The organism is Streptomyces sp. NPDC031365, from assembly GCF_055569765.1.
This window is the reverse complement of the sequence record NZ_JBVIIM010000012.1, coordinates 30,334-84,163: the sequence shown is the minus strand read 5'-3', so window position 1 is coordinate 84,163 and position 53,830 is coordinate 30,334. Positions and strand designations below refer to the sequence as shown.

Here is a 53,830-nt window from a genome sequence, read left to right as displayed (position 1 = left end):
CGTGTCAGTGCTACCGGTCGGCTGACAATCCGTCAATCATGCCGGGGAGGTGTGCGGTTCCCTGTCCGTCGGGCCTGCGATGCGTCAGTGGCGTACACCAATGGTCCCGTGAGGGACGACGACTGCCCGCGGTTGCGGGCAGTCGGTCGGTTTCAGCGGGTGCCGACCGCCGCGCGCACCGCGCGGCGGGCCAGCTGGCAGTCGTCGTGGAGGCGGCGGAGGAGCAGGCGCTGTTCCTCGCCGGAGGGTGCGGTGCCCGGGTGGGCCGCCGGGGCCGTCTCGTGCATCGAGCGCTGCACGGCCGTCTCGTAGGTACGGATCTCCCTGGTCAGCACCAGCATCAGGTTGACCAGGAAGGCGTCCCGCGAGGCGGGGCCCGCCGACTGGGCGATCTGGCTGATCTGGCGCCGGGCCGCCGGTGCGTCCCCGAGGACCGCCCACAGCGTCGCCAGGTCGTAGCCCGGCAGGTACCAGCCCGCGTGCTCCCAGTCCACCAGCACCGGACCGGCCGGTGAGATCAGCATGTTCGACAGCAGCGCGTCGCCGTGGCAGAACTGGCCCATGCTCTGCCGCCCGGTCGTCAGCGCGATGCCGTGCAGCAGCTTCTGCAGGTCGCCGAGGTCCCGGTCGGTGAGCAGTCCCAGCTCGTGGTACCGGGAGATGCGGGCCGCGTAGTCCAGCGGCGCGTCGAACGTCCCGGCCGGCGGCCGCCAGGAGTTCAGCCGGCAGATCGCGCCGAGTGCCGCCCTGATGTCCGCCCGCGGTGGTGCCTGGGCCGGGTGCCGCTGGAGCGCCGCCACGCGGCCGGGCAGCCGCTCGATCACCAGCGTGCAGTTGTCCGGATCCGCCGCGATCAGCCGGGGCGCCCGCACGGGTGGGCGGTGCCGGACGAACGAGCGGTATGCCGCTATTTCGTGGCGGATCCGCTCGCTCCACGCGGGAGAGTGGTCGAGTAAGCACTTGGCGACCGCGGTGTTCCGGCCGGTGGTGCCGACCAGGAGGACGGACCTGCCGGTGCGGCGCAGCACCTGGACCGGTGCGAACTCCGGACAGATGCGGTGCACCGAGGCGATCGCGGTGCGCAGTTGGGCGCCCTGCGGACCGGACAGGTCGAGCCGCCCGCTGAGCGGCTGGGTGCCCGGTCCCGCGGTCCGGCGTGCGCTGCCCGCGCCGGGCACGGGGGCCGCCGGCCGTGCGGGGGAGAGGTAGGGGCCGCTGTCCGAAGGGCGCGGACGCAGCGGCCGGGGCGGGGCGGACACGGAGGACGATGCTGCGTACATGGGTGATACAGATCCCTTCGTGTGCCTGCGACGTCAGTGCACCACCCGCCCCGGCCGCCCGGCGCACCCTGGGGAATGTCCCTGCGGCGACGGGGTCGTGGTGGCGCGTTCCTACTCGACACCCGAGGGCCCCTGGCACACCATCTGGCGCACCCTGGCGAACCCTGGCGAATAGTCGCCCGGCAACCCGCACCGGGCTACTGTCAACTCAGCCGAGAACCTGGGGGCTTGATGTGAGCGGACAACCCAACACCCGGCTCTCGGACCTGTTCGGCCTGGCCGGCTGGTCCAAGGGCGAACTCGCGAGGCTGGTCAACCGGCAGGCGGCGGCCATGGGCCACCCCCAGCTGGCGACCGACACCTCCCGGGTGCGGCGGTGGATCGACATGGGAGAGATCCCGCGCGATCCCGTACCGCGGGTGCTGGCGGCTCTGTTCACCGAGCGTCTCGGCCGTGTCGTGACCATCGAGGATCTCGGTCTGGTCCGGCACGGGCGTACGGGGAAACGGCCACGCCCCGGGAGTGCGGAACATCCCGACGGAGTGCCGTGGGCGCCCGAGCGGACAGCCGAGGTCCTCACCGAATTCACGGGAATGGACCTCATGCTCAACCGACGCGGCCTGGTGGGCGCGGGCGCCGCGCTCACCGCGGGCTCCGCACTCAGCAGCGCCATGCACGAGTGGCTGCACACCGATCCGGCACTGACCGCCGACGCTCCCCGACTCGACCACCCCCTGCGCGCCGACCCCGCCGGGTTCGACCGCTACGAGGCCGCTCCCATCGGCTCGCAGGAGATCGAGGAACTGGAGCGCTCCGTGGAGGTGTTCCGCGCCTGGGACGCCGCCCGGGGCGGCGGCCTGCAGCGCAAGGCGGTGGTCGGCCAGCTCAACGAGGTGGGCGGCATGCTCGCCTACCACCATCCACCCCATCTCCAGCGGCGTCTGTGGGGCGTCGCCGCCAACCTCGCCGTGCTCGCCGGCTGGATGTCCCACGACGTCGGCATGGAACCCACGGCTCAGAAGTACTTCGTCATCGCGGCCCACGCGGCCCGGGAGGGAGGCGACCGCCCGCGCGCCGGTGAGGCGCTGTCCCGGGCGGCCCGTCAGATGGTGCATCTGGGCCGGCCCGACGAGGCGCTGGACCTGATGAAGCTCGCCCAGTCCGGCTCGGGCGAGGAAGTGCTGCCGCGCACCCGCGCGATGTTCCACACCGTCGAGGCCTGGGCGCAGGCGTCCATGGGCAAGGGTCAGGCGATGCGCCGCACCCTGGGCCGCGCCGAGGACCTGTTCGTCTCCGACAAGGGGGACGTGCCGCCGCCGAACTGGATGCAGTTGTTCAACGAGGCGGACCTGTACGGCATGCAGGCGCTGGCGTACCGGACGCTCGCGGAGTTCGAGCCGGACGCGGCCGCGCACGCCCAGCACTACGCGGACAAGGCGCTGGCCCTCAGGGTCGAGGCACAGCAGCGGTCGAAGATCTTCGACTTCCTGTCCATGGCCTCCGCCTGCTTCATCGCCGACGATCCGGAACAGGCGGACCGGTTCGCGCGCCTCGCCCTGGTGTCGATGGGGCAGAACTCCTCGCGCCGCACCTGGGACCGGCTGCGCCAGATGTACCGGCTCACCGCCGAGTACTCCTCGTACCCGAGGATCCAGGAACTCCGGGAGGAGATCGAACTGGCGCTGCCCAAGCCCAGGAGCAAGGGCGGCAGCGTCCAGGCGTGAGGGTCCGGCTCCGCGGTGCCGCTACGAGGCGACCCGGGCCACCAGCACGCAGGCGTGGTCCTCGCGCGCTCCCTCGCCGAACTCCCGTACCACGGCCCGGACGCAGTCCTGCGCGGTGCGGGCCCCGGCGAAGCCGGGAGCGAGGCCGAGGAGCCGGTGGGCGGCGGTGGCTCCGGCATGTCCGGGCACCAGCCCGTCGGTGTGCAGCAGCAGAAGATCACCGACCTCGAGGGTCTCCTCGGCCTGTCCGTAGGAGGAGCCCGACGCGGCACCGAGCAGCACGCCCCGCGGCGCGTCCAGTGCCCGCCCCGTCCCGCCGCGGAACAGCAGCGGGACGGGGTGCCCGGCCTGCGCCCACACCAGTGAGCGGGTCAGGGGCCGGTAGTGCAGGCAGGCGGCACTGCCCAGGGCCGGCTGCGCGGTGACGTCCAGTAACCGGTTCAGACAGGCGAGCAACGGGCCCGGTTCGGTGCCGGTCATCGCCATGCCGCGCACGGCGCCGAGCAGCATCGCCATGCCGGAGGCCGCGCCGGCCCCGCTCCCCGTCAGGTCGCCGACGCTGAGCAGCGTGCTGCCGTCGGACAGTTCCAGGGCGTCGTACCAGTCACCGGCGACCGGCGCGTGCGCCGACGGCGGCAGATGGGCGGCGGCGACGTCCAGGGTCCGCGGCCCGTCGTGCGGGAGCCGCAGGGAGCCGCGCCATCGTGGCAGCACGGCCTCCTGCAGCTCGACCGCGATCCGGTGCTCGGTCCGCGCCGCGGCGTGCCCGTGGTGGTGCAGCGAGTCACGGGTCTCGCTCACCGCCCGCCGGCAGCGGCGCAGTTCGCTGACGTCGCGCAGCACCGCCCACATCGATGCGGTGCTGCCGTCGGAACCGAGTACCGGTTCGCCCATCATGTGCACGGTCCGTACGCCCTCGTCCGCGCCCAGGACGCGGAACTCCCCGTCGATCGGCCGGCCGTCGACCAGGCAGCCGGTGACCATCGCCGTCAGTCCGGACCGGTCCTCGTCGAGTACCAGCGACGGCAGTTCGTCGAGGGAGAGCGGGGGAGCTGCCGGGTCGCGGCCCAGGACGCGGTACAACTCCTCGGACCAGCTCACCTCGTCCGTGAGCAGGTTCCACTCCGCGCTGCCGACCCGGCTGAGCAGGGAGTCGGGCCGCGGCACGGACGGCTCGGCGCGGTCCGCGGCGGACGGACCGGGCACGCACAGCGGGTCCTCCCGCAGCTGGGCCAGGTGCCGGTCCAGGTCGTCGAGTTGGTGCAGCGCCAGGTCGTACAGCGCGCGCCGCCAGCGTTCCCGCGGGTCCGCCGCGTCGTCCGGCGTGTCACGGCGTACGGCGTCCACGTCGCCCTTGAGCCGCCGGGCCTGCGAGATGAGCGCGTCGACCGGGCCGCGTGAGGGCGGCTGGGCGGCTTGGCGGTCCGCGGAGAGGTGGGACGGCATGACGCACTCCGATGCGGGACGGTACGGCCTTCAGGCCGGCGGAGAGACCGTTACGACTGTCGCACAGCCCGCGACGGCCTGTAAGGGATTCGGCAACACACGATAAGGCGGTGCCGACGGCATATGCCACCGTCTTCACGGGTTACCCGGAGGTATGTCCCGGTGGTGCGATGGGCGCTCCAAGTCCCATGGTACGCAAGTGATTTGGTTCGTCGGCGCCACGGGGGAGTCGTTCACTCGCACGTTCGACGCTCAGGCGTTCGGTCGCGGAGTGACCGGCGGGTAGCCCCGCATTCAGTAGCGCAGGACCGCGGCCATCCCGTCCGCGTCCCCGAGGGTGCCGTCCGGGACGAAGCGGACGTCGGCGCCCGTCTCCAGGCACTGCTCGACGATCTCGTCCACGATGTCCTCGCGGGCGTCCAGGTCCCCGTCCTCGGCGATGACGAGATGGTCGCCCGCGTCGCGCACCGCGATCCGGTAGTTCTCCTCGACGGCCAGGAGCCGGATCCGGCCCTCCCGGGCGCTCTGCCACAACTCGTCGACCCCGGCCGCGAACTCCTTGCGCCCCCGCGCCGATTCCAGGGACCGGGCCACGTCCTCGGTGCTCTTGCGCGTCTCGTCCTCGAGCACCGGCCGCAGGGCCTGCCAGACCGCCTCGGGCGTCCCGTGCGCGAGCCCGCCGTGCTGGACGTGTACGGCGTCCTTGGCCACGCTGCCGGCCTCGCAGAGCAGGGACAGGGCGGCAGGCTCACCGGTGATGTACAGCGGTCGGGGATGATGGCGCAGCAGTGCGCCCATCGCCGTGTCGGCCTCGCGCAGGAACCGGCGGGTGCCCTCGTCCCGGAAGTTGCTCGGCTGGTCGCCGACCCGCTCCTGCCGCTCGGCGTCGAAGTTGGGTTCCTCGCGGACGAGCGGGAAACCGCCGGCGCGTTCCTCGGCGACCCGGTCCACGCCGCCGTTCCACAGGGTGGCGCGGTCGGCGGACACGGACAGCACCCAGAACGGCCGTTCCGAGGTGTGCGCGGAGACGAGGTTGCGGGTCAGGAAGGTGTCCGAGAGGACGACCCGCTCGGGCACGCTGCGGGCGAGGGACCACACCTGGTGCTCACCCGGGGCGGCGAAGATGGCCAGGCCGTCCTCCGTGTGGGACAGGTCGATCTCCGCCAGGGCCCGGTCGAGCTCCCGGGCCACATCGGTGCGCCGCTCCCGGGTGACCGCGGGATCGTCCTCCAGCTTCTTCTTGGCCTCGGCCACCATGTTGCGCAGCCGGACCGCGTCCTGGGCGTTGAGGGGCTCGCGCCGGTGCGTCGGCGTCAGCACGGACACCGCGGGGTAGGGGCGCGGGCGGCGAAGCTCGGCAAGGGTCGCGGGACTCAGATCGTGCTCCATGACAGCACCATAGGGCGGATTCCGCGGCAGGGCATTTGGGGCAAAGTCCCCGGCGTGCGCGTACGGGCTGGGGAGACAGGCCGGTGCCCCCCCGCCGGCCGGCGGGGGGAGGCGAGTGCCGGTGATGCGTCCGGTCGTGGGGCGGTGTGGGCGGCGGGGACGGACCGGGTCCGGCGGCTTGGGGCGGGCGCGGCGGTGTGGTCGGCCGGGTCCGGGGTGGGCGGGTGTGCGGGGACCGCTCGGCAGGGGTGGCGGGACGGCGGGGCTGTACGGGCCGGGGGCGTCCGTGGTGGGCGGGGACCTCCGGCGTCCGCTGCCGTGCGCCTGTCCGGCGCTCCTCCGTGCCTGACGCTCCTCCGTGCCCGGTGCTCCTCCGTGCCCGGGTGGCCGCGAGCCCGTTCAGGGGCGGCCGGTCAGACCCGGTCGTCGTCCTCCGAGCCGCAGGAACTGCCGCTCGGGGGCAGGGATCCGTGCAGCAGGAAGTCGTCGATCTTGCGGTGGACGCACTCGGAGGAACCGTAGCCGGTGTGGCCCTCGTTGCGGTTGTCCAGCACCACGGCGGCGGAACCGAGCCGCTCGGCCGTCTGCACGGTCCAGCGGTACGGCGTGGCCGGGTCGCCCCGCGTGCCGACCAGCAGCATCTTCGGTGTGTCGAGGTCCTTGACCTTCTCCCGGATGTAGTCGGTGCCCATGGGCCGGCCGTAGCACAGCACCACCTGGGCGAGCCGGTACCGCCCGAAGACCGCAGAGGCCTCCTCGTAGACGGTCCGCAGCCGGGCCAGGTCCCGGGTCAGACGCTCGGCTTCGGGACGGTCGGGGTCGTCCGCGCAGTTCACCGCCATCAGCGCCGCCGGCAGATTGTCCAGCGGCACCTCCTCGGGGTCGGCCAGGGGGTCGTCGGCCCGCTGCGGAGCGGGCAGCGCCGCCCCGCCGGTCGCGAGGGCCTCCACCCCGCTGGTGTCCCCGTCCTCGACGAGCTGGGCGAGCGCCCGCTGCAGCAGCGGCCACATCTCCTTGGTGTACAGACCCTGTCCGAGGGCGCCGGCCAGATCCTGGCCGGTGAACTCGTAACCGAAGTCGGTCGGGACCGGGTTGTCGTCGAGCGAGGCGACCAGTTCCACGACCTGCTCGCGGGCGTCGCGCACGTCCTGCCCGAACGGACAGGCGAGTTCCTCGGTGCACCACGTGAGGAAGTTCTCCAGAGCGGTCTGCTGCCCCCGCGCACTCGCCAGCCCCTGTTCGGCCAGCGGCTCCGTCAGGGTGTCGACGCCGTCCAGCGCCATGCGCCCCACCTTCTGGGGGAACCGGGCCGCGTACACCGCGCCGAGCCGGGTCCCGTAGGAGAATCCCAGGTAGTTGAGCTTCTTGTCGCCGAGTGCCTGGCGCATCACATCGAGGTCGCGTGCGACGTCCACGGTGCCGATGTGCTCGAGGACGGGGCCCGAGTGCTCGGCGCACTCGGCGGCCACCTCGCGCAACTGCCGCAGCGTCGCACGCGGATCGGCCAGCTCCTCCCCGTCGGTCGCCTCAAGCGCCCGGCCGGTCGCGTCGGCGCCGCAGCTGACCGGAGAGGAGCGGCCGACGCCGCGGGGATCGAAGGAGACGACGTCGTAGCCGTCGGTCAGGTCCAGGAAGTCCTTACGGCCGTGGGCGAGCCCCAGCACCCCCGAACCGCCCGGACCGCCGAAGTTCAGCACCACCGAGCCCCGGGGCTCGTCGGAGGCCCGGTAACGGGCGAGGGCCAGTTCGAGGGTGCCCTCGCCGGGCTCGGCGTAGTCGAGGGGCACGGTGATCTTCCCGCACTGCAGGTCCTTTGGCAGGTCCATGCCCTCGCATGCCGACCATGTGATCTTCTGGTCGTAGAACCGGTCGAGGTCGGCGCCGGTGCGGCCGTTCGCCGTCAGGCCTGTGCCCAGCAGGGCCAGCCCGACCACCCCGGCTGCCGCGCAGCGCCTGACCGAGGGGCGCACCGCGTACCGCCGGAGACGGGCCCGCTTGGACAGCTTGACCGGCATCGATGCCTCCAGGGGCGCCCCGTCCGGCGCCCTCGCCCACCATAAGCGGGCCCCGGGGACGTCGCCTGTCGGCACGGCGGCGGCACTCCCGGTGCCCGGACCGCACGTTCGTCCGCCGTGGGTTCGACGTGACTTTGCCCGGAGTTCGAGCGACGGGACCCCCGATGGGGTGAACCGGTTGCGGCACACGGATGAGCCGTGACCCGGATGCCGTAGCCGCGTTCTGTCCGGTGCGGGCGGGGCGCTCGCGACCCAGTCCGGAAGGTGGGGAACCCATGAGACAGGCGACCGGGACTCCTGCGGAAGGCCTCGACATTCACGCCGGGGGTGCCCCGTGCACTCCCCGACCGGCGCCGCACGCGGCCCCGCGGGACGCCGTCGCCCTCGCCGGCACGGGCGCCGACCGGCCGCTGCCGGTCCGCGGGACCGGCGCCGCGCTCTTCCTGGGCGGAGTCGCCCTGTACCGCCGCGCCCGCCCCCGGACCGACGGCTGACCGCTCGAGGCAAGGATCAGCCCCGCGGGGTCCCGCCCGCACCACCCGCCGGGCCTCGCGGGTCAGCCGCGTCCGCGGTGGAAACGCCGGTGCAACTCCCTGACCTCATCGGCCAGTCCGGGGACGGGTCCGGCCACGGCGACGCCCGGGGCGATCTCCCGGACGGGCAGCGTCCGCACCGGCGGGGCGGGCACCCCCAGCTCCGCCAGCCAGGTCGCCAGCTGCTCGGAGCTGGCGACGTACACGATGCGTCCGAGGCCCACCCAGGCGTGTGCGGCGGCGCACATCGGGCAGTGCTCCCCGGAGGTGTACACCGTGGCCGTGGCCCGTTCGCCGGGGGACATGTGCGCTGCCGACCAGCGCGCCAGCTCGAACTCGGGGTGCCGGGTGCGGTCCCCGGAGGCCACGCGGTTGTGGTCCTCGGCGAGCACCGTGCCGTCGCCGCCGACCAGGACCGAACCGAACGGCTCGTCACCGGACTCCAGCGCCTCGGCCGCCAGCTCCACGCAGCGTCGCAGGTGGGGCAGTTCCTCATCCTTCACGACCACGGTCCGGCCTCCTCGGGACAGCTTGATCGACAGCAACCCTAATCCCGTTGCCCCCGGCAGCGGCCCGTGGTGGACTCGCCCGCATGGACCGTGCCGCCGTACTCACCCTGTTCGACCGCGACATGCGCGAGGGAGCACGGCCCGACGGACCCGGCGCGCACGTCGAACGGGTCGGCGGTGTCGTGCGCCAGACCGCGCCCGCTTACGGCTGGAACGGTGTTGTCTGGTCCGCCGTGGAGCCGGTGGACGCCGACGCGGTGATCGCGGAGCAGATCGCGTACTTCACCGGGCTGGGACGCGAGTTCGAATGGAAGCTGTACGGCCATGATCTCCCGGCGGACCTCGGGCGGCGGCTGGTGGCGGCCGGGTTCACGCCCGAACCGGACGAAACTCTCATGATCGGCGAGATCGCCGGGCTCTCGCTCGGCACCGAGCCACCCGAGGGCGTCCGTATCGTGCCCGTCACCGACGAAGCGGGCGTCGGCCTGGTGGCCGAGGTGCACGAGAAGGCATTCGGGGCCGACGCCTCCCGGTTCCGCCGGCAGTTGCTCGACCAGCTGACCGCAGCCCCGGACGCCGTCGTCGCCGTCCTGGCCCTGGCCGGCGACGAGCCGGTGAGCGCGGCTCGCATGGAGCTGGTACCGGATGCCAGGTTCGCCGGGCTGTGGGGCGGCGGCACCGTCCGGGACTGGCGGGGACGCGGTATCTACCGTGCCCTGGTGACCCACCGGGCCCGGGTCGCCGCGGACCGCGGCTACCGCTACCTCCAGGTCGACGCCTCGGACCAGAGTCGCCCGATCCTCGAACGCCTCGGCTTCGCCGCCCTCACCACGACCACTCCGTACGTGTACGGGTCCGAGCAGTAGGGCACGGCATCCCCTTCCAGCCCTCGCGCCTCCGGGCCGTTCGACGACGTGTTCATGGCCGGTACGCCGAGATGTTCTACCAGAACACCGAGCCGCAGATCCTGGACTCCACGGCCTTCGAGCGGGCCTTCGGCAGGGCGCCGACGCCGCTCGAAGAGACCGTGGACGCGACGGTGACCTGGTACGAGCGGTGGCTGTCCCGCCGGTGACGAGGGTCGTCGCGGTCGTCAGCGGCGGGCCTTCGCCCGGTCCAGTGCTGCCACCCCCGCCGCGGCGAGGCCGATCTGGATCAGCCATTCCACCCAGTCGACGCCCTTGGTGTCGGCCACCCCGAAGGCCGCGGCGATCGCCGAGCCGATCAGCGCGGCCACGATGCCGACGAGGATCGTCCACAGAACCCCGATGCGCTGGCGGCCCGGGATCACGAGTCGGCCCAGGATGCCGATGACAATGCCGATGACGATGGCACTGATGATGCCGTCGATCTCCATCTCGCCCCATTTCCTCGAGTTCTCCGCTGCGGTGCGTCTGCCCCGGCGCCGCGCGGACAGTCCCGGCCCGGGCAGAAAAGGGCCGGCCCGCCGCTGAGGCGGCCCGGCCCTCGCCTTCTCCCTTCGCCGGGGGGCTACGACTCGGGCGCGCTCCTGGCCGCCGTGGCGGCGCAGACCGCGCCCAGCACCACGGCAAGGGCGCCGATGACGACGTTGTTCCAGATCACGCCGGCGTCAGGGCTGTTGCCGACGATCCACGGCGAGATGATCATCCACGCGCCCAGGGCGCACATGGCCCAGCTGAGGCCGTACATGCGCGCCGGGGCCGCGGTGAACCCCAGGGCGAGCAGTCCGATCGCGATGCCCACGATGAGGTTGTGGGTCACGAGCGCCGGCTGGCTCGTCGTGTAGTGGAGGATCCACGGGGACACCGCACAGTAGAGGCCGAGCAGGAACACCGGACCGTCCACAAGGGCCACATCGCGACCGCCGAGCATACGGTCGTAGCGTGCCCGCATTTCCGGCGCATCGGGGTGGCTCCTGATGTCACCGCGCGGGTGCGAGACGTTGGCCATGAGTCGTCTCCTTCGACTAGCGGGTCTGACCGCTTCCAGCGGTACGGGTGGAATACCGCGCTTTCCTATTCTGTACTTATTTCTCCCTTATGTGTAGAGCTCGGCGAGGACTGGGGCGTGGACCGGGGCCGGTCGCCGGGGCTTCTATAGGGTGACCACGTGGCCACAGCAGACGACGCGGAGCGGGAGGCGGCGGGACGGGGCGGAATCCCGGCGCCGGAGGAGGCCGACCTCCAGGCCTTCGCCGTCCAGCTGCGCAGGATGAACGGCGAAATCAACCGCATGGCCCACGGTTTCGCGCACCGCAACGGCCTGCATGTCACCGATGTCCAGGCGCTCGCGGCGATCCTGGACGCGGACGAGCCGATGACCCCGGGCCGGCTCAGGGAACACCTCGGGCTCACCTCGGGGGCGGTGACCGCGTGCGTGGACCGGCTGGAGCGTGCTGGGCATGTCACCCGGGTGCGGGAGAGCAGCGACCGCAGGGTGGTCCACCTCTACTACGCGGCCGACGCCAGGACGGCTGCCCGGACGTACTTCCGCCCGCTCGCGCAGGCCGCGGGTTCGGCCCTCGCTCGCTTCGAAGGCGCCGAACTCGCCGCAGCTCTCAGGTTTCTGACCGCGCTGAACGAGGAACTAGCGCTCCGCGGAGCCTCCGGGCGGCCCTGACCGCGCGGCCCGGCCGTATCGCTGAACGGTGTGGTCTACGATCACAAGCGCAATCTACTTCAATAATTGAGATTGTTATTCATTCAGATGATTCTCGCCGCACCTGGAGAGCGATGAACGCGTCATCACGATGGGCCCGCCGGCTCGTTCCCGTCCTGCTGGTCATCGTGTGGCTGGGCATCGGCGGGGCGTTCGGCTCCTACGCCGGCAGGCTCGGCGAGGTGGCCACCAACGACCAGGCCGGCTTCCTGCCGCGCAGCGCCGAATCCACCGAGGTCATCGAGGAGCAGAAGGCCTTCCGGCAGGACGAGACGCTGCCGGCGATCGTCCTGTGGACCGCCGACGAGGGCGGCCCGGTGAAGGACCGGCAGGGCGAGGCCACCCGCTCGCTCGCCTCCCTCGCCGGCACTCCCGGCATCGTCGGCAGGGCCTCCCCGGCCATCCTCTCCGAGGACGGTGAGGCGCTCGAAGGGGTCGTCCAGCTGGAACCCGCCGGAGGGGACCGCCTCGCCGAGACCCTCGAACGCATCCGTACGGCGGCCGGACAGGTCCGGGGCGCCACGGTCCAGGTGGCCGGACCCGCCGCGACCCAGGCCGACCTGTCCGACGCCTTCGCCGGGGTCGACGGCCTGCTGCTCGGTGTCGCGCTGGCAGCCGTCCTGGTGATCCTCGTCCTGGTGTACCGGAGCGTCCTGCTGCCCCTGGTGATCATCATCTCCGCGGTCATGGCACTCGCCCTGGCCAGCGCGGTGGTGTACGCCCTCGCGGAGGCCGACATCGTGCGCGTCGACGGCCAGGTCCAGGGCATCCTGTCCATCCTCGTCATCGGCGCCGCCACCGACTACGCGCTGCTGCTCACCGCCCGCTTCCGGGAGGAGCTGACGGGACAGGACCGCTTCACCGCGATGCGGTCCGCGCTGAAGCGGACCTGGGGCACCGTCGTGGCCAGTGCCGCCACCGTCGTACTGGGTCTGCTCGCCCTGCTGCTCAGCGACCTCACCAACACCCGCGCGCTCGGACCGGTCGGCGCGATCGGCATCGCCTGCTCCGTGCTCAGCACCCTGACCTTCCTGCCCGCGGTGCTGGTCCTGCTCGGCCGCGCCGCCTACTGGCCCGCGAAGCCGCGCACCACCGAGGACCGGCGCACCGGTGACGGCGTGTGGCAGCGGGTCGCCTCCCTCGTCGACCGCGCCCCGCGCAAGGTCTGGGCGTTCACACTGGCGGGACTCGTCGTGTGCGCCGCCTTCTCGCCGGCCCTCACCTCCAAGGGCGTTCCGCTCGACGAGACCTTCGTCAACGACGCGCCCTCGGTGGCCGCCCAGCGCACCCTCTCCGAGCACTTCCCCGGCGGCTCCGGCAACCCCACCGTCGTCATCGCCGACGCCGGCCGGCTGGACCGGGTGGTGTCCGCGGCCGAGGACACCGAGGGCGTCGCCTCGGCTGCCGGAGTCACGGCCTCCGGGCGTCCCGGCGGTGAACCGCTGGTGATCGACGGGCGGGTCCGTGTCGACGTCACCCTCGAGGCCGCCTCCGACAGCGATGCCGCGAAGGACACCGTGGCCAGGCTGCGCACCTCCCTGCACGCCGTCCCCGGCGCGGACGCCCTCGTCGGGGGCTACACGGCCCAGCAGTACGACACCCTGCGGACGGCGGAACGGGACCGAGGCCTCATCGTTCCGGTGGTCCTCGTCGTCATCTTCCTCGTGCTGACCGTGCTGCTGCGCTCGCTGCTGATGCCCGCGCTGCTCGTCGCCACCGTCGCGGTCAACTTCCTGGCCACGCTGGGCGTTTCCGCACTGGTCTTCCCGCACGTGTTCGGTTTCACCGGTACCGACCCCTCGGTGCCGCTGTACGGCTTCGTGTTCCTGGTGGCCCTCGGCGTCGACTACAACATCTTCCTCATGTCCCGGGTCAGGGAGGAGTCGCTGCGTCACGGCGCCCGCCAGGGCGTGCTGCGCGGGCTGGTCAGCACCGGCGGAGTGATCACCTCGGCCGGCGTGGTGCTGGCCGCGACCTTCGCGGCGCTCGGGGTGATCCCCCTGGCCTTCCTGGCGCAGGTCGCCTTCATCGTGGCCTTCGGTGTCCTCCTCGACACGCTGGTCGTCCGCTCCCTGCTGGTGCCCGCCCTCGCCCTGGATCTCGGCCCCGTCGCCTGGTGGCCGGGCCGGCTCGCGAAGGAGCGCGAGGAGGCGCGGAACTGACCTTCCAGCGGCCCGCGTCGCGTCCTCGCACCGAGCCGCCCGTACATGTCCGGCGCGATCCGGGGCAACCGGAACACACGGACGACGAACGGCAGAGGGCCGCGCTCGGAGCCGCGGGCCGACAGGAGGTGTCCACCGACATGACCACCGTGACGGGAACGAAGGTGCTGGAGCGTTTCCCCGCAGGGTCCCCGCGCGGATCCTGGCCCGCGGAGGAGTGCGCGGCCCGGCACCGCGCCGAGGGCGAGCCCGCGACGGTCGTCATGGATCTGGAGTCGGACGCGTTCCTCGTCGTGGTCCCGCCCGAGGCGGACGACTGACCGCACCGCAGCCGCCCGCCCGTGCCCGGTGACTCCCGGAGGAGTCACCGGGCACCGTCATGACGATTGGTCTAAACCCTTGACTGGTACAGACCAAAGCGGTTGAGTGGTGCTCCACACCCCCCACCACGGCCGCTCCCACGCCGTGACCGGCTCCGTCGGCGCGCGCGGGCGAGACCTCGCTCCGGCATCTCCTCGCCCGGGAACGGCCGTGTCCCGCGAAGGAGTTGATCCCTTGTCGAGACGCCGCATCGCCGCCGTGACGGCCGCCCTGGTCCTCGCCGGGAGCGCCCCCGTGCTCCTCCCCGCCGCCTCCGCCTCCGCCGCGTCCGCCGCCTCCTGCTCCAGCTATCCGAGCTGGGTGGCCGGTCAGTGGTACAACGCCGGTGACATCGTGCGCTACACCGACGGCCGGGCGTACCGCGCCGAGCACGGCAACCCGGGCTACGACCCGGTCATCAGCACCTGGTACTGGGAGCCGTACGCCTGTGACGACGGCCCCGGAACGCCCGTCGGGAACTTCGTCGTGACCGAAACGCAGTTCAATCAGATGTTCCCGAACCGCAACGGGTTCTATACCTACAGCGGGCTCATCGCCGCGCTGAGCGCCTACCCCGGGTTCACCAACACCGGCAGCGACACGGTGAAGAAGCAGGAAGCCGCCGCCTTCCTGGCCAACGTCCACCACGAGACCGGTGGTCTCGTGCACGTCGTGGAGCAGAGCACCGCCAACTACCCGCACTACTGCGACTGGGGCCGGCCGTTCGGCTGCCCGGCCGGCCAGGCCGCGTACTACGGACGCGGACCGGTGCAGCTGAGCTGGAACTACAACTACAAGGCCGCGGGCGACGCGCTCGGCATCGACCTGCTGAACAACCCCTGGCTGGTGCAGAACGACTCCGCCGTCGCCTGGAAGACGGCCCTTTGGTACTGGAACACCCAGACCGGCCCCGGCTCGATGACCGCGCACAACGCCATGGTGAACCAGGCGGGATTCGGCCACACGATCCGCGCCATCAACGGCTGGGTGGAATGCGACGGCAAGAACCCGGCGCAGGTCCAGAGCAGGGTGACCAAGTACCAGCAGTTCACCCAGCTCCTCGGAACAACTCCCGGCGGCAACCTGTACTGCTGACGCCGGACCGTGCGCCGTGGTGTCATGCCCCTGACTATCTTGTACGGCCCGTCGTGCCTCGCGCGCGTCCGGCCGTGCCCGGACGAAGGGCATCCACCATGCGCACCCCCCACGCCCTCCTCGCCACGACCGTCTCGGCCACCGCGCTGGTCGCGACGGTCGTGGCACCGGTACCCGTCTCGGCCGCCGAGGCGGTTGTGCCCGGCACGTACTACGTCCAGAGCGCAACGACCGGACTCAACGCCGCTGCCGGCGGTTCGGGGGCCGTCGAGCAGCACAGGCCGCGCGGCAACGAGGATCACCAGCAGTGGAACCTGCGCGCCGACGGCACCCTGGAGAACACCGACAGTCCCGGTACCTGCCTCGGCCGCGCCGGGGACCAGGCCCGCAGCGTCGGCTGCGCGAGCCCGGAGGCACGCTGGCAGATCACCCCCGCCGGCGCCGACCGGTTCACGCTCGCCGTCCCCGGCACCGAGCACCGTCTCACCGTCGCCCCCAAACCCTCCGGAGCCAACCACCCCGCCCCGCTCGCGGTCGGTACCGGCGCCGGTGACCTCGCCGCCTGGTACCTCACCCCGGCCGACCCGGCCACCCGTCCCATGCCGCCCCAGGACCAACGCACCCTGGACCAGGTCACCTTCCTCACCGCCCACAACGCCTACGCCAACGGCGTCGACGGCGGCTTCGCCCCACCCTTCGTCGATCTCTTCCCCAACCAGACCCGGGGCATCGACCGCCAACTCGCCGACGGTGTCCGGGGGTTCATGCTGGACATCCACCAGACCCCGGACGGTGCGATCCTCTGCCACAACAGCTGCACCCTCGTCCGGCGGCCCGTCGCCCTGTGGGTCGACCTCCAGCGGATCGTCGACTTCCTGCGTGCCCGCCCCGACCAGTTCGTCACCGTGTTCCTGGAGGACTACGTCGATCCGGGTGTGCTGCGCGCCGAACTCGCCCGCGTCCAGGGGCTGTCCGACGTGCTCTACCGGCCGGACCGCACCGGCGTCCGCGAGAACGGCTGGCCGGCGATGGGGGAGCTGACCGCCGCCGGACGGCGACTGCTGATCTTCAGCGACCACAACCGGGCCGCGGACCGGGCCGCGGGCCTGACCCGGGACACCTTCGGGGTGATGTACCAGCGTGAGTGGACCGTCGAGAATCACTGGTCCATGGGGCCGGGCGTCGGCGCCTCCGACTGGTCCTGCTACAGCCGCTGGTACGACGCGGGCACCAACATTCCGCTGACCCGCACCGAGCCGGGTTTCCGCCCCCTGTTCGTCATGAACCACTTCAGGGACGCGGCGATCGCCTCCACGGCCGGCACCGACAACTCCAAGCTCGCCGACCGCGCCCGCCGCTTCTGCCAGCCGGCCGCCCGCAAGAAGCCCACCTACCTCGCCGTCGACCGCTACGACCTCGGCGACCCCGCGTCCGCCGTCTCCGTCCTCAACACCTATACGTATCCGTAGCCCCCTCGTCGGTCCCGTTCCGGGGAGAACCGCCCCGGAAGGGGATTGGCATCCGCGGTAGTTTTACGTATAACCTCTCCGGTCAACCCCCTGTGAGAGGTCACGATGAGACGCATCCCGCTGGTCACCCTCGTCGTCGACGACTACGACGAGGCGCTCCGCTTCTACACCGGGGCCCTCGGCTTCCGGCTCGCCGAGGACACGCCCCGGCCGGACGGCGGTCGCTGGGTCGTGGTCGAACCGGACGCCGGGCACACCGGCACCGGGCTGCTGCTCGCCCGCGCCCGGGGGGAGGCCCAGAGGGGCAGGATCGGTGACCAGACCGGCGGGCGCGTGGGCTTCTTCCTGTACACCGACGACTTCGCCCGCGACCACGCGCGCATGACCGCCGCCGGCGTGACCTTCCTGGAGGAACCGCGCCATGAGCCGTACGGCTCGGTCGCCGTCTTCCAGGATCTCTACGGCAATCGCTGGGACCTGCTCCAGCCCGCCGTCTGACCCTCCTCCGTCGCATCCAACCGCCCGCTCAAGGAAGGCCCCGCCATGACCGCTACGCGCGTAGATGCCGCATTGATCCGCCGCCTCCCCAAGGCCGTCCTGCACGATCACCTCGACGGCGGGCTGCGCCCCGCCACGGTGGTGGAACTGGCGGAGGCGGTCGGCCACACCCTTCCCACCACCGACCCCGACGAGCTCGCCGCCTGGTACGTCGAGGCCGCGAACTCCGGGGACCTGGTCCGCTACATAGCCACCTTCGAGCACACCCTCGCCGTGATGCAGACCCGCGAGGGCCTGCTGCGCACCGCCGAGGAGTACGTCCTCGACCTCGCCGCCGACGGCGTCGTCTACGGCGAGGTGCGCTACGCCCCCGAGCTGAACACCAGGGGCGGGCTGACGATGAGCGAGGTCGTGGAGACGGTCCAGGAAGGGCTCGCCGCCGGTATGGCCAGGGCGGCCGCCGCCGGGACGCCCGTCCGGGTCGGCACCCTGCTCTGCGGCATGCGGATGTTCGACCGCGTCCGCGAGGCCGCGGACCTGGCCGTCGCCTTCCGGGACGCCGGTGTCGTCGGCTTCGACATCGCCGGCGCCGAGGACGGCTTTCCCCCCGCCGGCCATCTCGCCGCCTTCGAGCACCTGCGCCGCGAGAACGTCCCCTTCACCATCCACGCCGGCGAGGCCCACGGACTGCCCAGCATCCACCAGGCCCTTCAGGTGTGCGGGGCCCAGCGCATCGGGCACGGGGTGCGCATCACGGAGGACATCGTGGAGGGCAAGCTCGGCCGTCTCGCGGAGTGGGTGCGCGACCGCCGGATCGCCCTGGAGATGTGCCCCACCTCCAACCTCCAGACCGGCGCCGCCACCTCGATCGCCGGGCACCCGATCACCCAGCTGAAGGACCTCGGCTTCCGCGTCACCCTCAACACCGACAACCGGCTCGTCTCCGGCACCACCATGACCAGGGAGATGTCCCTGCTGGTCGAGCAGGCCGGCTGGACGGCCGGGGACCTGCGCACGGTCACGGTGAACGCCCTGAAGAGCGCCTTCCTCCCGTTCGACGAGCGGGGCGCCCTCATCCGGGACGTGGTCCTGCCCGGCTACGACGCGGCGCTCTGAACCAGCCCCCGCACATACGCGGCCTGTCCGGCGTGCTGAAGATCGTCGGACAGGACGCTGACCAGCCGTACGCCCAGTGTCACCGGAGGATCCCAGCGCTCGTCGACGACGCGCTCCAGGTCCTTGGCGGTCAGCGAGCGCAGCGCGCCCAGGGTCTGCTCGTGCACCGCGTCGTAGTAGCCGGTCAGCAGGTCACCGGAGTCGACCCGGACCCTGGCGACCTTCGCCGGCGTGTGACCGTAACCGGTGTCGTGGCGGGGCAGGCCGAGCGCCAGGCGCTTCTCCCAGCCCTCGGAGAGCCACACCTGGCCGAGGCCGAAGGCGTCGGCCAGGTGGTCGTCCTGGATCCGGGTGAGGTGCCAGACCAGCCAGGCGATGGAGTTGGCGCCGGGGTCGGGCCGGGCGTTCAGCTCGTCGGGCCCGAGCCGCTCGACGGCGGCGTGGACCTCTTCCCGGATGCGGCCGAAGCCCTCGATGAGGATGTCCTTGGCATGCATGCCTCCACCCTCGCGCATCCGGGCCCCTCACGCGCCCCCGTTGCCCAGGAGGGTCATCAGCGCCCGCGCCGCCGGGCTGGCCGCCCTCGGGGACGGCACCAGGGCGACCGTCTCGTACGCGGCCTCGTCGGTGTCCTTCAGCTCGAGCGCGGTGAGGGCCTCGCGCTTGTGCCGGAAGTGCCGCGGCACGACGGCGATGCCCAGGTCCTCGTCGACCAGGTCGAGCAGGCTGTGCACGTCGTTCACCTCCAGCGCCACCGTGCGGCGTACGCCCGCGACGGCGAAGGCGGTGTCGGTGGCGCGGCGCGGACCCCAGTCGGGATGGAAGTCGACGAACACCTCGTCGGCCAGGTCGTGCGGGGTCAGCGGTGCCCCCGTCCGGGCGAGCCGGTGGTCCGGATGGCACAGCACGGTCATCGGCTCACTGGTCAGGGACACGGACCGCAGCTGCTCGGGGTCCGCCTCCGTCCGGTAGGCGAAGGCCAGGTCCAGCCGCCCCGCCGCGACCTCCTCGGCCAGCGCGGCCGAGCCCCACTGCCGCAGCCGGATCTCCACATCCGGGTGCCGCCGCCGGAACGTGGCAAGCAGTTCCGCCACGTTCACCCCGGCGATGCACTGCTCGGTGCCCAGCGCGAGGGTGCCGCGCAGCACGCCCTGCACGGCCGCCACCGCCTCGTGCGCCGCCCGCACCTGCGCAAGGATCCGCTCCGCCTCCGTCAGCAACGCCCGCCCGGCCCCGGTGAGCGTCACCCGGCGGGTCGTCCGGACGAACAGCTGTGTCTGCAACTCGCGCTCCAGCGCGCGGATGGACGCGGACAGGCCCGACTGGGAGACCATCAGCCGTTCCGCCGCACGGGTGAAGTGCTGGTCCTCGGCGACGGCGACGAAGTGCTGGAGGTGACGCAGTTCCATGATTGAGAAGCGTATCCGCTGAATTCCATCGGATTCTTCTGTTGGACCACTGCCCGCAGGCCACGGCAGAGTGGAGCAGTGGTTCGACGGAACCGCCGAGACGTGTGCCAACCCCTCTGGAGTCGCGTTGTACACCGCACACCCCGACCGTTACGCGGACATGCCCTACCGGCGCACCGGACGCAGCGGCCTGAAGCTCCCCGCGCTCTCGCTCGGCCTGTGGCACAACTTCGGACCCGACCGTCCGGCCGGGACCCAGCGCGCCATCCTGCGCCGCGCCTTCGACCTCGGCGTCACCCACTTCGACCTCGCCAACAACTACGGACCGCCTCCCGGGGCGGCCGAGTCCGCCCTCGGTGAAGCGCTGAAGGCCGACTTCGCGCCGTACCGCGACGAGCTGGTGATCTCCACCAAGGCCGGCTACCTGATGTGGCCGGGCCCGTACGGCGAATGGGGCTCGCGCAAGTACCTGCTGTCCTCGCTGGACCGGAGCCTGAGCCGGATGGGCCTGGACCACGTCGACATCTTCTACTCGCACCGCTTCGACCCGGAGACTCCCCTGGAGGAGACGATGGGTGCCCTGCACTCGGCGGTCCAGCAGGGCAAGGCGCTGTACGTCGGCGTGTCCAACTACTCCGCGGAGCAGACCCGCGAGGCCGCCCGCATCCTCGGCGAGCTGGGCACGCCGCTTCTGATCAACCAGCCGCGCTACTCGATGCTCGACCGCCGGCCGGAGGACCAGGGCCTGATGGATGCCCTGGAGGAGCTCCAGGTCGGCTCCATCGCCTACTCCCCGCTGGAGCAGGGACTGCTCACCGGCCGTTACCTCGACGGCATTCCCGAGGACTCCCGGGCCGCGAGTGACAGCCCCTTCCTGAACACCGACGCCCTCACCGGGGAGCTGGTGGGCCGGCTGCGGGCGCTGGGCGAGATCGCCGCCTCCCGCGGCCAGACCCTCGCGCAGATGGCGCTGTCCTGGGTGCTGCGCGGTGGCCGCCTGACCTCCGCCCTGGTCGGCGCGAGCAGCCCGCAGCAGTTGGAGGACAGCGTGGCCGCCACCCGCAATCTCGACTTCACCACCGACGAGCTGAAGCGCATCGACGCGGTCGTGAAGCGCTAGTCACGCCGGCGGACCGGGTCACGCCCCCTCGGGCATCGGGCACCCGGTACAGGAAGCCGTACACGGCACGGATCGGGCTCCCGGCACCGAGCAGCGCCGTGGCCGTGCGTGGTCATGGCGGATCCCCCGGTGGAGGTCGTATCCGCCGGCCGGGCGCGGGGTCCCGGTCGCGGTGATCCGGTACGCACACCCTGCCCGCGCCCGGCGGCCGGCCCCGGTCGAGTGCCTCCGGGGTCATACGACCCGTCGGCCACCGACCGCACGGTTTCGGCCAGGCGTCGCCGTGAATATGCCAGGAGACTGGCCGGAAACACATGGTGACAGTGGTTCAGGGGTGAACATACTCGACAACGAGAGCGCTTCACACCGCGCGACTGCGCCCTCACGCACAGCACGCGAGCCGCGGGGGCGGGCAGCCGGCCCGTACCTGCAGGCACGCGACGCAGCGGGGGAGGGAACGTGCACGACGAATTCCTGTGCCACGTCACGGCATACGGCGTCTGCGACGGCCGGCGCATCGGCGTACCGCTGGGCACCTACCGGGCACCCACCCTCGCGCTCGCCCTGTGGTGGCTGCGCGACCGAGCCTCCTGGATCGCCGAGCGGCTCGACCCGCTGCCCGACGCCGAGCACTTACCGTCGGGCGCGCTCGTCCCCGTCCCCGACGGCGTGCCCGACGTACCCGCCGTGCTGCGCACCTGGTGCGCCGACGTGGCCCGGCAGGAAGAAGTGGCCGAGGCGCTCGCCGCCGGCCGCATGGTGCGGCTCGCCACCGGCGACGACACCACCGAGTACGAACTGCTGGCCGAATCCGTCGACGCCCTGCGCATGCAGCGCGCCGCCCGCGTGCTCGGCGTCCCGGTCGCCTGACCGGATCCGGCGCCCGGCGAGGAGCTCAACGGTCTGTTTCGCGCGTTCTGGCCGTGCGCCGCGTGTGCTGTCCGGGTGTTGAGTGGTCTGGTGTCCTGATGGGGGCCGGCGCCCGGCGAGGGGGATCACAGGTGCGTCCCGCCGTCCCGCCCGCGCACCGCGTGTGCCACCGACGCCCCCGCGAAGCCGGTGACCAGGCCCCACAACAGGGCCAGGCCCAGGGTGCTCCACAGCCGCGGCTTCAGCAGCACCTCCCCGGAGAACCCCTCGCCCAGATCACCGATGCCGAGCACGGACAGACCGATCCGCGCGGAGATCCGGGCCATGAGACAGACCATCAGCACCGTCAGCGCCAGCGCCACCGCCAGGTGCACGGCGTGCTGCCATGCCCGTATGCCCGGCGGGGACAGGGCCGCCGTCACGAACGCGACGGTCAGCAGCAGCACCGCGTCCACCACCAGCAGCCACCACCACCTGCCCCCGTCGTGCTCGACGAGCGTGCCCAGGTTCAGTTCGGAGACGTCCGGGGTGCGCAGCACCTCGTCGAGCACATGCGGCATGGGCAGTCCGAACGGCCCCTCCACCCTGCCGTCCCAGGTGGCGCCCAACCCGACCGTCAGCGCCAGCCAGGCCACATTGGGCAGACCGAGCAGGATCACGGCGAACGTCTCCACCGGGTGGCCCCGGGTGGCGGCCACGACCAGCGCGATGACGAGACAGATGACAACGGAGGCGAGCAGCAGCCACACCATCGCGCGCGCCGCGGGACGCGCCGATGCCTGGAAGCGCAGCAGCCCGGCCGGCAGCGGGGCGCCACGGAACATGAGCAGCGTCACCAGCAGCACCCCCGCCAGCCAGACCAGGCCGATCAGGACGGTCAGCGGCACGTCGGTGGAGAACCCGACCACCGGTCTCACCCCGAACAGGTCACCGAGGTCACCGAGCGGGCCGTCCCCGAGCGAGACCTCGAAGGTGTGCCGCGCGGCGAGCGCCAGACCGAGCAGCGAGAGCAGCCACAGCGCGGCGAACCTCGCGGCCCACCCGCCCAGTTCGGGCGCCCCGGCGACCGCCCGGTGACGCAGCGGACGCAGGAACCCCCGGCCGATGACCAGAGCCCCGGTGAGTGTGACGGTCAGCGGAATGACCGCCAGTCCGCCCTCGGTGCCGGCCAGTCGGCCGGCGTCCCCCGAGAGCTTCACCGTGCCGCCGACCGCCGTCACCAGGGTCGCCGCGACCACCTGCGCGAAGGCACCACCCGGCAGGTCCGTGGCACCGGCCGCCCACAGTCCGAGCGCGGCCACCGTCATCATGGCGACCAGCGCGCCCAGGACGGTGACAAGGGCCTGCGCCCAGCCGTGGCGGGAGGTCGCGGGGCCGGAAGAGGTGCGTGCGCTCACGTGTGCACGCTAAGCAGCCCCGGCCGGGGCCGCCTGCCGGGAGGTCCGTCCGCGTCGGGCTAGAACCCCCGGTGCGTGTGGTCCGCGCGGATCACCAGGGCGTGGTCGCCGAGACCCAGCAAGCGGTCGGGCGGCACCTCGGCGAGCGTCGTCAGGACCGCCTCGATGCGGGCGGTGACCGGATCGAACGCCGCGTCGAGTACCGTGCCGCGTTCCTCACCGCACTCCGTGAGCACTCGGCTCCCCACCAGTTCGTGGTGGGCCGGAACCTCTTCCCGGCCGCTGGGCAAGCGGACGACCAGCATGTCGGGGCCGGCCGCACGCAGCGCGTCCCAGGCCACGACCGCGCCTCTGCGCAGCCGCCCGCGCGCTATCCGCACGGACGTCACCCGCCAGGGCGCTCCGCCGACGGCCAGTGCCCGCACCACGCCGATACGGCCGGCGTCGCCGGGAGTCAGGACGGGCAGCCCGCGCACCCGGGAGAACAGCATCATCGGACCGAACCCCTCCCACGACCGTGGTGGACACCGACGCGGGCCGTGAACGCCGGCAGGTCGTCGGAGACGTACGTCGTCGCGTGCGCCGGGATCACCAGCGTCCGGCCGGTGACGCTCAGGGCCTCACCCCGGGGCACGTACACCTGGTGCCGACGGTGCCGGGAGCCGTGCACCAGCTCCCGTTGCGCCGCCAGCCGGAACGCGACGAGCCGTCCGCTGCGGCCGCCCTCGACCAGGACGTCGAGCACCGTCCCCACCGTCTCGCCCTCGTCGGTCACCACCTGCGCCCCGAGCACCCGCCCACGCACCGCGTCACGGCGCGCCACGGAAAGCGGCAGTTCGCACAGCGCCCCCGCGTCGCGCACCATGACCGCGTGATGGCCCAGACAGTGCACCGCGGGCCAGGGCAGAAACCGCGGCAAGGGGCCCGACAGCAGGGTCCGGCCGGTGAGGGTGAAGCTCGCGATGCGCCCGGCCGAGGTGTCGAAGACCGTGTCCTTGACGTGAGCCACGGCATCGCCGCCCAGCGTCACCACGGGCAGCGTCGCCAGGCTCCGCACCGTGGTCACCTCGTTCATGGCACATCCTTCCGCCGGACCTGGCGGAATCCGGGTTCCCCGGACCACGGCGACGAACACCGATCAGGTGGACTGTGCCGCCGGACTCGGGGTACCAGGACTGGTGCAGGTCGTCCGGCCGGCCCGGCTTCGCAGAGAGAAAACGCATGACCTATCACGTGGACGGGGCAGTGATACCCAGTGGTTTCGACGTGCCCGTGGAACCGCTGCGGCGGGCGGCACACTTCACCGGCGAGCCGGGATGCATCGCCGAGGCACGGGCCTTCGCCGCGGAGTTCCTGCAGCAGCTCAGGAATCAGAGGTACGCCACGATCGACGCACGGCTGGACGGCGCGGTGCTGCTGGTGGTGAGCGAACTGGTCACCAACGCCGACCGGCACAGCAAGGGTCCGTACATCCTGGAGCTCGAGGGCACGGACACCTCGCTCACCGTGGCGGTCTGGGACAGCAGTGCCACCCTGCCCCGCGTCTTCCCCCGTGACCCCGCGCGTGTCGGGCGGCACGGTCTGGAGATCGTCCGGGCACTGGCGCTGGACGTCGGGGTGGAAAGGGTGCCGGTCGGCAAGCGTGTACGTGCGGTACTGAGCCTCGACGCGGGGTGACCGGCACCCCCGCCGTCAGGCGCAGCCGAGTTCGCCCAGCATGCCCTCGCGCAGCCGGGTGATGAGCCGCTTGATCAGACGGGACACATGCATCTGCGAGCAACCGAGGCGCTCGCCGATCTCCGCCTGGGTGGCCTCCTCCACGAACCGCAGATGGATGATCTCCCGGTCGCGCTCGCTGAGCTCGGCCATCAGCGGGGCCAGTGCGTGGAAGTCCTCGACGAGTCGCAGCCCTTCCTCCTCGACCCCGATGAAGTCGGCGAGGACCGCTTCGCCGTTCTCCGGGCCGTCACCGGTGAGCGCGGCGTCCAGCGATGAGGAGTTGTACCCGTTCGCGGCGATCTGCCCCTCGACGACCTGCCGTTCGGTCAGGTTCATCAGTGTGGCGAGCTCGGCGACCGTGGGCTCCCGGTCCAGCCGGCTGGCGAGTTCCTCGCGGGCCTTGGCCAGCTCGACCCGTAGTTCCTGCAGTCGCCGCGGCACATGCACCGCCCACGTGGTGTCGCGGAAGAACCGTTTGATCTCACCCACGATGTACGGCAGCGCGAAGGAGGTGAACTCCACCTCGCGGGACAGCTCGAACCGGTCGATCGCCTTGATCAGGCCGATCATGCCGGTCTGGACGACGTCGTCCATGTCGTCGCCCCGGCCGCGGAACCGCCCGGCCGCGAAGCGCACGAGGGACATGTTCATCTCGATGAGGGTGTTGCGCGCGTACTGGTACTCGCGCGTGCCCTCCTCCAGCTCCGCCATACGACGGAAGAACTGGCGGGACAGCTCCCTCGCGTCGCGCGGGGCGACGGTCCGGGCATCGACTGCCGGCGGTTCTGCGCCACCCGTCCCGGCCTCGGTGTGCCCATCGACTACCTGCGCCTGCGACCGGATCACGGCGGTCCTCATTACCTCTCCCCACGAACATCACGGCTGCCATGTGCCTGAGCCTCGCGAGTACCCAGTGCGTACGGACCTATGCACACCAAGTTTCCGAGCGGCTCGACACCGCGGCGCGCACCGGTCCTCATGCCCACGTCCGAGAGTACGGCGTCCTGCCCCGCGCGACGGCCCGGCACGGGGCAGCCGGAGCGTCTTCACTCAGGGCGGAACGCCGCTCCCTTCCCCCGCGGTCCGGAATTCCTAGGCTGTGAACGTGACCGATCAAGCGCCGAACCACACCCGTGACGCCCGCGTCATCCCCCTGCGACCCGCGCCGGCCCGGCCCGCCCCGGCCCCCGCGCCCAGAGAGCCCCTGTGGCGGGACCTCGTCGGCGATGTGCTGCGCACGGAGCGCCTCGCCCAGGAACGGACGCTGAAGGACGTCGCCGACGAGGCCCGGATCTCCATGCCCTACCTCTCGGAGGTGGAGCGGGGCCGCAAGGAGGCATCCTCGGAGGTCCTCGCGGCCGCCGCCCACGCCCTCGGTCTCGGCCTCGGTGACCTGCTGTCCCGGGCCCACGGCGAGCTGGTCCGGGTCACCGGCCGGCGGACTGCCGCCCCCCGGGGTGCGTCCGGCTCCGCGCACAACGGACTGTGCCTGGTCGCCTGAGCCGCTCGACGCGCGGCCCGGCGCCTCAGACCCCCGCCAGGCGCCGGGTCAGCACCTCGTCGGCCAGACCGTACGCCACGGCCTCCCGGGCGGTGAACACCTTGTCCCGGTCCATGTCCGCCCGCAGGGTCTCGACGTCGTGGTGCGTGTGCCGGGACAGCACGTCCTCCACCTGGGAACGGATCCGCACCATCTCCTTGGCCCGGAGCGACAGATCGGATGCCGTGCCGCGCGCCCCGCCGGAGGCCGGCTGACCGAGCAGCACCCGCGCGTGTTCCAGCACGAACCGCCGCCCCGGGTCCCCGCCGGCCAGGAGCACGGCCGCCGTGGACGCCGCCTGTCCGACACAGAACGTCGAAACGGGCGCCTGTACGAACGTCATCGTGTCGTAGATCGCCATGAGCGAGGTGAACGAGCCGCCGGGGGAGTTGAGGTAGACCGCGATCTCGTTCTCCGGTGACGCCGACTCCAGATGGAGCAGCTGCGCGATGACGACATTGGCGACGCCGTCGTCGATCTCGGTCCCGAGGAAGATGATCCGTTCGGAGAGCAGCCTGCTGAACACGTCGTAGGACCGCTCGCCCTGCGGTGTGCGCTCGACGACGTTCGGAATCGTGTACGTCCCCATCACTGCAGCCCCATCCTGCGCCGTGTCGCGGCGGGCCGGACGTCGTCGAGCGACTCCACCACCCGGTCGACCATCCCGTACTCCCGGGCCTGCTCGGCGGTGAACCAACGGTCCCGGTCGCCGTCCCGGGAGATGGTCAAGGGGGTCTGTCCGGTGTGCTCGGCGGTGATCCGTTCGATGGTCCGCTTGGTGAACTCCAGGTTCTCCGCCTGGATCTCGATGTCGGCGGTGGTACCGCCGATGCCGCCCGAGGGCTGGTGCATCATGATGCGCGCGTTCGGCAGGGCGTAGCGCTTGCCGGGAGTGCCGACGCACAGCAGGAACTGGCCCATGCTGGCCGCGAAGCCCATCGCCAGCGTGGACACGTCGTTGGGGATCAGCCGCATCGTGTCGTAGACGGCCAGGCCCGCGTGCACCGAGCCGCCGGGGCTGTTGATGTACAGGCTGATGTCGGTGCGGGGGTCCTCGGCGGACAGGATCAGCAACTGCGCGCAGACCCGGTTCGCGGAGACCTCGTCGACCTGGGTGCCGAGCAGCACGATCCGTTGCGCGAGCAGCTGGGCGGCGAGATCGTCGTCGTACCGGGTCGGCGGGGTGTCGCCCTCCTCGGCCCGGGGCAGCGGGGCCGGCCGGGGGCCGGCGGTGAGTGGAGACATCGGGGCTCCTGGTGGTCGTTCGTCGAACACGGCCGGGGCGGCCGCGTGCCTCCACTCTTGACCGGCCGGCGGGGTGAGCGGGGCGGTCTCTGCTCGCGGCAGATTCGCCACGGGCAGAGAGCGGGCCCCGCCTGCCTCGGCTCGGTTCCCCGAGAAGTGCCGGGACATCACCCGTCGGCCGAGCCGGACCGGGGAACGGGGCCGGGACAGCCGGGACGGGCCGCACCGGGCACGGCGTGTGGCGCCGCCATCCGGACCAAGGCTCCACCGCACCGATGACTTCCGGAGCCCACGACGGTCGACACTGATGACCGCGTTCCACGCCCAGGAGGTACTCATGACCACCGACGGATTCACCACGTGTCTCTGGTACGACGGCCAGGCCGAGGAGGCCGCGAACTTCTACGTCTCGGTCTTCAAGAACTCCAGCCTCGGCGACGTCGTCCGCAACACCGGGGCCACGCCCGGCGCCGAGGGCTCCGTGCTCACCGTCGAGTTCACGGCCAACGGCCAGAAGTTCGTCGCCCTGAACGGCGGACCCGAGTTCACGTTCAACGAGGCGATCTCCTTCCAGCTCGACTGCGCCGACCAGGCGGAGATCGACCACTACTGGGAGAAGCTGGTCGAGGGCGGCGGCGAACACGGCCCGTGCGGCTGGCTCAAGGACCGGTTCGGCGTCTCGTGGCAGGTCAACGCGTTGCGGCTGACCGAGATGATCAGTGACCCGGACCGGCAGAAGGCGGACCGTGCCATGAAGGCCATGATGACGATGAGCAAGCTCGACATCGCCGCCCTGGAGAAGGCGTACGCGGGTGAGTGACGGCCGGAGGCGGGAGCGGTGGTGTACCGGTCCCGCCGCTACCCGCGTTCGGCCAGGATCTCCCTGATCACATGGCGTGAATTCGCCGCGAGGGCCGGGTTGGTGTCCCAGTAGTACGGCAGCTGGATCAGGGAGACCGACAGGGCCCAGCCCCGCCCGCGTGCCCACTCGGCCTCTCCGGCACCCACTGCCTCGCGGAAGACGCCCCGCACCTCGGCGGGCAGGAGGTTCCAGGCGGCGATCAGGTCCACCGCCGGATCGCCCACGCCGACGGAGCCGAAGTCGATCACCGCGGTGAGCCGGCCGCCGTGGGCCAGCACATTCCCCGGCGACAGATCACCGTGCGCCCAGACCGGCGCCCCGGTGTACTCCGGGACCGCCAGCGCCTCCTCCCACAGCCCGGTCACCGCGTCCGTGTCGACCCGTCCCGCCAGCTGCGCGATCGCCTCGCGCGTCGGCGCGTCCCGGGTGGAGAGGGGGACGCCGCGGGGGCACGCGGGTGCGTCCGTCGTGTCGAGTGCGCGCAGGGCGGTGATGTACGCCGCGAGGTCGGCCGCGAGCGACCCGGGGTCCTCCAGCGCTCCGGCGACCGGATTGGCGCCCTCCAGCCAGCGGTACACCGACCAGGGCCACGGGAACCCGTGCCCGGCCTCGCCGCGTCCCAGGGGCTCCGGCGACGCGAACGGCAGCCCCGGTGCCAGCCGGGGCAGCCAGTGCTGCTCGTGCGCCACGCCGTCGACGGCGCCGGGATGCCGGGGCAGCCGTACCACCAGATCCGTACCGAGCCGGAACATGGCGTTCTCGGTCCCGGAGGACCGCAGCCGTTCCACCGGCAGTCCGGCCCACTGCGGGAACCGGCCCGTGATCAGCCGGCGCACCAGCGGGGCGTCGATGTCCCTCTCGCCGGGACGCATTCTCAGCGCGCACATGCCGCCCATCCCAGCGGTGCCCGCATCCCCGTGTCGAACGGCTTTCGCACCGTCCGCTCAGCCGGCGCGGACGTGAGCGCCGATCACCCGGGTGATCTCCCGCGCGATGCGCAGGATGCCGGGGGAGGGGACCGGGCACGCCCTGGGCATGGACGTCGTGGGCGCCAGACAGAAGTGCAGCGGGTCGTCGTCCCGGTGCAGGGCCGTGCGGTTCCGCCCGGGTTCGGTGCAGTAGTCCGGGTGGGCCCGCTCGTAGACGTCGCACGGCAGATGCTGTGCCCAGGTGTACCGGGCCCCCGCCGGGCTCACCGCCTTCCCCGCGTCGGCGACGAGGTCGCCGGAGGCGTCGGCCCGCCGCTCGTAGAGGGCGTTCACCCGGCGCACCCGTTCCGGAGTGAGCGGGTCCGGGCCCTGCAGCACCCAGACGATCCGCGGTCCCCGGCTCCCGCCCGCCGACCGGATCTGTTCCGTCAGGCGCCGCGCATCGGCCGCGTACCGTTCGAGGTACCGCTCCCTCGAGCCGTCGTAGGTGATTCCGTCCATGCACGGCGTATAACCCCAGGCGTTGCCCCAGAACTGCAGCACCACATAGTCCGGCCGCAGCTTCCGCACCAGCGCGGCCGCCTTGTCCGGAGCCGGCACCAGGGACCGCACGGCGGAGCCCTCCAGGTAGTCGCAGAGAGTGGTACCCGAGTAGGGGGCGCTCGTATAGCGGGCGCGCAGCGTTCCGCGGAGCTCCCCTCCGAGCACGTTCTGGTTCTCCATCGCCAGGGAGTCCCCCAGATACAGCACCGTGGGCGGGTCCACGGCCGGGGCGGAAGCGGCGGGCGGCCGCTGGTGCGTCGTGGCCGACGGCTCGGGCGAGGCGGCCGGTGGCGGCCCGGCCACCGGTCCGGACGACGGGTCGGTGCACGCGCCGAGCAGCGTGGCGGCCAGCACCGCGGACACGATCCACGGCTTGCGCATACGACGGCTCCCACCTCGGCCCGGCGAAACGGCTCCCCAGGGAAGCACAGCCCGGACCAGGGCGGAAGACGCAGTTCGGCCGGGCCGGTGCTCGGTGTGCGCACCGGGACGGCGGTGGTTAGCGTGAGGAGACGGACCGACCACCCGTCCGGAAGAGGGCCGCAGTCATGGCCGAAACGCCCGAAGGGGCCCCCTGCTGGGCCGACGTGGTGTTCGACGACATCGAGGGAGCCAAGAGCTTCTACGGTGACGTGCTCGGCTGGACCTTCGGTGAGATGTCGTCGGAGTTCGGCGACTACACCCAGGCCTACGCCGGCGGCCACGCGGTGGCAGCCGTCGTACCGCCCGTGCCCGGCCAGGAGGGAAGCTCCCAGTGGTGTCTCTACTTCGCGGCCCGGGACGCGGCCGCGACCGCCGCCCGCATCCGCGACAACGGTGGTGAACTGCTGATGGAGCCGATGCGGGTGGGTGACTTCGCCACCTTGTGCCTGGCCCGTGATCCCGGCGGGGTCGTCTTCGGCCTCTGGCAGGCCGGCGCCCATGAGGGCTTCGAGGCGATGTCCGAACCGGGCGCGTACTGCTGGGCCGAGGTCTTCACCCGCGCGCCGGAGAAGTCCGACGTGTTCTTCCCCGCCGTCTTCTCCTACCGCTCGAAGCGGCTCGAGGACGGGACGGACTTCCGGATCTACGGTCTGGGCGAACGCAGCGTGCTCGGCCGGATGAGGATGGCGGACGACTTCCCGCCCGAGGTGCCGCCCCACATCAACGTCTACTTCACCGTCGCCGACTGCGACGAGGCGGTGGCCCGGGCGACCGGGCACGGCGGCGTGCTGCGGTTCGGGCCGATGGACACGCCGTTCGGACGGTTCGCGACGATCAGCGACCCGCAGGGCGCGAACCTCTCGGTGATCGACACCACGGCCGTCACGGGCGAGATGCCGACGATCACCGACGTGGACTGAACGAGGGCGGGCCGCCCGCCCGGTCATGGCATGATCGGGCGCATGGGTGAACGTGTTGTGGCCGCGTGCGACGGGGCTTCGAAGGGAAACCCCGGGCCGGCCGGCTGGGCCTGGGTGGTCGCCGACGAATCCGGGACGCCGGTCCGCTGGGCGGCGGGGGCACTGGGTACGGCCACCAACAACATCGCCGAACTCACCGCGCTGGAGAGGCTGCTGGCGGCGACCGACCCCGCCGTGCCGCTCGAGGCCCGGATGGACTCGCAGTACGCCATGAAGGCCGTCACCACCTGGCTGCCCGGGTGGAAGCGCAACGGCTGGCGCACGGCGGCCGGCAAACCGGTCGCCAACCAGGAACTCGTCGTCCGCATCGACGGCCTGCTGCAGAACCGCTCGGTGGAGTTCCGTTACGTCCCCGCCCACCAGGCCGACGGCGACCGGCTCAACGACTTCGCCGACCGCGCGGCCAGCCAGGCGGCCATCGCGCAGGAGAACGCCGGCAGCGAACTGGGCTCGCCCGAACCGCCGGCCGCCCCGGACCGTCCGGCGGGCGGTGCGGCGAAGCGCGGCTCCGGCGGGAAGAAGACGCCCCGGCAGCGCGCCGGCGGCTCGCCGGCCCGTACGATCAAGGCGAAGTTCCCGGGCCGCTGCCCGTGCGGACGGCCGTACGCGGCCGGTGAGCCGATCGCCAAGAACGACAAGGGATGGGGCCACCCCGAGTGCCGGACGGTCCAGAGCGCCTGAGCGGGCAGCCGACGGCGCCGGAGCCGCCCGCCGCCCCGGCGGCACGGATGACAGACTGACCCCCATGGACGAGCGCACATTCGACAGGTCGGGTCAGCACGCATCGGTGATCGGTCTCGGCACCTGGCAACTCGGGGCGGACTGGGGCGACGTCGACGACAAGGAAGCCCTCACGGTTCTGGAGACCGCCGCGGAATCGGGGGTCACCTTCTTCGACACCGCCGATGTCTACGGCGACGGACGCAGCGAGCAGACCATCGCGTCGTTCCTCAGCGGGCGGCCCGATCTGCACGTACTGGTCGCCACCAAGATGGGCCGCCGGGCCGACCAGATCCCCCAGAACTACGTTCTGGACAACTTCCGCGCCTGGAACGACCGTTCGCGGCGCAACCTCGGGGTCGACCGGGTCGACCTGGTGCAGCTGCACTGCCCGCCCACCCCCGTCTACTCCACCGACGAGGTCTTCGACGCCCTCGACACCCTGGTGGAGGAGGAGCGCATCGCCGCCTACGGCGTCAGCGTGGAGACCTGCGCGGAGGCGCTGACCGCGATCGCCCGGCCGAACGTGGCGAGCGTGCAGATCATTCTCAACCCGTTCCGCATGAAGCCGTTGCGCGAGGTGCTCCCGGCCGCCCGGCAGGCGGGCGTCGGCATCATCGCCCGGGTCCCGCTCGCCTCCGGGCTGCTGTCCGGCAAGTACACCCGGGACACCGTCTTCGCAGAGAACGACCACCGCTCCTTCAACCGGCACGGCGAGGCCTTCGACCAGGGCGAGACCTTCTCCGGCGTCGACTACGTCACCGGTGTCGAAGCTGCCGCCGAGTTCGCCGGACTCGCCCCCGAGGGATACACCCCGGCCCAGCTGGCCCTGCGCTGGATCGTCCAGCAGCCCGGCGTCACGACCGTCATCCCCGGTGCCCGCTCGCCCGAGCAGGCCCGTGCCAACGCGGACGCGGCCCGGCTGCCGGAGCTGTCCGACGCGACACTCACGGCCGTCCGGGACCTCTATGACCGGCGCATCAAGGACCAGGTCGAGGCCCGCTGGTAGCAGCGGGGTTCACGGCTCCAGGAGCAGTTGCCTCTCCTGCTCCTGGTCGCCGGAGGCGGCGCCCTCGTCGCGTGCCGTGAAGGACCGCGTGAGGGTGTCGCCCGCCCGCCGCACCGCCTCGGGAGTGCCCTGCACGGTGACGGTCACCGGCGCCGACAGCGGCTCCGCGTCCTCGTTCCCGGCCGCCCCCTGCCCCTCCCCGGTGAAGGTCGCCACGCGGACCGTCGCGCGCTCCTCGGAGGGCCGCTGGTCCGCCGCCCCGAACGTGCCCTCGAGGACCCGGACGACCGCTCGGGCGTCGTCGACGTCCCCGCCGCTGAGCGTCACGGTGAGCTGGGTGTCCGCCATACGTCCCACGACCTCCTGGCTCGGTGTCATCGCCGACCGTGTAACCGTGCCCCGCGCCGTCAAACCGGCAACCGGCCTGGGAGGACGGCGGCTTTCGGGGAATGCGGACAAGGAGACCCGACGAAGGGAGGCACCGTGCCGGACACGGACCGGGGCGAGACCAGGCGCCGAGGACGCAACGAGACCGAGGAGGAGAGAGCGGACCGGATGTGGACGGAGCTCATCCAGGAGGTCCGTGTCGCGCAGATGGGCGTGCAGATCCTGTTCGGCTTCCTGCTCACCGTCGTGTTCACCCCGAAGTACGCCGAACTGTCCGACACCGACCAGACGATCTACATCGTCACGGTGGTGCTGGGTGCCTGTGCCACCGGCGCGCTCATCGGGCCGGTGTCGCTGCACCGGCTCGTGTCCGGACGGCTCATCAAACCGCATGCGGTGCGGTGGGCGTCCCGGCTCACCCTGCTCGGCCTTCTTCTGCTGCTCGCCACCACCAGCGCCTCACTGCTGCTCATCCTGCGCGTGGCGACCAATGACGACTTCGTTCCGTATCTCGTGGCCGGGGTCGTGCTCTGGTACCTGCTGTGCTGGTTCGGTCTGCCGATGTGGACCCGGTACCGCCACACGACGCGGTGACGGCGGGGAGGGCGGGGGCCCGGATCCCCGCGTTCCCCGGTCCGCTCCCGCACGTCCGACGGTGCTCAGCTCCCCGCGAGGACATCCGCGAGGAAGTCGTCCACACGCACCTCCTCGCACCCCGGCGCCACCATCCGGCGGGTCTCGTGCAGAAACTCCCCGATGCCCTCGGCCCAGGCGAACACCACCGCGTGGTGCCGGCCGCCGTCGGCGTGCGCCTCGCCGAGGAACTCCATCCGCAGCTCCCGGCCCACGCCGCGGGACTGCGGACACAGCCGCACGTCGCCGATCCCGACCGGGCGGGTGAGGCCGTCGGTGACCATCTCGCGGTCGAGCTGCCAGCGGGCGAGGACCCGGCCGTCGTGACTGAAGACGAGGGTGACGGCGAACGGGTCGGACGGGTCGTAGCTCAGGTGGGCGAGCACGGGAAAGCGGTCCGTGACGCCCGCCTGGAGCTCCACCACCAGGGTCTTGTGCACGAACGAGTTCACGAGAGGGCCTTTCGGAACGTACCGGCGTAGAGCCCTCTAGTACCCCGCATCCCCGTGAGATGCTCAGCCGGGCGGGTGAATCACCGCGCACCGGGCCGCCGGCGTCAGCCGAAGGCCTCATGCAGCGCCGGCAGCAGTGTCTTCTGCGACCAGTCCAGGAACGCGGGCTGCGACTCGCCGCCGATCTGCACCAGGGCGATCTCGGTGAAACCGGCCTCGGCGTAGGGCCGGACGGCCTCGACGAAGTCCGCCGGGTCACTGCCGCACGGGATGGACCCGGCGACATCGTCCGGACGGACGAACTGGGTCGCCAGGGCGAAAGAATCCGGGTGCGGCAGCTCCGAGTTGACCTTCCAGCCATTGCCGAACCAGCGGAACTGGTCGTGGGCGCGTCCGACGGCCGCCTCCCGGTCGGGGTCGTAGCACACCGGTAGCTGCCCCACCCGTGGTTTGCCCTGTCCGCCGTGCCGGTCGAAGGCGTCGAGCAGCTCCGCCTCGGGCTCCGTGGCGATCACCAGGTCGGCGAGCCGGCCCGCGAGCGCGCAGGACTGCTTCCCGGACACCGCGACGCCGATCGGCGGCGGCCGGTCCGGCAGGTCCCACAACGTGGCCGACTCGACGTCGAAGTGGGTCCCCCGGTGGTTCACATGGCCGCCCTCGAACAGGGCACGGATGATGGTTACCGCCTCCTCGAGCATCTCGTGCCGTACGTCCACCGAGGGCCAGCCGCCACCCACCACATGCTCGTTGAGGTTCTCCCCGGAACCCAGCCCGAGCCGGAACCGACCCTCGGACAGCAACTGCACCGTCGCCGCCTTCTGCGCCACCACCGCCGGGTGATAGCGGAACGTCGGACACGTCACGTACGTCATGAGCGGAATGCGCGAAGTGGCCTGCGCGGCCGCGCCCAGCACGCTCCAGGCGTACGGCGAGTGCCCCTGCGAAGCCAGCCAGGGGAAGTAGTGGTCCGAGGTCACCGAGAAGTCGAAGCCCACCTCCTCGGCCCGCACCACATGGCCGACCAGCTCACGTGGTCCGGCCTGCTCGGTCATCATTGTGTATCCGATGTGCACCATGCTGTCCCGGGTCCCCGGGGCGACGGCCGGGAAAACGATGGATCACCCGCACGACGCCGGGCAGGATGGCCCCATGAGTGTCCGCCCCCTTCCCACATCCCTCCCTGCCGCCGAGGGCGTCGACGCGTCCGGCGTGCACGCCTTCCTCGACGCCCTGGAAGCCGCCCCGGACATCGAGCCGCACAGCCTGATGATCCTGCGCCACGGCCGGCTCGTGGCCGAAGGCTGGTGGGCGCCGTACACCGCGTGGCGCCCGCATCTGCTGTACTCGCTCAGCAAGAGCTTCACGGCGACCGCCGCCGCACTCGCCGAGGGCGAGGGGCTGATCGATTTCGACGCCCCCGTGCTGTCGTACTTCCCGGAGTTCGATGCCGACATCACCGACCCGCGCAGCAGGGCGATCCTGGTCCGGCACGTGGCGTCCATGGCCAGCGGCCACGAGAACGAGACCATCGACGCGGCGTTCGCCGCCGACCCCGCCGAACCGGTGCGCGGCTTCCTGCTCCAGCCGCCCGAGCGCGATCCGGGCACCGTCTTCGCGTACAACCAGCCGTGCACCTACACCCTCGGCGCGATCGTGCAGCGGGTCACCGGACAATCGCTCACCGACTACCTGAGGCCCCGGCTGTTCGATCCGCTGGGCGTCGGTGAGACGGTCTGGCAGCGGGACCGGACCGGGCGCGAGATCGGGTTCAGCGGACTGCACGCCGCGACCGACGCCGTCGCACGGCTCGGCCTGCTGTATCTGAACGACGGGGTCTGGCAGGGCGAGCGGCTCCTGCCCGAGGGATGGGTCGCCCGCGCCTCGCACCCGCACATACCGACCGCCGGCGCCATGGCGGAGGAGGACCGGAAGGACTGGGACCGCGGCTACGGACACCAGTTCTGGATGGCCCGGCACGGGTTCCGGGGCGACGGCGCGTACGGGCAGTTCTGCCTCGTCCTGCCCGAACACGACGTCGTGATCGCCACGACGACGGCGACCGACCGGATGCAGGAGTACCTCGACCTGGTCTGGCGGCACCTCCTGCCCGCCTTCCGGCCGGCGCCGCTGACCGGCCGGGAGACCGCGGACACCGCACTGCGCGAGCGCCTCGCCCGGCTCGCGCTCCCCCCGGCCGGGGGGAGCCCGCTGCCGCCGGAACGGGCCGGTGACTGGTCGGGTGCCGTGTTCGCCCCGGACGGCGGGATCTGTCCCGGACAGCCGAAGCTGACCGCGGCCGAGGCCGTGGCGGACGCCGACGGCTGGACGCTGCGCCTCACGGAGGACGGCGAGCCGTTCGACGCACGCTTCGGCGGGCAGGGCTGGACCGTCACCGAGGAACCCGCCCCGACGGCCGTGAGCGGCGGCTGGTCCGAGGGCGGCACTCTCACCGTGGACGTGGTGTTCCTCGAGACGCCGCACCGTCTTCGGGTCACGTGTTTCCTCGCGGACCGGACCTTCACCGCCCGCTGGCTCACCCGTCCGCTGCACGACAGGCTCCTGAGCGGGACGCGCGCCCCCCGCGGCTCAGTGCGGGCCCGGCCGGAACGTCCGCAGGAACGTTCGTAACGCCTCCCGGCCGGAGGGTTCCTCCCAGTCGGCGGCCGGGGTCGTCCAGCGCAGCGAGAAGCCCCGGCCGCCGCCCAGGAGGAAGCCCCGGCCGAAGGTGCGCACCCGGGCGCCGTCGTCGTCGGCGTACCACTCCATGTCGGCGGCCTCACGCCCTTGGTAGGTCCTCGCCTCGATGCCGCCGATCCGCTCGTAGTCACCGGACCGCAGCAGTCGCGGTTCCACGTCGTCCCGCCACACGGCCACGGCGTTCGACCCCACCCGCTCGCTGTAGGTCACGGCGAGCGTGCGCGGATCCCCGTCGGCACCGAAGACGACGCGATAGGCCAGACCGGGGGTGCCCGAGGTGCCCAGCCGCTCCCAGCCCTCCGGCAGCGCGACGGAGAAACCCTCCGGCGCCCGGTAGGTCCGGAAGCCGGGCGGCAGGCCCCCCGTGCCCGACGGGGACGGGGTGGGCGTGGCCGCCGGTGAGGTCGCGGCGGACGGCGGGGCCGTGTCCCGGTCACCGGGGCCGCCCCCGCCGCCGGGCGCGCCGGAACCGGCCGGCGCGGAAGCCGAGGCCGGCGGCGCGTCCGCGGCGGGCCCGGCTCCGGTGCCGGGCAGCCCCTGCGTCGTGGCGAGAACGGCGAGCGCGACGGTGACGACGGCCAGGGTGGTGCCGAGCACCATGGTCCTCCTGCTCCACTCCCGGCCCGCACGGCGCAGCGTGGCGGTGTACGCCCCGCGCGGCCGGGGGCCGGGCTCCGTCGCCGCGCCGGGACCGGGGTCGTCGCGGAGCACACGGGTGAGCGCCTCACGGACCACCTGCCGGGTCAGCCGCTCCCGCACGTCCTTGCGCAGCAGTCCCTGCACAACCCGGGTGAGCGGGCCGGACCGCACAGGGGTGCGCAGCGGCAGCCGGTCCACTCCCCTCAGTGTGGCCTCCGGCCGTCCGCGGTCCCGGAACGGCGGGCGCCCCTCGAGCATCGTGTAGAGGATCGCGCCCAGCGCCCACAGGTCCGCGGCGGGACCGATCCGCTGGTCGCGGGCCTGCTCCGGAGAGGCGAACGACGGTGCCGTGAGCCGGGGCGCCGAGGTGGCGCCGGCCAGCCCGTACCCGGTGACGACGACCGGGCCGCCTTCGCGCAGGAACACCTGGCCGGGGCTGAGCTCCCCGTGCGTGACGGCCCCGGCGTGAGCGGCGTCCAGCACGTCCAGCAGTTCCAGCGCGATGCGCGCGGCCCTTACACACGTGAACGTGCCCTGCTCGGCGAGGACTTCGTCGAGCGGAGTGCCGTCGATCCAGGCGGTGACGGTCCACAGGGAGCGGCCCTCGTCGACGGCGTCGACGACCGTGGCGATCCGGCCGGGGCACAGCCGGGCCATGCTCTCGGTCGCCCTCAGGACACGGGAGGGGGCGCGGTGGGCGGCCTCACCGGTGTCCTGCGGCAGCTCGGTCAGGGTGACCAGGCACGGGCGGCCCGACTGGAGGTCGTCGGCGTACCAGCTGACGCGATTGGTCTCACGATGCGTGATCTCGACCAGCCGGTACCGGCCGGCGACCTCCTGGTCTCTGGAGACGTGCGCCCTGCCCATGGCCATCCCTCGTCGAACCGCTGGATCCCGCTGTCCCCAGTGGTACGGGGGAGCGGGCAGGGTCCGTTCAAAGATCGGCTCAGCGAAGCTCGAAGTGTTCGGTCCAGGCGATCATGTCGCCGGTGGTGGCGTTGCCGCCGCACACCACGAGACCGAGCCGGGCTCCCTCACCGACCCGTTCCAGCACCCGCCGCGCGGCGGGCAGCAGACAGCCGGCCGCCGGCTCCGCCCACACCTTGGCGTGGTCCGCGAGCTCCAGGGATCCCCGCACCGCCTCCCGGTCCGGCACCACCAGCACCTCGGTGACCAGTTCCGACACATGCTCGTACGTCAGCTGGGAGACGGCCGGGGCACTGAGCGTGGAGACGATCGACGTCAGCTCCACCGGCACCGGCCGGCCCGCCGCCAGGGCCGCGGACATCGCCTGCGCGCCCTCGGTCTCCACGCCCCAGACCCGCACCCCGGGCCGCAGCGCCCGCAGGGCCGCCGCGACACCGGAGATCAGGCCGCCGCCCCCGATGCTCACCAGCACGTCCGTGAGGTCACCCGCGTCCGCGGCGAACTCCAGCCCCACGGTGCCCTGACCGGCGATCACCTCCGGGTCGTCGAAGGGGTGGACCAGGGTCAGCCCTTCCTCCTGGAGCCGTCTCATGAGCCCGAACGCGCCGTCCATGTCGTCGGTCACACGCACCGAGGCGCCCGCGGACTCCGCGGTTTCCACGGCCCGAACGGGCGCCGTACGCGGCATCACCACCGTGGCCTTCACATCGAGTGCGGCGGCCATCACCGAGAGGGCGATCCCGTGGTTGCCGCCGCTCACCGCGACGACCCCGGCGGCCCGCTCTGCCTCGCCCAGAGACAGCAGCTTCGCCGCCGCGCCGCGCACCTTGAACGAACCGGTGCGCTGGAGCAGCTCCAGCTTCGCGGTGACCGGCACACCCAGCAGCGCCGACAGCCCGGAGCTCGGCACGGTCGGGGTCCGCACCACGTGCCCGGCGATCTGCCCGGCCGCGGCCCGGATGTCGGCGATCCCGATCACGACTGCCACCTCTCCGGCGCGGGGGGCTGGTGATCCGCGCCAAGTCCCACCCTGACCTTCTCAGCGGTCGGGGTCAACAATGATCAGTGCTGCTGGGCCTTGTGCGGTGTCGCCTCGCTGGGCCGCACCACGACGTGACCCTCACCCTCCAGTTTCAACTGCACGGCCTCGCCCGACCCGCCGCGCAGCATCGAGCCCACGGACTGGGAACGCTGCAGCGAGGTGGCCAGCCCCGCGGTCCAGCCGACGATCGCGTCCGTGTCGACGAAGACGGGGGAACGCGGTGACACCGGGATGACCAACGGGTTGCCGTCGCACACCAGGCCCAGCCGGCCGTGCCCGGTGAAGACACTGTTGAACAGGCCGCCGCCGGCGATCCCGGAACCCTTCACGGTCGCGATCCGGTACGACAGCGAGGAGTCGAAGCACAGGACGTTGCGACCGTTGACCGTGAACTCGTCGCCGGGGTCGACCTCGACGACGAAACAGTTCTGCGCCTCGTGGGCGAACCAGGCCTCGCCCTGTCCGCGCACCTCCATCAGCGGCAGTCCCTCGCCGGTCACCGCGCGCTTGAGCATGCCGCCCACGCCCTGGCCCCTGCGCTCGAACCGGAGATCGCCCCGGTAGGCGACCATCGCTCCCTGACGGGCGAGCATCTCGCCGTCGACCGTGTAGCGGAGGCACTTGGTGTTCTCGACCGACATGCCCGAGGCCGAGGCCGGCTGCACCATGTGCTGACTGGAAAACAGGTCACCCTTCATGGAGGCATCCTCGCCCGGACTCGTCCCCTCCGCCAGGATCGTGTGCGCACGGCACGGCGCGCGGGGCCGCCGTCAGGCTCCGAAGAGCTGGGTCCAGTACGTACCCGCCCGGCCGCCGCCCGCGAAACCGACGCCGATGTGGGTGAAGCCGGCCTTGAGGATGTTGGCGCGGTGGCCAGGGCTGTGCATCCATCCCTCCACGACCTCGGCGGCCGAGCGCTGCCCGCAGGCTATGTTCTCGCCGACCGTCCGCCGCGCGGAGCCCGCGGCGGCGGCCCGGTCCCGGGGCCCGCTCCCGTCGGGAGCGGTGTGGGAGTAGAAGTCGCGGGCCACCATGTCGGAGCTGTGCGCCTGCGCGGCCGCGGTCAGCAGGGGATCACGGGACAGCGGTGGCAGCCCGGCCCGGGTGCGCTCCCGGTTGGTGAGGTCGACGACCTCACCAACCGCGCGGTCCAGACCGTCCGGGGTCAGTGGAGCAGCCCACAGCGCCGTCCAGTACGTGTCACCGGACCCCGGGCCGGCGGCGCACGCCACGGCGGCGTGGGTGAAGGCCGGGTCGCACACGGTGCGGCGGGCCGCTTCGTGGCGCAGACAGTGGTCGACGAAACGGTCGACGGTGAGAGGGCCGGCGACCAGGTGTTCGCCGACGGTGAGATAGGGATATCCGGCGGTGACGACGCGCTGGTGCACGGAGACGCCGTCCACGCCCTCGACGCCCAGCCGCTCGCCCCGCGCCATGGTGACGGCGTGCTCCCGTGCCGCGCCGGCCAGCCGCCCGTCAAAGGCGACCGGCGGCGAACCAGCGGCGCTACGGGCGGAGTTCACCAGCTCGAGGAAGCCGTCACCGGCGGACGGCGGCGCGGCCGGGCGCGGCGGTACGACGGGTACCGACCGGGTGGAGACGGCTCCGTCGTCGTCCGCCACGTCCACGCCGAAGTCCCGGGCGAGACCGGCCAGTCCGTCGGCGTACCCCTGTCCCAGGGCCCGCAGTTTCCAGTCCTCGCCGCGCCGGTAGATCTCGGCGAGGAGCAGGACGGTCTCCGCTCCGGGCCGCGGCGGGGCGAACCGGGCGAGCGGACGCCCGCCGGCGTCGGCGACCTGGAGCACGGGGGCGGCGCGCTCAGCGGCGTGCCGGGTGCGGCGGGGCTGATGGCGACCGTGACCCGGGCGGTGCCGGGGCGCAGCGCCCGCGGGTCGACGGTCAGTGTGTCCCCGCTCAGCCGGGCGCCCGGGGCGGACGGCTGGTTGAAGAACACGAAGTCGCTGTCGCCGCGCACCTTTCCCCCGTCGTCCGTGATCAGCGCGGACACGTCGAAGGGACCGGGCACCCGGACGGTCACCGCGCCGCCCGGGAGGGTCAGATTGCCGCCGGGAACCAACTCGCTCATCACGCCGCCCTGATGATGTCGTCGTGCACACGGACCGGTGGGGGTGTCCGGAGAACGACGAGCGGCGGACGCGGGTTCCCGCCGCGCACTTGCCCTCAGCGGCGCAGCGTCTCCGTCCAGTTCGCCGGGACCCGGCCCGCCGGTCCGGGCGCCGGCTGGTCGGCCGGATGGCTCACCGGCGGGGCGAGCTCGGGACCGGACTCGTACAGCTCCTTGGTGGTGTAGTTCCAGAACCAGGCCTCGCCCGGCTCGTAACTGCGGACCACGGGATGCCCGGTGGACTCGAAGTGCGCCGTGGCGTGCTGTCCGGGTGAGCTGTCGCAGCAGCCGATGTGGCCGCAGCTCGCGCAGCGCCGCAGATGGAACCACCAGCCGCCCGTGGTGTCGCAGTCGGCGCATCCCGCGCCGGTCGGCGGGACGCTGGGGTCGATGGCGTGCTCACTGGTCATGCGGGCTCCTCAGGGGTGTCGTCCGCCGGGGGCTGGTGCGGTGAGCGGGAGAAGCACCTGGAAGCGGGTTGGCCCGGCTCGGAGCCGGAGTGCAGGCCTGCCGTGGTGCTTGGGGAGCACGATCCGCCGGGAGATGTCCAGGCCGAGGCCGGTGCTCCCGCCCATCGGCTCGGTGGTGAACAGCGGGTCGAGGACGCGGTCACGGATCTCGGCCGGGATCCCTGCCCCGGTGTCGCGGAATTCCACCAGCAGCCGGTCGTGTTCCCGCGCGGCGCGCACGGCCGGGGTGCCCCGCCGTCCGCGTGGTGCGTGGCGGCGACCGCGTTGTCGATCAGGTTGGCCCACATCTGGCTGGACTCCGCCGGGTGCGCCGGGATCCTGGGCGGCGTGCGGTCGTAGTCCTTGACCACGTCGAGGAGTTCGTGCACATCGGCGACCTGGAAGCGGGGTGTGGTCGAGCCGCGAGCACCGCCTGGCGGCGCCGGCGAGGTGCGAGATACGGTTCGCGGGGTCCAGGGCCCGTTCCAGGAACCCGATGCCGTTCATCCGCGGCATCCGGTGGTCGGCGAGGAGCACGGCGCCGAGGTCACCGCGCACCGTCGGTTCGTCGCAGCGCGTCCGGCGCGGACTCGCCGGACCCCGCGCGCACGACGCGGTACGACGCCCCGTAGCGCCGTCTGAGGTCCCGGGCCACGGCGCGGGAGACGCCCGGTCGTCGTCCACGGTCATGACGACGGTCCGCGCTGCGTCGGCGGCCTCGGTCATACGTTCCCCACGTCGGCGTAGGCTCCCCGGCACGGCGGACCCGGTTCAGCCACCGCGCCGACCCTGCCCATCGTAGGTGCGTTCGCCCCGGTTCGCTCGGAAAGGCGTTGTCCTCGACGGCCACCCGCTCCCACCTCGAAGTCATGAGGAGGGCGTAGGGAAGACTGGACCCCGCGTAATGGACACGACACCGGGAGGAACCGCATGACGCGCCCGATCACGGCAGGGACCGACGGAACCGAGGAGAGTCTCGCCGCGCTGGACTGGGCGGCCAGGGAGGCGGTGCGCCGGGGACTGCCGCTCAGGGTGGTGCACGCCTGGCGGTTCCAGGAACACGACGCGGTGGAGACGGGGGACAGAGCGACCCAGGAGCAGTGGGTGCGCGACTCGGTGGGGGAGGCGGCCCGCACCGTTCGCGAGCGGCACCCGGAACTGTCCGTGAGCACGGACGTCCTGGAGGGTGACGCGGTGGAGACGCTGACGGCGGTCGCCGCGGACGCGGAGATGCTGGTGCTCGGCTCACGCGGGCACGGCCGGATCATGGGCTTCCTGGTCGGCTCGGTCGGCCAGCAGGTGATCGTCGGGGCGGGGCGGCCGGTGGTCTTCGTCCGCGCCGGGGACCAGCCGTCGAACGAGGTCGCCGGGCACGAGATCGTGGTCGGACAGCAGGGGGATCCGGAGGACAGCGCGGCCGCGCTGGGCTTCGCCTTCGAGACCGCCTCCCGGCGCGGGGCGACCGTGCGCGCGGTGCGCGCCTGGGCCCTGCCACCGGTGTTCGCCTACAGCCCCGCCTCGCTCCAGCTCCTCGACGAGGCCGGGGGACTGGAGCCGTACGAGCAGAAGGCCCTGGCGGCGGCGCTCGCACCGTGGCGGGAGCGCTACCCGGACGTGCACGTGATCGAGCACGTGGAGATGGGCAGCGCCGGCCAGGTGCTGCTGTCGGTGGCCGGCACCGCCCAGCTGATGGTCGTCGGCCGCCGCGCCCGCCGTACGGCCGTGGGCACCCGGATCGGCTCGGTGGCCTACGGCGTCCTCCACCACGCGGACTGCCCGGTGGCGGTCGTACCGCCCGCCTGAGCCCGCCGCCGGCTCAGTCGTCCGTCGGCTGCAGCGTCGCCCGGGCCCTGGGCAGGATGTTCTGGATGTAGTCCTCGACGGCCGTGCCGAGACCGATGTCGACCTGCGCCCGTTCGGACAGGTACCAGCGGTGCTCCAGAAGCTCGTGGTAGATCTCCGCGGCGTCCATCGCACCGCGCAGCTCCGGCGGCACGGAACGCACGGTGGGCCGGAAGACCTCGCGCACCCAGCGGTGGGCGAGGACTTCCGGACGGGCGCCGAGGGGATCGCCCGGGGCGTAGTCGTCCTGGGTGGCCATCCAGCTCTCCAGGTCGTTCAGCAGCCGCCTGGCCTGGTTCTCCTCGGCGTCAAGACCGGTCAGCCGCAGCAGTTGCCGCTGGTGGTGGCCCGCGTCGACGACCTTGGGCACGAAGGTCACGGTGTCGCCGTTGGAGGCGTGCTCGATCTGCATCTCGGCCACGTCGAAACCGAGGTCGTGCAGGCGGCGGATGCGGCGCTCGATGTAGTGGTACTTGCCCGCCGGGTAGACGGACGTGCGGGTCAGCTCCTGCCACAGGCTCTGGTACCGGGCGCAGATCTCGGTGCCGAACTCGATCGGGTCGACGGAGGGGTGCAGCGCCCCGGATGCCTCCAGGTCGAGCAGCTCGCCGCTGATGTTGACCCGCGCCAGATCGAGGTCGTACTCGCGCTGGCCGACGCTCAGTTCCGGGTGCAGGTCCCCGGTCTCGGCGTCCACGAGGTAGGCGGCGTAGGCGCCCGCGTCCCGCCGGAACAAGGTATTGGACAGTGAGCAGTCGCCCCAGGCGAACCCGGCCAGGTGCAGCCGCACCAGCAGCACGGCGAGCGCGTCCATCAGCCGGTGCATGGTCGCCGGGCGCAGCGTCGTCTCGAACATCGACCGGTACGGCATCGAGCCGCCGAGGTGCCGGGTGACCAGGACGCACTCCAGGGGTTCCCCGCCGGGGTCGGTGCGGCCGGTGACCACGGCGAGCGGGTCCACCGCCGGGATGCCGATCCGGTCCAGGCCGCGCAGCAGTTCGTACTCCCGCAGCGCGGGCCGCTCGGCGAGCTCCTTCACCGCGATCACCTCGTCACCGGCGCGTGCGTAGCGCACCACGTGCCGGGAGATGCCGCGTGGCAGCGGCACCAGGTACTCCTCGGGCCACTCCTCCAGCGGCAGGTGCCACGGCAGTTCCAACAGGAGCGCGGGGTGCTCCGGGTTGGTGGCGTTGATCTGCAGTGCCATGGCTGAGGTGTCCTCGTCTCGCGGGTGAACGTCACCTCACCCTATTGCGCCCGCTCACGGGCCAGCCGTGCAGCGTCCGGTACCGGTCCCCGGTGCAGCGGGCCGTGCCCGGGAAGCAGCAGCTCGCCGCCCAGCTCCGCCAGGACGTCCAGCGAGGCCACGGCGGTGGCGCGCTCGTGGTGGAACATGTCGGTCAGCATCTGCGGTCCCTCGGTCCGCGAGGTGGGGTGACCGGTCACCAGGGCGTCGCCCGACACCACCACCCCCGTGTCCGGGAGGTGGAAGGCGCAGTGCCCGGCAGTGTGGCCGGGGGTGTGCACGGGCACGGGCCTGCCGGGCAGATCGAGCGGACCCGGCTTCGGGAACGGTTCGGGCGCGGTGACCGCGACGTTCGCCGTCCCGCCGCTGCGCAGGACGTGCGCCGCCCAGGGCAGCACGCCCGGCCGCCAGCCGTTGCGCAGCACCTCCCCGACGCCCACCTGATGCAGGAAGTCCCGCCGTGCGTGCGGGATTTCGGCCTGGTGCGTGTACACGGGCGTGCCGTACGCGGAGCTCAGGTACTCGGCGGAGCCGAGGTGGTCGTTGTGGGCGTGGGTGATCAGCACGGCCGTCACCGCCCGAGGTGAACCGCCCACGTCGGCCAGGGAAGCGAGGAGCCCCTCGCGGTCGCCGGGATAGCCGGTGTCGATCAGCGTGACGGCGTCCCCTTCGGTGAGGATCACCCAGTTGGTGTGCGTGCCGTGCACCAGATAGGTGCCGTCCGCGACCTGCCGCACTGCTGCCCGCATGACCGTCCTGAGTCCGAGTCGTACCTGCCCGACGGGTGAAGGAAAGCAGATCACGGTGCGGACACCGGCGGGGGCCCGGCCGCGGGGGCGCCGGCACAGTAGCGGTGCCCGGACGCATCCCGAACAGGAACCGGGTCACCGCCGTCCTGCGCACCCCGTACTCGTACAGAAGGAGGACCACCGCCAGCGAGGCGGCAACGATCACCGCGTACTTGACGGCCATCGGCGCGGACCACCCGACCACGCCGTACGCGAAGGCGACCACGACGGGCTGGTGCAGCACGTACAACGGCAGTGCGGCGAGCCCCTGCGGCCCAGTGTGGGGGGAGCGGTGACGGGGAGGACAGCATTCCGGCCGGTCAGTTGACGCCGCGCGGACGGAACTGGACGCTGATGCGAGGTCCGGCGGCGCGCGTGCTCTTGGGTACGCAGTGCTCCCAGGTGCGCTGGCAGGACCCGCCCATGACGATCAGGTCGCCGTGCCCGAGCGCACGGCGCACGGTGTCGCCCCCGCCCGTGGGACGCAGCAGCAGATCGCGCGGTGTGCCCACGGAGAGGATGGCGACCATCGTGTCCTCGCGGGCGCCCCTGCCGATCCGGTCGCCGTGCCAGGCGACGCTGTCCCGGCCGTCGCGGTAGTAGCACAGCCCGGTCGTGGCGAACGGCTCACCCAGTTCGCCGGCGTAGTGCGCGCTGAGCGTCTCGCGTGCCCGGTCCAGCACCGGGTGCGGCAGCGGGGCGCCCGCGCGGTAGTGGGCGAGCAGCCTGGGCACGTCCACGACCTGGTCGTACATCTGCCGGCGCTCCGCGCGCCAGGGGACCTCGGCGGCCAGCAGGGCGAAGAGCGCGTCGGACCCGCCGAGCCATCCCGGCAGGACGTCGATCCAGGCGCCCCGCCCCAGTTCGGTGCGGCGCACCCCGTCGAGCGGCCCCAGCCGCAGCTCGTCGGCCTGGTCGAACAGGGACGCCTGGAGTGCCGGGGGGTGGTGCGTGGTCATGGTCCCAGCGTACCGCTGATTCGAAAATATGTTCTACATGTGGTGAGGGGTTCGCGCTCGGGGGCTTTCGATACACCGGTGTATCGGATACGTTTCCGTATCGAACGGAAGGAACAGCCATGGCGACGGACGGTACGGAGGGGCGCGTCACCAGGCGCCGTCTGCGCACGCGCGCGAAGCTCCTGGACGCCGCGTTCACCGTGTTCGCCGCCAAGGGCTTCGGACATGTCTCGATCGAGGAGGTCTGCGAGGCCGCCGGCTACACCCGGGGCGCCTTCTACTCCAATTTCACCGGACTGGACGAGCTGTTCTTCGCCCTGTACACCGAGCGCGCCGAGCTGATCGCGGAGCAGGTCTCCGATGCCTTCGCCCTGGACGGCCCGGACCTCGATGTGACCGCGGCAGTGGACCGCGTCACCGAGGTCCTGCTGCTCGACCGCGACTGGCTGCTGGTCAAGACCGACTTCCTGGTGCACGCCGCCCGTGACCCGCAGGTGGCACGCGGCCTGCTGGAGCACCGGGCGCGCCTGCGGCGGACCATCGCGGACCGGCTGGCCCGGGCCCATGACCACACCGCGCTGCCCGCCGTGCTCGGCGGGGCCGAGGGTGCCGCGCACGCGGTGGTCGCCGCCTACGACGGTGTCACCGTCCAACTGCTGCTGGACCGGGACGTCACGCGCGCCCGGGCCTGGCTGAAACAACTGCTGACCGCGTTGCTCACCGAATGAAGGAAGGGACGGTCGCCATGGATGCCGACGTCATCGTTGTCGGAGCCGGACTCGCGGGCCTCGTCGCGGCCCACGAGCTGACCAGTCAGGGCCGCAGGGTCGCCCTGGTGGACCAGGAGAACGCCGCCAACCTCGGCGGCCAGGCCTTCTGGTCCTTCGGCGGGCTGTTCCTCGTGGGCTCACCCGAGCAGCGGCGCCTGGGCATCAAGGACTCCTTCGACCTGGCCTGGAGCGACTGGCGCGGCAGCGCGGGCTTCGACCGCCTCGACGACGAGGACACCTGGGCGGTGCGCTGGGCGCGGGCCTACGTCGAATGGGCGGCCGGGGAGAAGCGGTCCTGGCTGAACGGTCACGGCATCACCTTCCTGCCCACCGTCGGCTGGGCCGAGCGTGGCGACCTGCGCGCGGACGGCCACGGCAACACCGTGCCCCGCTTCCACATCGCCTGGGGCACCGGAACCGGCGTCGTCGAACCGTTCGTGCGCTACGCCCGGCAGGCCTCGCGCGACGGGCTCCTCACCTTCCACCACCGCCACCGGGTCGACGAACTCGTCGTCGGGGACGGTGCCGCGCGCGGGGTGCGCGGCACCGTACTGGCGGAGGACGACGCACCGCGCGGGGTCGCCTCCAGCCGGGAGGCGATCGGCGAGTTCGAACTCACCGCCCAGGCCGTCATCGTCACCAGCGGCGGCATCGGAGCCGACCACGACATCGTCCGCCGGTACTGGCCCGAGCGGCTGGGCACCCCGCCCCGCGAGATGGTCACCGGGGTCCCGGCCTACGTCGACGGGCGGATGCTGGACATCAGCGCCCGGGCGGGGGTGCGGCTGGTCAACCGGGACCGCATGTGGCACTACACCGAGGGCCTGCAGAACTGGGACCCCATCTGGCCCGGACACGGCATCCGGATCCTGCCCGGACCGTCCTCCATGTGGTTCGACGCCCTCGGCCGCCGGCTGCCCGAGCCCTGCCTGCCCGGCTATGACACCCTCAGCACGCTGAAGCACTTGCGCACCACTGACGACCTCGCCGCACACGACCACTCCTGGTTCATCCTCACCCAGAAGATCATCGAGAAGGAGTTCGCGCTGTCGGGCTCCGAACAGAACCCCGACATCACCGCCAAGGACCGGACCGGATTCCTGCGCGAACGGGTACTGGGCAAGGGCGCCCCCGGGCCGGTCGACGCGTTCCTGCGCAAGGGCGCGGACTTCGTGACCGCGGCCACGGTGGAACAGCTCGTCGAGAAGATGAACGCCCTCACCGACGAACCCCTGCTCGATGCCGCCGTCGTACGGCGTCAGATCGAGGCCCGCGACCTGCAGTTGGCCAACACCTACAGCAAGGACGCCCAGGTGCAGGGTATCCGCAACGCCCGCCGCTACATCGGTGACCGCCTCGGCCGCGTCGCGGCCCCCCACCGCATCCTCGACCCCGCGGCCGGTCCGCTGATCGGCGTCAAGCTGCACGTCCTCACCCGCAAGACCCTCGGCGGCATCCAGACCGACCTGGAATCCCGCGCGCTCGGCGCCGACGGCCGGCCGGTCGAGGGGCTGTACGCGGCCGGCGAGGTGGCGGGGTTCGGCGGCGGCGGCGTCCACGGTTACAACGCCCTGGAAGGCACCTTCCTCGGCGGCTGCCTCTTCTCGGGCCGTGCCGCCGGGCGGGCGGCGGCCGAACAGACAGCGTAGGCAACGCGGTACGGCCCGCTCCTCAGTCCTCGAGGAGGCGGGCCAGTACCGCGGCGTGGCTGTGCCCGGTGTCCCTGGACGCGGTCAGCAGCGTCACGGCTCCCTTACCGGCCAGTTCCCTTACGTGTCCGAGGAGTTCGGCCGCCTCCGGAGCGGCCAGTTCCGCCTCGTAGCGCCCGCGGAACTCCTCGTAGGAGCCCTCGTCGCCGTGATACCAGCGGCGCAGCTCCGTCGACGGCGTCAGCGCCTTGGGCCACTCGTCCACCTCTGCCGCGTCCTTCGCCAGACCGCGCGGCCACAGCCGGTCGACCAGGACGCGGACGCCGTCGTCCGGCTCCGGCGGTTCGTAGACACGACGCACGCGCACGCTCATGGTCCGCCCCTTCCGGTGGTGTCCGGCGAGCCTACTGCGGCCCGCGCGGCCGGGCACGGCGAGCGTCTCAGGAGCCGCCGCCGGCCCGCCGCGCGGCGATGCGCCGCTTCAGCGCACGCCGTTCCGTCTCGCTCGTGCCGCCCCACACCCCGATGGACTGCCCCGTGTCCAGCGCCCATTCCAGGCACTGCTCCCGCACGGGGCAGCGCCGGCAGAACGCCTTGGCCTGTTCCGCCTGCAACAGGGCGGGTCCGGACGTACCGATGGGGAAGAAGAGGTCAGGGTCCTCGGCCCTGCAGGCCGCGCTGCTACGCCAGTTGGCCATCAGAATTCACCTGTGATCGGAGTCGGTAACACCCCTTTGGATGCCTTGCTCCCTTCGGGTCACCTGCCGGTACGAGGTGAAACCGCGTGACCGTGTGCGCGCGGTCACTGTTCGCGCAGCCCCCAGGGCGAGCCGTACGCGGTCAGCAGTTCCAGGAACGGGCCTGCCGGGAACGCCTCCGGACCGAGGACACCCGAGCCCGACCAGGCACCGGTGGCGACCAGTTCCAGGGCGACGACCGGGTTGACGGCGGTCTGCCACACCACGGCCTGGCAGCCGTACTCGGTCATGGACCACTGGTTGTCGACGACGTGGTACAGATACACCTCGCGCGGCGCCCCGTCCTTCGTGCCCCGCACCCAGGTGCCGGCGCACGTCTTGCCGTGCATCCGCTCGCCGAGAGTCGCCGGGTCGGGCAGACAGGCGGCGACGACATCCCGTGGGGAGACCCGCACCGGCCCGTCCGGGCCGGGCACGGTCACCGGCTCGGTACGGTCCAGACCCAGCAGGTGCAGCGTCCTGAGCGTGTCGACGAACTCGCGGCCCAGGCCGTACTTGAAGGTGACCCGGCGCGCGTCGACCCGGCGCGGGACGAGCAGCACCTCCTCGTGCTCGACGTTCACGCACTCCACCGGCCCGATGCCCTCGGGGAAGTCGAACACCTCCGGCTCGCTGAAGGGTTCGGTGGTGAACCAGCCGCGGTCCTTCTCGTAGACGACCGGCGGGTTGAGGCATTCCTCGATGGTGGTCCAGATGTTGAAGGAGGGGGCGAAGTCGTAGCCGTCCACCGTGAGGTTCGCACCGTCGCGGACGCCGATCTCCTCGATCGAGTCGAAGAGTTCGTCGGCGGCGTACCGGGCGAAGACGTCCGACAGGCCGGGCTCCACCCCCATGCCGACCAGGGCCAGCGCACTGGCCTTCTCCCACGCGGCGGCCTGCGCGAACTGCTCGTCGCCGAGCTTGACCCCGCATTCCTCGTACGGCCGCTCGGCGTGTGGCCGGGACAGGGACATCGCCATGTCGACATACGTGGCACCGGCCTCCCGCGCGGCGCGGAACAGCGGCATCACGAACCGGGGGTCGGTGGCGTTGAGCAGGACGTCGCACCCATGCTGTTCGAGCAGTGCCGTCACCTGGTCCTCGTCGCCGGCGTCCACGTGTTCGGCCCGGAACCGGGTGCCGTCCTCGCCGAGCGCCGCGACCGCGGCCCCGGCGCGGGCCGTGTCGTAGTCGGCCACGACCATCAGGTCGAAGAACGGCCGCCGGGCGGCGATCCGGGTGATGGCGGTACCTACTCCGCCCGCTCCCACAAGCAGTACACGCATGACGGCGCACTTCCCTTCTTCCTCATGGATCCCGGATGCGAACGCGGGGTCCGGTGGGGATACAACGCCGTGCGCCCATATAAGGTCAATGGTGTTGGCGTAAGGCTGGGCGGGGAGGAGAGGGCATGCCGAAACGTGTGGTTCCCGAGGAGCGGCGGCGGCGTCGCAGGCCCACCAGGAGCGGCCGGGTGCTCTCCGAGACGCTGATCGTCGAGACGGCGCTGCGGCTGCTGCGCGAGCACGGCAGCGCGGGCCTGACCGCCCGCCGCCTGGGTCTCGCCCTGGACTGCGACCCGAGCACCCTCTACCGCTACTTCCGCGGCATGGACGAACTGACCCTCGCCCTCGGTGACGCGCTGATCGGCCAGGCGCTGCGCGGCTGGCGGCCGGCCGGGCCGTGGCGCGACGACCTGCGGGACATCGGGCAGCGCATCCACACGGCCTATCTGTCGCATCCGCAGGCGGCGGTCCTCACGGCGAGCCGGGTCTCCGGCCGCGCCAACGAACTCGCGGCCGACGAAGCGGTGCTGGACGTGCTGCGCACCGCGGGCTTCCCCCTGCCGGAGGCGGTGCGCGTCTACCACGTCTTCATCGACACCACGCTGGCCTTCGCCGCCCTCGACGCCGCGTCCCTGGCGCTGCCCGGCGCCGCGCAGCGCGCCGACGAGGACAAGTGGCGCTCGACGTACGCCCGTCTTCCCGCCGCCACCCACCCCCGCATCGCCGAGGCGGCCCCGCTCCTGGCCACCCGCATGGTCACCAGCGCCTACCCGACGGCCCTGGACATGCTCCTGACCAGCGCCGGGAACAGGCTGGCGGAGCTCTAGCGGTACAACGACTCCGCCGCCGCCCCGGTCACCGCGTCGGTCACCGCCGCCAGCGCGGGGGAGTCCAGCTTCCACTGCTGCCAGTACAGGGGCGTGTCGACCGCGCGGTCGGGCGCGAACACCACGAGGCGACCGGCGCGGAGCAGGGGGCCGGCCTGAACCTCGGGGACCATGCCCCAGCCCAGGCCGGCGGCCACCGCCTCGACGAAGCCCTCCGAGGTCGGTACGTGGTGCCGCCGCGGGCTCGCCTCGGCGCGTCCCCCCGTCAGGCGGCGCACGAAACCGTCCTGGAAGTCGTCCCGCCGGTCGAACACCACCACCGGTACCCCGGGCAGTGCCTCGCGCAGCGGCCCGGCGAGCTGCTCCTTGGCGAACTCCGGGTTGGCCACGGGAAGATAGCGCATCCGGCCCAGGTGCCGCACGGAACAGCCCGGCACCGGATCCGGTGACGAGGTCACCGCGGCCATCACCGTCCCCTCACGCAGCAGGGCAGCCGTATGCGCCTCGTCCTCCCGGCGCAGTTCGAAGCAGAGCCGCGCCCGGGACGGCAGCCGGGTGAGGGCTCCAAGGAACCAGGTGGCGAGCGAGTCCGCGTTCACCGCGACCGACACCCGGGTCGGCTCCCCGGCCCCGCTCAGCCCCAGCTCGGCGTACGCGTCCCGTTCCAGCCGGGCCACCTGGCGGGCCAGGCGCACCAGCACCTCGCCCGACTCGGTCGGCCGCACCGGCTTGGTGCGCAGCAGCAGCACCCGGCCCGTGCGCTGCTCCAGTGCCTTCACCCGCTGGCTCACCGCGGAGGGCGTCACATGCAGCGCGGCCGCCGCCGCGTCGAACGTCCCCTCGTCCACCACCGCGAGCAGCGTCCGCACCTGGTCCAGGGGAAGGTCGGTCATCACAGTGGCTAAGGGTACGTAAGAATCCTTAGCTGTACTGCACCGCCGTGGCGGCCATAACGTCCTCGGCATGACCAGCGCCCTGACCACCGCCGCCGCCGGATTCGGCACCGGCCTCTCCCTCATCGTCGCCATCGGCGCCCAGAACGCCTTCGTCCTGCGCCAGGGGATCCGCCGCGACGCCGTGCTCGCCGTCGTCGGCATCTGCGCCCTGTCCGACGCGGCGCTCATCGCCCTGGGTGTCGGTGGCGTCGGTGCGGCGGTGGTGGCCTGGCCGGGCGCGCTGACGGCGGTCGGCTGGATCGGCGGCGTGTTCCTGCTCGGCTACGGCGCCCTGGCCGCCCGCCGGGTGCTCCGCCCGGCCGCCACCGGACTGCGGACGGAGGGCGGGGGGGGGGGGGGGGGGGGGGGGGGGGGGGGGGGGGGGGGGGGGGGGGGGGGGGGGGGGAGGAGGAGGCGACCCACCTCCTCGTGCGCTGC

General features: G+C 72.3%; 59 protein-coding genes and 2 pseudogenes. 27 read left to right on the top strand and 34 right to left on the bottom strand.

All coding sequences use genetic code 11. The annotated features are described in order from the left end of the window. Positions 1–152 precede the first annotated feature (152 nt). On the bottom strand, positions 153–1,280 hold the full coding sequence (locus ACZ5C2_RS19485) for an aminoglycoside phosphotransferase family protein (protein WP_468792488.1): 1,128 nt from the start codon (positions 1,278–1,280) through the stop codon (positions 153–155). A 233-nt stretch (positions 1,281–1,513) separates the two neighbouring features. On the opposite strand from ACZ5C2_RS19485, the gene ACZ5C2_RS19480 reads away from it, so the two are divergent. Beyond that, the gene (locus ACZ5C2_RS19480) at positions 1,514–3,004 is read left to right on the top strand and encodes a DNA-binding protein NsdB (protein ID WP_468792486.1); all 1,491 of its coding nucleotides are present in this window, start codon (positions 1,514–1,516) and stop codon (positions 3,002–3,004) included. 21 nt (positions 3,005–3,025) lie between these two features. On the opposite strand, the gene ACZ5C2_RS19475 is transcribed toward ACZ5C2_RS19480, so the two are convergent. From ACZ5C2_RS19475 to ACZ5C2_RS19465, 3 genes are all read right to left on the bottom strand, one after another. Further along, the gene (locus ACZ5C2_RS19475) at positions 3,026–4,450 is read right to left on the bottom strand and encodes a PP2C family protein-serine/threonine phosphatase (protein ID WP_468792483.1); all 1,425 of its coding nucleotides are present in this window, start codon (positions 4,448–4,450) and stop codon (positions 3,026–3,028) included. A gap of 294 nt (positions 4,451–4,744) precedes the next feature. Continuing rightward, a complete protein-coding gene (locus ACZ5C2_RS19470) occupies positions 4,745–5,839 on the bottom strand; it encodes a baeRF3 domain-containing protein (RefSeq protein ID WP_468792481.1) in 1,095 nt (364 codons plus the stop codon). Positions 5,840–6,252: 413 nt separating this feature from the next. Beyond that, entirely contained in the window at positions 6,253–7,854 is a 1,602-nt protein-coding gene (locus ACZ5C2_RS19465) for an alpha/beta fold hydrolase (RefSeq protein WP_468792478.1), read from the bottom strand. A 275-nt stretch (positions 7,855–8,129) separates the two neighbouring features. On the opposite strand from ACZ5C2_RS19465, the gene ACZ5C2_RS19460 reads away from it, so the two are divergent. Continuing rightward, positions 8,130–8,348 (top strand): hypothetical protein, encoded by a 219-nt coding sequence (locus ACZ5C2_RS19460; RefSeq protein ID WP_468792476.1) that lies wholly within the window; start codon positions 8,130–8,132, stop codon positions 8,346–8,348. A gap of 62 nt (positions 8,349–8,410) precedes the next feature. Here ACZ5C2_RS19460 and ACZ5C2_RS19455 read toward each other — a convergent pair whose 3' ends face one another. Next, on the bottom strand, positions 8,411–8,896 hold the full coding sequence (locus tag ACZ5C2_RS19455) for a nucleoside deaminase (RefSeq protein ID WP_468792473.1): 486 nt from the start codon (positions 8,894–8,896) through the stop codon (positions 8,411–8,413). Between the two features lie 83 nt (positions 8,897–8,979). Here ACZ5C2_RS19455 and ACZ5C2_RS19450 point away from each other — a divergent pair, with 83 nt between their 5' ends. Further along, the gene (locus ACZ5C2_RS19450) at positions 8,980–9,762 is read left to right on the top strand and encodes a GNAT family N-acetyltransferase (protein WP_468792470.1); all 783 of its coding nucleotides are present in this window, start codon (positions 8,980–8,982) and stop codon (positions 9,760–9,762) included. A gap of 71 nt (positions 9,763–9,833) precedes the next feature. Then, the gene (locus ACZ5C2_RS19445; RefSeq protein WP_468792468.1) at positions 9,834–9,971 is read left to right on the top strand and encodes a hypothetical protein; all 138 of its coding nucleotides are present in this window, start codon (positions 9,834–9,836) and stop codon (positions 9,969–9,971) included. Between the two features lie 18 nt (positions 9,972–9,989). Here ACZ5C2_RS19445 and ACZ5C2_RS19440 read toward each other — a convergent pair whose 3' ends face one another. Together ACZ5C2_RS19440 and ACZ5C2_RS19435 are read right to left on the bottom strand one after the other, a co-directional pair. Then, positions 9,990–10,253 carry a GlsB/YeaQ/YmgE family stress response membrane protein gene (locus tag ACZ5C2_RS19440; RefSeq protein WP_468792465.1) on the bottom strand — a complete coding sequence of 88 codons (264 nt, stop codon included), beginning with the start codon at positions 10,251–10,253 and terminating at the stop codon, positions 9,990–9,992. A gap of 134 nt (positions 10,254–10,387) precedes the next feature. Beyond that, complete coding sequence (locus tag ACZ5C2_RS19435) at positions 10,388–10,828, bottom strand: SPW repeat protein (protein WP_468792462.1); 441 nt, start codon at positions 10,826–10,828, stop codon at positions 10,388–10,390. 159 nt (positions 10,829–10,987) lie between these two features. Between ACZ5C2_RS19435 and ACZ5C2_RS19430 the strand changes: the two genes are divergently transcribed. The 7 genes from ACZ5C2_RS19430 to ACZ5C2_RS19400 all read left to right on the top strand — a co-directional run bounded on the left by ACZ5C2_RS19430 (position 10,988) and on the right by ACZ5C2_RS19400 (position 18,236). After that, positions 10,988–11,497, top strand: coding sequence for a MarR family winged helix-turn-helix transcriptional regulator (locus ACZ5C2_RS19430; protein WP_468792460.1), 510 nt, complete (start codon positions 10,988–10,990; stop codon positions 11,495–11,497). 113 nt (positions 11,498–11,610) lie between these two features. Then, on the top strand, positions 11,611–13,698 hold the full coding sequence (locus ACZ5C2_RS19425) for an MMPL family transporter (RefSeq protein WP_468792457.1): 2,088 nt from the start codon (positions 11,611–11,613) through the stop codon (positions 13,696–13,698). Between the two features lie 140 nt (positions 13,699–13,838). After that, on the top strand, positions 13,839–14,018 hold the full coding sequence (locus tag ACZ5C2_RS19420; RefSeq protein ID WP_468792454.1) for a hypothetical protein: 180 nt from the start codon (positions 13,839–13,841) through the stop codon (positions 14,016–14,018). Between the two features lie 235 nt (positions 14,019–14,253). Further along, the gene (locus ACZ5C2_RS19415) at positions 14,254–15,153 is read left to right on the top strand and encodes a glycoside hydrolase family 19 protein (RefSeq protein WP_468792451.1); all 900 of its coding nucleotides are present in this window, start codon (positions 14,254–14,256) and stop codon (positions 15,151–15,153) included. Positions 15,154–15,251: 98 nt separating this feature from the next. Beyond that, positions 15,252–16,622 carry a phospholipase gene (locus ACZ5C2_RS19410; protein ID WP_468792448.1) on the top strand — a complete coding sequence of 457 codons (1,371 nt, stop codon included), beginning with the start codon at positions 15,252–15,254 and terminating at the stop codon, positions 16,620–16,622. Positions 16,623–16,727: 105 nt separating this feature from the next. Then, positions 16,728–17,120 carry a VOC family protein gene (locus ACZ5C2_RS19405; RefSeq protein WP_468792445.1) on the top strand — a complete coding sequence of 131 codons (393 nt, stop codon included), beginning with the start codon at positions 16,728–16,730 and terminating at the stop codon, positions 17,118–17,120. 45 nt (positions 17,121–17,165) lie between these two features. Next, on the top strand, positions 17,166–18,236 hold the full coding sequence (locus ACZ5C2_RS19400; protein ID WP_468792442.1) for an adenosine deaminase: 1,071 nt from the start codon (positions 17,166–17,168) through the stop codon (positions 18,234–18,236). Here ACZ5C2_RS19400 and ACZ5C2_RS19395 read toward each other — a convergent pair. After that, complete coding sequence (locus tag ACZ5C2_RS19395) at positions 18,218–18,733, bottom strand: mycothiol transferase (protein ID WP_468792440.1); 516 nt, start codon at positions 18,731–18,733, stop codon at positions 18,218–18,220. The genes ACZ5C2_RS19400 and ACZ5C2_RS19395 overlap by 19 nt on opposite strands. Positions 18,734–18,760: 27 nt before the next feature. Continuing rightward, positions 18,761–19,645: a LysR family transcriptional regulator gene (locus ACZ5C2_RS19390; protein ID WP_468792438.1), complete on the bottom strand. Its 885-nt coding sequence runs from the start codon at positions 19,643–19,645 to the stop codon at positions 18,761–18,763. A 127-nt stretch (positions 19,646–19,772) separates the two neighbouring features. Here ACZ5C2_RS19390 and mgrA point away from each other — a divergent pair, with 127 nt between their 5' ends. Beyond that, the gene (gene mgrA / locus ACZ5C2_RS19385) at positions 19,773–20,765 is read left to right on the top strand and encodes an L-glyceraldehyde 3-phosphate reductase (protein WP_468792435.1); all 993 of its coding nucleotides are present in this window, start codon (positions 19,773–19,775) and stop codon (positions 20,763–20,765) included. Between the two features lie 459 nt (positions 20,766–21,224). Beyond that, complete coding sequence (locus tag ACZ5C2_RS19380; protein ID WP_468792433.1) at positions 21,225–21,635, top strand: hypothetical protein; 411 nt, start codon at positions 21,225–21,227, stop codon at positions 21,633–21,635. A gap of 125 nt (positions 21,636–21,760) precedes the next feature. Here the strand turns inward: ACZ5C2_RS19380 and ACZ5C2_RS19375 are convergent, their stop codons facing one another. From ACZ5C2_RS19375 to ACZ5C2_RS19365, 3 genes are read right to left on the bottom strand one after another with little or no spacing between them, the layout of a single operon-like run. Continuing rightward, positions 21,761–23,032: a streptophobe family protein gene (locus tag ACZ5C2_RS19375; RefSeq protein WP_468792430.1), complete on the bottom strand. Its 1,272-nt coding sequence runs from the start codon at positions 23,030–23,032 to the stop codon at positions 21,761–21,763. A 59-nt stretch (positions 23,033–23,091) separates the two neighbouring features. Beyond that, positions 23,092–23,526, bottom strand: coding sequence for a PRC-barrel domain-containing protein (locus ACZ5C2_RS19370; protein WP_468792427.1), 435 nt, complete (start codon positions 23,524–23,526; stop codon positions 23,092–23,094). After that, positions 23,523–24,107, bottom strand: a complete 585-nt coding sequence (locus ACZ5C2_RS19365; protein WP_468792424.1) for a PRC-barrel domain-containing protein — start codon at positions 24,105–24,107, stop codon at positions 23,523–23,525. Before ACZ5C2_RS19365 ends, ACZ5C2_RS19370 begins: the two co-directional genes overlap by 4 nt. A gap of 146 nt (positions 24,108–24,253) precedes the next feature. On the opposite strand from ACZ5C2_RS19365, the gene ACZ5C2_RS19360 reads away from it, so the two are divergent. After that, positions 24,254–24,709, top strand: a complete 456-nt coding sequence (locus ACZ5C2_RS19360) for an ATP-binding protein (RefSeq protein WP_468792421.1) — start codon at positions 24,254–24,256, stop codon at positions 24,707–24,709. A 15-nt stretch (positions 24,710–24,724) separates the two neighbouring features. Here ACZ5C2_RS19360 and ACZ5C2_RS19355 read toward each other — a convergent pair whose 3' ends face one another. Beyond that, positions 24,725–25,609, bottom strand: a complete 885-nt coding sequence (locus tag ACZ5C2_RS19355) for an RNA polymerase sigma factor SigF (RefSeq protein ID WP_468792418.1) — start codon at positions 25,607–25,609, stop codon at positions 24,725–24,727. A gap of 247 nt (positions 25,610–25,856) precedes the next feature. Between ACZ5C2_RS19355 and ACZ5C2_RS19350 the strand changes: the two genes are divergently transcribed. Beyond that, the gene (locus ACZ5C2_RS19350) at positions 25,857–26,252 is read left to right on the top strand and encodes a helix-turn-helix domain-containing protein (RefSeq protein WP_468792416.1); all 396 of its coding nucleotides are present in this window, start codon (positions 25,857–25,859) and stop codon (positions 26,250–26,252) included. 25 nt (positions 26,253–26,277) lie between these two features. Here the strand turns inward: ACZ5C2_RS19350 and ACZ5C2_RS19345 are convergent, their stop codons facing one another. Both ACZ5C2_RS19345 and ACZ5C2_RS19340 read right to left on the bottom strand, forming a co-directional pair. Beyond that, positions 26,278–26,880 carry a ClpP family protease gene (locus ACZ5C2_RS19345; protein ID WP_468792412.1) on the bottom strand — a complete coding sequence of 201 codons (603 nt, stop codon included), beginning with the start codon at positions 26,878–26,880 and terminating at the stop codon, positions 26,278–26,280. After that, the gene (locus ACZ5C2_RS19340; RefSeq protein ID WP_468792409.1) at positions 26,880–27,536 is read right to left on the bottom strand and encodes an ATP-dependent Clp protease proteolytic subunit; all 657 of its coding nucleotides are present in this window, start codon (positions 27,534–27,536) and stop codon (positions 26,880–26,882) included. The genes ACZ5C2_RS19345 and ACZ5C2_RS19340 overlap by 1 nt, the downstream gene beginning before the upstream one ends. A gap of 337 nt (positions 27,537–27,873) precedes the next feature. Here ACZ5C2_RS19340 and ACZ5C2_RS19335 point away from each other — a divergent pair, with 337 nt between their 5' ends. Continuing rightward, positions 27,874–28,356 carry a VOC family protein gene (locus tag ACZ5C2_RS19335; protein ID WP_468792407.1) on the top strand — a complete coding sequence of 161 codons (483 nt, stop codon included), beginning with the start codon at positions 27,874–27,876 and terminating at the stop codon, positions 28,354–28,356. Between the two features lie 38 nt (positions 28,357–28,394). On the opposite strand, the gene ACZ5C2_RS19330 is transcribed toward ACZ5C2_RS19335, so the two are convergent. Then, positions 28,395–29,294 carry an aminoglycoside phosphotransferase family protein gene (locus tag ACZ5C2_RS19330; RefSeq protein WP_468792404.1) on the bottom strand — a complete coding sequence of 300 codons (900 nt, stop codon included), beginning with the start codon at positions 29,292–29,294 and terminating at the stop codon, positions 28,395–28,397. Between the two features lie 48 nt (positions 29,295–29,342). Continuing rightward, positions 29,343–30,251, bottom strand: a complete 909-nt coding sequence (locus tag ACZ5C2_RS19325) for an SGNH/GDSL hydrolase family protein (RefSeq protein ID WP_468792401.1) — start codon at positions 30,249–30,251, stop codon at positions 29,343–29,345. A gap of 167 nt (positions 30,252–30,418) precedes the next feature. Between ACZ5C2_RS19325 and ACZ5C2_RS19320 the strand changes: the two genes are divergently transcribed. The 3 genes from ACZ5C2_RS19320 (at position 30,419) to ACZ5C2_RS19310 (ending at position 33,002) form a co-directional block, all read left to right on the top strand. After that, a complete protein-coding gene (locus ACZ5C2_RS19320) occupies positions 30,419–31,213 on the top strand; it encodes a VOC family protein (RefSeq protein WP_468792398.1) in 795 nt (264 codons plus the stop codon). A 42-nt stretch (positions 31,214–31,255) separates the two neighbouring features. Further along, on the top strand, positions 31,256–31,954 hold the full coding sequence (locus ACZ5C2_RS19315) for a ribonuclease H family protein (RefSeq protein WP_468792395.1): 699 nt from the start codon (positions 31,256–31,258) through the stop codon (positions 31,952–31,954). Positions 31,955–32,018: 64 nt separating this feature from the next. After that, positions 32,019–33,002, top strand: a complete 984-nt coding sequence (locus tag ACZ5C2_RS19310) for an aldo/keto reductase (protein WP_468792392.1) — start codon at positions 32,019–32,021, stop codon at positions 33,000–33,002. 9 nt (positions 33,003–33,011) lie between these two features. Here the strand turns inward: ACZ5C2_RS19310 and ACZ5C2_RS19305 are convergent, their stop codons facing one another. Then, entirely contained in the window at positions 33,012–33,350 is a 339-nt protein-coding gene (locus ACZ5C2_RS19305) for a hypothetical protein (protein WP_468792759.1), read from the bottom strand. Positions 33,351–33,485: 135 nt separating this feature from the next. On the opposite strand from ACZ5C2_RS19305, the gene ACZ5C2_RS19300 reads away from it, so the two are divergent. Next, a complete protein-coding gene (locus tag ACZ5C2_RS19300) occupies positions 33,486–33,983 on the top strand; it encodes a DUF6328 family protein (protein ID WP_468792390.1) in 498 nt (165 codons plus the stop codon). A 65-nt stretch (positions 33,984–34,048) separates the two neighbouring features. Here the strand turns inward: ACZ5C2_RS19300 and ACZ5C2_RS19295 are convergent, their stop codons facing one another. Next, complete coding sequence (locus tag ACZ5C2_RS19295; protein WP_468792387.1) at positions 34,049–34,474, bottom strand: SsgA family sporulation/cell division regulator; 426 nt, start codon at positions 34,472–34,474, stop codon at positions 34,049–34,051. 104 nt (positions 34,475–34,578) lie between these two features. After that, the gene (locus ACZ5C2_RS19290) at positions 34,579–35,550 is read right to left on the bottom strand and encodes an LLM class F420-dependent oxidoreductase (protein WP_468792384.1); all 972 of its coding nucleotides are present in this window, start codon (positions 35,548–35,550) and stop codon (positions 34,579–34,581) included. Between the two features lie 73 nt (positions 35,551–35,623). Between ACZ5C2_RS19290 and ACZ5C2_RS19285 the strand changes: the two genes are divergently transcribed. Next, on the top strand, positions 35,624–37,102 hold the full coding sequence (locus tag ACZ5C2_RS19285; RefSeq protein WP_468792382.1) for a serine hydrolase domain-containing protein: 1,479 nt from the start codon (positions 35,624–35,626) through the stop codon (positions 37,100–37,102). Here ACZ5C2_RS19285 and ACZ5C2_RS19280 read toward each other — a convergent pair. From ACZ5C2_RS19280 to ACZ5C2_RS19250, 7 genes and pseudogenes are all read right to left on the bottom strand, one after another. Then, positions 37,061–38,677, bottom strand: coding sequence for a serine/threonine-protein kinase (locus tag ACZ5C2_RS19280; protein ID WP_468792379.1), 1,617 nt, complete (start codon positions 38,675–38,677; stop codon positions 37,061–37,063). The genes ACZ5C2_RS19285 and ACZ5C2_RS19280 overlap by 42 nt on opposite strands. A gap of 79 nt (positions 38,678–38,756) precedes the next feature. Then, entirely contained in the window at positions 38,757–39,716 is a 960-nt protein-coding gene (locus tag ACZ5C2_RS19275) for a threonine/serine dehydratase (protein WP_468792376.1), read from the bottom strand. Between the two features lie 83 nt (positions 39,717–39,799). Next, positions 39,800–40,477 (bottom strand): AIM24 family protein, encoded by a 678-nt coding sequence (locus ACZ5C2_RS19270; RefSeq protein WP_468792373.1) that lies wholly within the window; start codon positions 40,475–40,477, stop codon positions 39,800–39,802. Positions 40,478–40,549: 72 nt separating this feature from the next. Further along, positions 40,550–41,584, bottom strand: coding sequence for a CAP domain-containing protein (locus tag ACZ5C2_RS19265; RefSeq protein ID WP_468792370.1), 1,035 nt, complete (start codon positions 41,582–41,584; stop codon positions 40,550–40,552). Between the two features lie 376 nt (positions 41,585–41,960). Continuing rightward, positions 41,961–42,314, bottom strand: a complete 354-nt coding sequence (locus tag ACZ5C2_RS19260) for a UBP-type zinc finger domain-containing protein (RefSeq protein ID WP_468792367.1) — start codon at positions 42,312–42,314, stop codon at positions 41,961–41,963. Positions 42,315–42,323: 9 nt separating this feature from the next. After that, positions 42,324–42,842: pseudogene (locus tag ACZ5C2_RS19255) on the bottom strand (ATP-binding protein); the annotation flags it as partial. Beyond that, positions 42,825–43,079 (bottom strand): annotated as a pseudogene (locus tag ACZ5C2_RS19250) (response regulator); the annotation flags it as partial. The pseudogenes ACZ5C2_RS19255 and ACZ5C2_RS19250, both read right to left, overlap by 18 nt. 204 nt (positions 43,080–43,283) lie before the next feature. Here ACZ5C2_RS19250 and ACZ5C2_RS19245 point away from each other — a divergent pair. Then, on the top strand, positions 43,284–44,156 hold the full coding sequence (locus ACZ5C2_RS19245) for a universal stress protein (protein WP_468792364.1): 873 nt from the start codon (positions 43,284–43,286) through the stop codon (positions 44,154–44,156). A gap of 13 nt (positions 44,157–44,169) precedes the next feature. Here ACZ5C2_RS19245 and ACZ5C2_RS19240 read toward each other — a convergent pair whose 3' ends face one another. Beyond that, complete coding sequence (locus ACZ5C2_RS19240) at positions 44,170–45,402, bottom strand: DUF4032 domain-containing protein (protein WP_468792361.1); 1,233 nt, start codon at positions 45,400–45,402, stop codon at positions 44,170–44,172. Positions 45,403–45,443: 41 nt separating this feature from the next. Further along, positions 45,444–46,190 (bottom strand): MBL fold metallo-hydrolase, encoded by a 747-nt coding sequence (locus tag ACZ5C2_RS19235; protein ID WP_468792358.1) that lies wholly within the window; start codon positions 46,188–46,190, stop codon positions 45,444–45,446. A 104-nt stretch (positions 46,191–46,294) separates the two neighbouring features. On the opposite strand from ACZ5C2_RS19235, the gene ACZ5C2_RS19230 reads away from it, so the two are divergent. Then, positions 46,295–46,525: a hypothetical protein gene (locus ACZ5C2_RS19230; RefSeq protein ID WP_468792355.1), complete on the top strand. Its 231-nt coding sequence runs from the start codon at positions 46,295–46,297 to the stop codon at positions 46,523–46,525. A 24-nt stretch (positions 46,526–46,549) separates the two neighbouring features. Here the strand turns inward: ACZ5C2_RS19230 and ACZ5C2_RS19225 are convergent, their stop codons facing one another. Then, complete coding sequence (locus tag ACZ5C2_RS19225) at positions 46,550–47,188, bottom strand: alpha-ketoglutarate-dependent dioxygenase AlkB (RefSeq protein WP_468792352.1); 639 nt, start codon at positions 47,186–47,188, stop codon at positions 46,550–46,552. A 119-nt stretch (positions 47,189–47,307) separates the two neighbouring features. On the opposite strand from ACZ5C2_RS19225, the gene ACZ5C2_RS19220 reads away from it, so the two are divergent. Both ACZ5C2_RS19220 and ACZ5C2_RS19215 read left to right on the top strand, forming a co-directional pair. After that, positions 47,308–47,916 (top strand): TetR/AcrR family transcriptional regulator, encoded by a 609-nt coding sequence (locus ACZ5C2_RS19220; RefSeq protein WP_468792349.1) that lies wholly within the window; start codon positions 47,308–47,310, stop codon positions 47,914–47,916. A 17-nt stretch (positions 47,917–47,933) separates the two neighbouring features. Then, positions 47,934–49,607, top strand: coding sequence for an FAD-binding dehydrogenase (locus ACZ5C2_RS19215; RefSeq protein ID WP_468792346.1), 1,674 nt, complete (start codon positions 47,934–47,936; stop codon positions 49,605–49,607). Between the two features lie 22 nt (positions 49,608–49,629). On the opposite strand, the gene ACZ5C2_RS19210 is transcribed toward ACZ5C2_RS19215, so the two are convergent. The 3 genes from ACZ5C2_RS19210 to ACZ5C2_RS19200 form a co-directional block, all read right to left on the bottom strand. After that, positions 49,630–49,980: a DUF488 domain-containing protein gene (locus ACZ5C2_RS19210; RefSeq protein WP_468792343.1), complete on the bottom strand. Its 351-nt coding sequence runs from the start codon at positions 49,978–49,980 to the stop codon at positions 49,630–49,632. Positions 49,981–50,047: 67 nt separating this feature from the next. Beyond that, positions 50,048–50,305, bottom strand: coding sequence for a WhiB family transcriptional regulator (locus tag ACZ5C2_RS19205; protein ID WP_468792340.1), 258 nt, complete (start codon positions 50,303–50,305; stop codon positions 50,048–50,050). Between the two features lie 104 nt (positions 50,306–50,409). After that, positions 50,410–51,630: a saccharopine dehydrogenase family protein gene (locus ACZ5C2_RS19200; RefSeq protein WP_468792337.1), complete on the bottom strand. Its 1,221-nt coding sequence runs from the start codon at positions 51,628–51,630 to the stop codon at positions 50,410–50,412. Positions 51,631–51,755: 125 nt separating this feature from the next. On the opposite strand from ACZ5C2_RS19200, the gene ACZ5C2_RS19195 reads away from it, so the two are divergent. Next, positions 51,756–52,457: a TetR/AcrR family transcriptional regulator gene (locus ACZ5C2_RS19195; protein WP_468792334.1), complete on the top strand. Its 702-nt coding sequence runs from the start codon at positions 51,756–51,758 to the stop codon at positions 52,455–52,457. On the opposite strand, the gene ACZ5C2_RS19190 is transcribed toward ACZ5C2_RS19195, so the two are convergent. Beyond that, positions 52,454–53,350, bottom strand: a complete 897-nt coding sequence (locus ACZ5C2_RS19190) for a LysR family transcriptional regulator ArgP (RefSeq protein ID WP_468792331.1) — start codon at positions 53,348–53,350, stop codon at positions 52,454–52,456. The two genes, ACZ5C2_RS19195 and ACZ5C2_RS19190, sit on opposite strands and share 4 nt — an antisense overlap. A 70-nt stretch (positions 53,351–53,420) precedes the next feature. On the opposite strand from ACZ5C2_RS19190, the gene ACZ5C2_RS19185 reads away from it, so the two are divergent. Continuing rightward, a partial coding sequence (locus tag ACZ5C2_RS19185) for a LysE/ArgO family amino acid transporter (RefSeq protein ID WP_468792328.1) occupies positions 53,421–53,830 on the top strand: 410 nt, incomplete at its 3' end.

Bases quoted from the DNA above. Each gene is read 5' to 3' on its own strand.
- ACZ5C2_RS19485 (WP_468792488.1), bottom strand. From the start codon at position 1,280: ATGTACGCAGCATCGTCCTCCGTGTCCGCCCCGCCCCGGCCGCTGCGT.
- ACZ5C2_RS19475 (WP_468792483.1), bottom strand. From the start codon at position 4,450: ATGCCGTCCCACCTCTCCGCGGACCGCCAAGCCGCCCAGCCGCCCTCA.
- ACZ5C2_RS19470 (WP_468792481.1), bottom strand. From the start codon at position 5,839: ATGGAGCACGATCTGAGTCCCGCGACCCTTGCCGAGCTTCGCCGCCCG.
- ACZ5C2_RS19465 (WP_468792478.1), bottom strand. From the start codon at position 7,854: ATGCCGGTCAAGCTGTCCAAGCGGGCCCGTCTCCGGCGGTACGCGGTG.
- ACZ5C2_RS19460 (WP_468792476.1), top strand. From the start codon at position 8,130: ATGAGACAGGCGACCGGGACTCCTGCGGAAGGCCTCGACATTCACGCC.
- ACZ5C2_RS19450 (WP_468792470.1), top strand. From the start codon at position 8,980: ATGGACCGTGCCGCCGTACTCACCCTGTTCGACCGCGACATGCGCGAG.
- ACZ5C2_RS19445 (WP_468792468.1), top strand. From the start codon at position 9,834: ATGTTCTACCAGAACACCGAGCCGCAGATCCTGGACTCCACGGCCTTC.
- ACZ5C2_RS19440 (WP_468792465.1), bottom strand. From the start codon at position 10,253: ATGGAGATCGACGGCATCATCAGTGCCATCGTCATCGGCATTGTCATC.
- ACZ5C2_RS19435 (WP_468792462.1), bottom strand. From the start codon at position 10,828: ATGGCCAACGTCTCGCACCCGCGCGGTGACATCAGGAGCCACCCCGAT.
- ACZ5C2_RS19425 (WP_468792457.1), top strand. From the start codon at position 11,611: ATGAACGCGTCATCACGATGGGCCCGCCGGCTCGTTCCCGTCCTGCTG.
- ACZ5C2_RS19420 (WP_468792454.1), top strand. From the start codon at position 13,839: ATGACCACCGTGACGGGAACGAAGGTGCTGGAGCGTTTCCCCGCAGGG.
- ACZ5C2_RS19410 (WP_468792448.1), top strand. From the start codon at position 15,252: ATGCGCACCCCCCACGCCCTCCTCGCCACGACCGTCTCGGCCACCGCG.
- ACZ5C2_RS19405 (WP_468792445.1), top strand. From the start codon at position 16,728: ATGAGACGCATCCCGCTGGTCACCCTCGTCGTCGACGACTACGACGAG.
- ACZ5C2_RS19400 (WP_468792442.1), top strand. From the start codon at position 17,166: ATGACCGCTACGCGCGTAGATGCCGCATTGATCCGCCGCCTCCCCAAG.
- ACZ5C2_RS19395 (WP_468792440.1), bottom strand. From the start codon at position 18,733: ATGCATGCCAAGGACATCCTCATCGAGGGCTTCGGCCGCATCCGGGAA.
- ACZ5C2_RS19390 (WP_468792438.1), bottom strand. From the start codon at position 19,645: ATGGAACTGCGTCACCTCCAGCACTTCGTCGCCGTCGCCGAGGACCAG.
- ACZ5C2_RS19370 (WP_468792427.1), bottom strand. From the start codon at position 23,526: ATGATGCTGTTCTCCCGGGTGCGCGGGCTGCCCGTCCTGACTCCCGGC.
- ACZ5C2_RS19365 (WP_468792424.1), bottom strand. From the start codon at position 24,107: ATGAACGAGGTGACCACGGTGCGGAGCCTGGCGACGCTGCCCGTGGTG.
- ACZ5C2_RS19360 (WP_468792421.1), top strand. From the start codon at position 24,254: ATGACCTATCACGTGGACGGGGCAGTGATACCCAGTGGTTTCGACGTG.
- ACZ5C2_RS19355 (WP_468792418.1), bottom strand. From the start codon at position 25,609: ATGAGGACCGCCGTGATCCGGTCGCAGGCGCAGGTAGTCGATGGGCAC.
- ACZ5C2_RS19345 (WP_468792412.1), bottom strand. From the start codon at position 26,880: ATGGGGACGTACACGATTCCGAACGTCGTCGAGCGCACACCGCAGGGC.
- ACZ5C2_RS19340 (WP_468792409.1), bottom strand. From the start codon at position 27,536: ATGTCTCCACTCACCGCCGGCCCCCGGCCGGCCCCGCTGCCCCGGGCC.
- ACZ5C2_RS19335 (WP_468792407.1), top strand. From the start codon at position 27,874: ATGACCACCGACGGATTCACCACGTGTCTCTGGTACGACGGCCAGGCC.
- ACZ5C2_RS19330 (WP_468792404.1), bottom strand. From the start codon at position 29,294: ATGGGCGGCATGTGCGCGCTGAGAATGCGTCCCGGCGAGAGGGACATC.
- ACZ5C2_RS19325 (WP_468792401.1), bottom strand. From the start codon at position 30,251: ATGCGCAAGCCGTGGATCGTGTCCGCGGTGCTGGCCGCCACGCTGCTC.
- ACZ5C2_RS19320 (WP_468792398.1), top strand. From the start codon at position 30,419: ATGGCCGAAACGCCCGAAGGGGCCCCCTGCTGGGCCGACGTGGTGTTC.
- ACZ5C2_RS19315 (WP_468792395.1), top strand. From the start codon at position 31,256: ATGGGTGAACGTGTTGTGGCCGCGTGCGACGGGGCTTCGAAGGGAAAC.
- ACZ5C2_RS19310 (WP_468792392.1), top strand. From the start codon at position 32,019: ATGGACGAGCGCACATTCGACAGGTCGGGTCAGCACGCATCGGTGATC.
- ACZ5C2_RS19305 (WP_468792759.1), bottom strand. From the start codon at position 33,350: ATGGCGGACACCCAGCTCACCGTGACGCTCAGCGGCGGGGACGTCGAC.
- ACZ5C2_RS19290 (WP_468792384.1), bottom strand. From the start codon at position 35,550: ATGGTGCACATCGGATACACAATGATGACCGAGCAGGCCGGACCACGT.
- ACZ5C2_RS19285 (WP_468792382.1), top strand. From the start codon at position 35,624: ATGAGTGTCCGCCCCCTTCCCACATCCCTCCCTGCCGCCGAGGGCGTC.
- ACZ5C2_RS19280 (WP_468792379.1), bottom strand. From the start codon at position 38,677: ATGGGCAGGGCGCACGTCTCCAGAGACCAGGAGGTCGCCGGCCGGTAC.
- ACZ5C2_RS19270 (WP_468792373.1), bottom strand. From the start codon at position 40,477: ATGAAGGGTGACCTGTTTTCCAGTCAGCACATGGTGCAGCCGGCCTCG.
- ACZ5C2_RS19260 (WP_468792367.1), bottom strand. From the start codon at position 42,314: ATGACCAGTGAGCACGCCATCGACCCCAGCGTCCCGCCGACCGGCGCG.
- ACZ5C2_RS19245 (WP_468792364.1), top strand. From the start codon at position 43,284: ATGACGCGCCCGATCACGGCAGGGACCGACGGAACCGAGGAGAGTCTC.
- ACZ5C2_RS19240 (WP_468792361.1), bottom strand. From the start codon at position 45,402: ATGGCACTGCAGATCAACGCCACCAACCCGGAGCACCCCGCGCTCCTG.
- ACZ5C2_RS19235 (WP_468792358.1), bottom strand. From the start codon at position 46,190: ATGCGGGCAGCAGTGCGGCAGGTCGCGGACGGCACCTATCTGGTGCAC.
- ACZ5C2_RS19225 (WP_468792352.1), bottom strand. From the start codon at position 47,188: ATGACCACGCACCACCCCCCGGCACTCCAGGCGTCCCTGTTCGACCAG.
- ACZ5C2_RS19220 (WP_468792349.1), top strand. From the start codon at position 47,308: ATGGCGACGGACGGTACGGAGGGGCGCGTCACCAGGCGCCGTCTGCGC.
- ACZ5C2_RS19215 (WP_468792346.1), top strand. From the start codon at position 47,934: ATGGATGCCGACGTCATCGTTGTCGGAGCCGGACTCGCGGGCCTCGTC.
- ACZ5C2_RS19210 (WP_468792343.1), bottom strand. From the start codon at position 49,980: ATGAGCGTGCGCGTGCGTCGTGTCTACGAACCGCCGGAGCCGGACGAC.
- ACZ5C2_RS19205 (WP_468792340.1), bottom strand. From the start codon at position 50,305: ATGGCCAACTGGCGTAGCAGCGCGGCCTGCAGGGCCGAGGACCCTGAC.
- ACZ5C2_RS19200 (WP_468792337.1), bottom strand. From the start codon at position 51,630: ATGCGTGTACTGCTTGTGGGAGCGGGCGGAGTAGGTACCGCCATCACC.
- ACZ5C2_RS19195 (WP_468792334.1), top strand. From the start codon at position 51,756: ATGCCGAAACGTGTGGTTCCCGAGGAGCGGCGGCGGCGTCGCAGGCCC.
- ACZ5C2_RS19190 (WP_468792331.1), bottom strand. From the start codon at position 53,350: ATGACCGACCTTCCCCTGGACCAGGTGCGGACGCTGCTCGCGGTGGTG.